Here is a 56,856-nt window from a genome sequence, read left to right on the forward strand (position 1 = left end):
GCATACCGGGTCACCATGGCTCCCCGCCCCTAGGTAGGCTGCATAGGCAGCAGTACCTGCCCCGCCCCGGACCAAGGAGCGCCCCCGTGACCGCCGAGTCGCCCCAGCCCGTAGACGCGCCCGACGACGACAAGTCGCACGTGCCTCCGCTGACGACCCGTGTCGTCATCGCCGAGGACGAGGCCCTGATCCGGCTCGACCTCAAAGAGATGCTCGAGGAGGAGGGGTACACCGTGGTCGGCGAGGCCGGGGACGGCGAGCAGGCCGTGGAGCTGGCCCGCGAGCACCGCCCCGACCTGGTGATCCTGGACGTGAAGATGCCCAAGCTGGACGGCATCTCCGCGGCCGAGAAGATTGCCGAGGAGTCCATCGCCCCCGTCCTGATGCTCACCGCCTTCTCGCAGCGCGACCTGGTGGAGCGGGCCCGCGACGCCGGCGCGATGGCGTATCTCGTGAAGCCGTTCAGCAAGAGCGACGTCGTCCCGGCGATCGAGATGGCCGTCTCCCGCTTCACGGAGCTGAAGCAGCTGGAGAAGGAGGTCGCCGACCTCACCCAGCGCCTGGAGACGCGCAAGCTGGTCGACCGCGCGAAGTCGGTCCTGCAGACGGAGTACGGGCTGACCGAGCCGGCGGCGTTCCGCTGGATCCAGAAGACGTCGATGGACCGGCGCATGTCGATGCAGCAGGTCGCGGAGGCGGTCATCGCGGACAGCGAGGAGAAGAAGTCCGCGAAGAAGGGCTGAGCCCGCCCGGACAGGACGAGGCCCGCGCCCCGGAGAAGAGGGCGCGGGCCTCGTCGTGTCGTTCGGCGTTCAGTCCTCGCCGAGGTACGCCTTGCGTACCGACTCGTCGTGCAGCAGGTCCTGTCCGGTGCCGGAGAGGACGATGCTGCCGACTTCCATGACGTGTCCCTGGTCGGCGAGCGAGAGGGCCGCCTGGGCGTTCTGCTCGACCAGGAGGATGGTCGTGCCCTCGGACTTCAGCTCGGCGATGGTGGCCATGATCTTCTGCATCATGATCGGGGACAGGCCCATGGAGGGCTCGTCGAGCATGAGCAGTTTGGGCTGGGACATCAGGGCCCTGCCCATGGCGAGCATCTGCTGCTCGCCGCCGGAGAGGGTGCCCGCGGCCTGCTTGCGCCGTTCGCCCAGGATGGGGAAGAGGTCGTAGGCCCGCTGGATGTCCTTCTCGATGCCTTCCTTGTCCTTGCGGAGGAAGGCGCCGAGCTGGAGGTTCTCGGCGATGGTGAGGCGCGGGAAGATGTGCCGGCCCTCGGGGGAGTGGGCGAGCCCGAGGGAGACGATCTTGTGCGCCGGGACGCCGGTGAGCGGCTTGCCGTCGAAGACGATCTTGCCGGACGTGGGCTTGAGCAGGCCGGAGAGCGTGCGCAGGGTGGTGGTCTTGCCGGCGCCGTTGGTGCCGATGAGGGTGACGACCTGGCCGGCCTCGACGCTGAACGAGATGCCCTTGACGGCTTCGATCTTGCCGTAGGCGACCCTGAGGTCCTCGACCTCCAGCAGTGCGGTCACTGGGTGTCTCCCTTGGTGGTGCTGGTGGTGCTGTCCGCGTCGGTGACCGCGGTCTCCTCGGCGTCGGCAGGCTCGGTCGCGGGCTCGGACCCGGTGTCGGAGTCGGCTGCCGCCTCCGCGGCCTCGACCTCGGCGGCCTCCGCCTCTCCCGGGTCGCCTTCGAAGGGCTCGCCGAGGTAGGCAGCGACGACCCGCTCGTCGGCCTGGACGACCTCGGAGGTGCCTTCGACGAGTTTCTCGCCCTGGACGAGGACGGCGACGCGGTCGCAGAGGTTGAAGATGAAGCGCATGTCGTGCTCGATGACGAGGACGGCGATGCCTCTGTCGCGGATGGCGAAGACGAGTTCCTCGGTGGTCCGGGTCTCCTGCGGGTTCATGCCGGCGGTCGGCTCGTCGAGGAGCAGGAGGCCGGGTTCGCTGGCCAGGGCCCGGGCGATCTCCAGCTTGCGCTGTTCGCCGTAGGGCAGGTTGCGGGCGAGGTGGTCGCGCTTGGCGGCCAGGCCGACGAACTCCAGGAGTTCCATCGCCTTGGCCTCGGACTCCTTCTCGGCCTTGCGGAAGCCGGGGCCGCGCAGCAGTGCGGACCACAGGCCTTCTTTGGTGCGGGTGTGGCGGCCGACGAGGACGTTCTCCAGAACGGTCATGTTGGCGAACAGCCGGATGTTCTGGAAGGTGCGGGCGATGCCGGCCTGGGTGACCAGGTGCGGTTTGGGCGGGAGCACCTTGCCCTGGTAGGCGACGGTGCCCTCGGTGGGGACGTACAGGCCGGTGAGGCAGTTGAAGAAGGTGGTCTTGCCGGCGCCGTTGGGGCCGATCAGGCCGACGATCTCGCCGCTGTTGACCGTGAAGTCGACGGATCGGACGGCGGTGAGGCCGCCGAAGCGCATGGTGACGTCACGGGCTTCGAGTACAGGTGTCGTCATGGTTCGTTACGCCCCTGCCTTGGTGACGGCCGGTTCGTCGGTCAGCGTTTTCTGTTCGGGTACGTCGAGCTGGTCGATCTCGTGGAACTCCAGCTGGCGGCGGCGGTTGGCGATGATGCCCTCGGGGCGGAAGCGCATGAGCAGGATCAGCGCGACACCGAAGGCGAGCAGCTCGTAGTTCTGCAGGAACTGGAGCTTTTCGGGGACCAGGTAGAGGACGCTGGCGCCGAGCAGGGGGCCGCTGACGGTGCCCATGCCGCCGAGGACGACGGCGGCGAGGAGGAAGGCCGAGTTGGGCGGAGCGGCGCCGGCGAACTGGTAGGGCTGGGGGTTGACGCTGTAGTTGACATGGGCCATCACGGTGCCGGCGAGGCCGGCGAGGGAGGCGCCGAGGGCGAAGGCGATGAGTTTGACGCGGAAGCCGTTGATGCCCATGGCGGTGGCGGCGGTCTCGTCCTCGCGGATGGCGATCCAGGAGCGGCCGATGCGGGAGTCGGCGGCGCGGGTGAAGACGAGGACGACGATGGCCGTGACGATGAGCATCAGGAAGAGGTAGTTGGCGAACCGGCCGAGGGTGAATCCGCCGATGTCGTGCGCCTCGCCCAGGTTGAAGCCGAAGATGTTGAGGTCCGGGATCTGGGTGATGCCGTTGGGACCGCGGGTGATGTTCGGTCCGGAGTCGCCGTCGAGGTTGTTGACGGTGATGCGGAAGATCTCTCCGAAGCCGAGGGTGACGATGGCGAGGTAGTCGCCGCGCAGCCGCAGGGTCGGGGCGCCGATGAGTACGCCGAAGACGAGGGAGGCGGCCATGCCGGTGAGGGCGGCGGCCCAGAAGGGGAAGTGGACGCCGGAGAACCGGGAGTACTCGGAGCCGGAGACGAGGGCGGCCGCGTAGGCGCCGACGCCGAGGAAGGCGACGTAGCCGAGGTCGAGGAGGCCGGTGAGGCCGACGACGATGTTCAGGCCGAGGGCGACGGTGGCGAAGATGAGGATGTTGACGCCGACGTTGGCGTTGTGGTCGTCGCTCTGGGTGAAGGGGAAGATCACGGCGGCGACGAACGCGAGGCCGGCGGCGAAGCCCTTGTGGTGGGCGGAGATGGTGGCGTACCGGTCGACGAGGCCGGTGTGCATCAGGCCCCAGGTGGCGAAGAGGACAAGGAGCAGGAAGCCGATGAACGTTTCGCTGGCGTCGTTGTCGATGCCGATGCCGTAGGTGAAGGTCACCAGGGCGAGGGCGGTGCCGGCGGTGATGAAGCCGCGTTCGGCGAGCGGGGAGAGCTTGCCGGGGCGGGGCTGGGCGGGCTTGGTGAGGTAGCCGCGCAGGCCGGTGCCGGGGTCGGGGTGGGGCAGGGCGAGGGCGCCGACGACGGGCAGCGCGGAGGCCGCCATGGCGACGTAGGCGCCGGGGTCGAGGTTGACCAGTCCGCCGAGGTCGACGGCGATGGCGATGCCGGTGAACCAGCAGACGCTGAAGGCGGACAGGGCCGTCAGGAAGACGGGGGAGGTGGCGCCTGCCGGGTTCAGCCAGCGCAGCCCGGGGACGTTCCACAGGCGGAGCGCGAACAGCAGGGTGAGTGCGCCGGCCACGAGGGCGAGGATCTGCAGGCCTGCGGGGTAGCCGTAGACGGTCAGGTCGCCGGGGAAGTCCGGGGTCCAGGTCCAGCTGAGGAAGGTGCTGGCGATGGTGCCGACGGCGCCGGCGGTGATGAGCAGGCGGGCCGCGGCGGCGGGCAGCGGGACGGGCCCGTGTCCGGCCGTGGGCTCTGTGGTGATCGTGTCGGTCATGCTGCTCACGCCCTGTCCGCGACGCGTTCGCCGAGCAGGCCTTGTGGCCTGAAGAGGAGTACGAGGATGAGGAGGACGAAGGCCCATACGGCGGCCCAGCCGCCTCCGCCGAGCTGCTGCATGCCGGGGATGTCGGAGATGTAGGCGGTGGCCATGGCTTCCGCGACGCCGAGGACGAGGCCGCCGAGCATGGCGCCGTAGATGTTGCCGATGCCGCCGAGGACGGCCGCGGTGAAGGCCTTGAGGCCGGCGATGAAGCCCATGTCGTAGGAGACGGAGCCGTACTTGAGGCCGTAGGAGACACCGGCGACGGCTGCGAAGAAGCCGCCGATGGCGAAGGCGATCACGATGATGCGGTTGGTGTCGATGCCCATGAGCTGGGCGGTGTCCGGGTCCTGGGCGGTGGCCTGCATGGCGCGGCCGGTGCGGGAGAGGCGGACGAAGAAGGCGAGGACGGCCATGCACAGGGGGGCGGCGATGATGAGGAAGACGTCACCGCTCTGTACGGTCACGGAGCCGATGTGCAGGGGGCCGAAGGGCAACTGGGGGAAGACGCGGGCGGATTTGGCGTCGCCGTCGACGTGGTACCAGTTGAAGACGGCCTGCTGGAGCGCGAGCGACAGGCCGATCGCGGTGATCAGCGGTGCCAGGCGTGGTGCGCCGCGCAGGGGCCGGTAGGCGAAGCGCTCGGCGCCGACGGCGATGAGGACGGCGACCAGGGCGCCGCCGATGAGCATCGCCGGCAGGGCTATCCACATGGATATGCCGTCCGGCAGGACGAGGTAGACCGTGAGGGCGCCGAAACCTCCGGTCATGAAGATCTCGCCGTGGGCGAAGTTGATGAGCTGGACGATGCCGTACACCATCGTGTAGCCGATGGCGATCAGCCCGTACATCGAGCCGAGGAACAGCCCGTTGGCCAGCTGCTGCGGCAGGGTGTTCACCGCATGGCCTCCATGTGGTGGGGAGAGTCAAGGGGGGCGTAGAAGGCGGGCCGCGCGGTGACGGTGGTCTGCGCCGCGCGGCCCTGGTGGTGCGGAGTGTTCGGCTGGGTTACTTCGGGTTGGCGACGCCGCTCTTGACGGACTTCCACTCGCCGTTGGTGACCTGGTAGACGGTCAGCTGCTTGTTGGTGGTGTCGCCGTACTGGTCGAAGGAGATCTTGCCGGAGATGCCGTCGAAGGAGGTCTTCTGGACGGCGTCGACGATCTGGGCGCGGGCGTCGGAGGGGATCTTGCCGTCCTTCACGACCTGGCCGACGGCCTTGATGATGGCGGTGGTGGCGTCGTAGGAGTACGAGCCGTAGGTGCCGTAGTCGCCGGGGTACTTCTTGGCCTTGTAGGTGTTCACGAAGTCCTTGGCGGCGGGCAGGGTGTCGACGGGGACGCCGATGGAGGTGACGAGGTCGCCCTCGGCGGCCTTGCCGGCGGTCTTGATGTAGGTCGGGGTGAACATGCCGTCGCCGCCGAAGAGCGGGATCTTGGCGCCGGCGTCCTTGAGCTGCTTGGTGAGCACCTGGGACTCGTCGTACTGGCCGCCGTAGTACAGGATGTCGGCGCCCGAGTTCTTGATCTTGGTGACGAGGGTGGAGAAGTCACGGTCGCCGGTGTTGACGTGGTCGGTGCCGATGACCTTGCCGCCCTGCTTGACGAACTGCGCCTTGAAGATCTTGGAGAGGCCGGCGCCGTAGGTCTGCTTGTCGTCGACGACGAAGGCCTTCTTCTTCTTCAGGCCGTTGTAGGCGTAGTCGGCGGCGAAGGCGCCCTGGAGGGCGTCGGTGGTGGCGGTGCGGAAGTAGGACTTGAACGGGCGGACCGGCTTGGTCTGCCAGTTCTTGCCCTGGGTCAGCTCGGGGGCGGTGTTGGAGGGGGAGATCTCCACCAGGTTCGCCGAGGCGAGGGTCTGCTGCATCTGGGTGGCCACACCGGAGTTGAGGGGGCCGACGACGCCGAGGACGTCCTTCTCCGCGACGAACTGGGAGGCGTTCTGCTGGCCGGTGGCCGGGATCGCCTTGTCGTCCAGCGCCTTGATCTTGAAGGTGACGCCCGGGACGGTTTTGTTCTTGTTGGCGTCGTCGACGGCGATCTGCGCGCCGTACTGGATGCCGAGGCCGGTGGCGGAGTTCTGGCCGGTCAGCGGCGCGTCGACGCCGATCGTGACCGTGACGTTGCCGCTGTCGCCGCTCTTGTTGTCCTTGTCGCGGGAGCCGCAGGCGGTGAGAGTCAGAGCTCCGGTGGTCAGCACGGAGGTAAGAATCACCAGAGAACGCTGTCGCACAATCGATCCTTTCCGCTGGCACGTCCGCCCCCCGTCGGGGGACGGCGGGTGCCGCGCCGGTACCGAACTCCCGATGGAGCGGTGACTGGCCGTGACTCTAAGCCCGGTATGGAGACCTGGGCATCGCCGTGCGCTGGCTTGTGACTTTCTTGTTATGACGACGTGGACGACTGACTTCCGGCCAGGAGGATCTTGGCTGTTTTGGCGGAATTTCCGCTCGGTCCACATTTTGAGAATGTGCACTTCCGGTTGGCCGTGGCCCGGAGCCGCGGCCCGGCGGCTGGTGGGGCCCTCAAGTGCCTCCCGAATGGCCCTGGAGGGGGGCTCGGACGGTGCCGGAGCGGGGCTCCCGCATTGCGGGCGCGTTACGCAGCGTTACGCCGGGGAAAGGGGGCCGTCCATATTCCGGAATTCCATGTAATGGGCATCGACATCGCGGCGGCGGGCGCGCACAGGTGGGCCGGAAGATCGAATTCCGCCGGCGCCGGGTGGTCCGGACGGGGCGGTGAATGGCGGAAAAGGCCTGTGCGGCAAGGGTGTTGAGGGCGTGAAGGACCCGTGTGCACTGTCGGACGGGGGTGTTGCTGACGGCGCGAGGCGCGTGCTGTCAGCGGCGTGACCTGCCAACTTCCGCCCGCAGTGGCCGAGTTGGGTCCGGTGCGGCTGCGCGGCCTCGGCCGGCCGCCGGGATCCGTGCGGTGGCCGAGGCGCGCGGGGCGCGGTGGGTGCCGGGTACTCAGTCGGTGCGCGGGGTGCCGGCCGAACCGGCCTGGGGGCCGTCCGCCGGTGTGACGTCCCGGAGCAGGCACGTCAGCCGGGCGCTGCACACGCGGCGGCCCTGCTCGTCACTGATCACGATCTCGTACGTCGCCGTCGAGCGGCCCCGGTGCACGGGCGTGGCCACGCCGGTGACCAGGCCCGAGCGGACCCCGCGGTGATGGGTGCAGTTCAGGTCCACGCCGACCGCGATCTTCGAGCTGCCGCCGTGCAGCATGGCGCCGACCGAGCCCAGGGTCTCCGCCAGCACCGCGGACGCGCCCCCGTGGAGCAGCCCGTAAGGCTGGGTGTTGCCCTCCACCGGCATCGTGCCGACGACGCGCTCCGCCGAGGCCTCGACGATCTGGACGCCCATCCGGGTCCCGAGGTGGCCCGCCGAGAACAGCGCGGGCAGGTCCACCCCGAGTGCGGCGTACTCGTCGATGACCTCCTGCGGGAATTTCACCTGCTGCTGCTCACCCATGGGCCCGGCTCCGTTCGTCATGCATGTGTCTGTCGCTGAGCAAACGCTCAGTCGGTCGCCGATTGTTCCAGACGGGCATCCGGCCGGGGCTGCGACCGGGCTCCGGGGGCCGGCGCCGGCGACTGCTCCAGCCGGACCACGACGGACTTGCTGGCCGGGGTGTTGCTGGTGTCGGCGGTGGCGTCCAGCGGCACGAGCACGTTGGTCTCCGGGTAGTACGCCGCCGCGCAGCCCCGGGCCGTCGGGTAGTGCACGACGCGGAAGCCGGGCGCCCGCCGCTCCACACCGTCCCGCCACTCGCTCACCAGGTCGACGTACGACCCGTCGGTCACCCCCAGGGCGCGCGCGTCCTCGGGGTGCACGAGGACCACCCGGCGGCCGTTCGTGATACCCCGGTAGCGGTCGTCCAGGCCGTAGATGGTGGTGTTGTACTGGTCGTGCGAGCGCAGGGTCTGCAGCAGCAGCCGGCCCTCGGGCAGCTCCGGGAACTCCACGGGCGCCGCCGTGAAGTTCGCCCTGCCGGTGGCCGTCGGGAAGCGGCGCTCGTCGCGCGGTGCGTGCGGCAGGGCGAAGCCGCCGGGGTGGGCCACGCGCGCGTTGAAGTCCTCGAAGCCGGGGACCACGCGCGCGATGCGGTCGCGGATCGTCGCGTAGTCCTTCTCGAACTCCTCCCAGGGAACGACGGAGTTCTCGCCGAGCACCTGACGGGCGAGGCCGCAGATGATGGCCGGTTCGGACTTCAGGTGCGCGCTCGCGGGCGCGAGCCGGCCGCGGGAGGCGTGCACCATGCCCATGGAGTCCTCGACGGTGACGAACTGCTCACCGCCCGCCTGCAGATCGCGCTCGGTCCGGCCGAGGGTGGGCAGGATCAGGGCACGCGCGCCCGTGACGACGTGCGAGCGGTTGAGCTTGGTCGACACGTGCACGGTCAGCCGCGCGCGCCGCATGGCCGCCTCGGTGACCTCCGTGTCGGGGGAGGCGGAGACGAAGTTGCCGCCCATGGCGAAGAACACCTTCGCCTCGCCGTCGCGCAGGGCGCGGATGGCCCGTACGACGTCGAGGCCGTGCTCGCGCGGGGGCGCGAAGCCGAACTCCTTCTCCAGGGCGTCCAGGAAGGCGGGAGCGGGCCGCTCGAAGATGCCCATCGTGCGGTCGCCCTGCACGTTGGAGTGGCCGCGCACCGGGCACACGCCCGCCCCGGGGCGGCCGATGTTGCCGCGCAGCAGCAGGAAGTTGACGACCTCCCGGATGGTGGGGACGGCGTGCTTGTGCTGGGTGAGGCCCATGGCCCAGCAGACGATGGTCCGCTGCGAGGCGAGGACCATGCCGAGGGCCTGCTCGATCTCCGCGCGCGACAGGCCGGTGGCGGCCAGTGTCTCGTCCCAGTCGGCGGCGCGGGCTGCCTCCACGAACTGCTCGTAGCCGTGGGTGTGGTCGCGGACGAAGGCCTCGTCGACCGCGCCCTCGGTGTCCAGGACGAGCTTGTTGAGGAGCCGGAACAGGGCCTGGTCGCCGCCGATGCGGATCTGCAGGAACAGGTCGGTGAGCGCGGCGCCGCGCAGCATGCCCTGCGGGGTCTGGGGGTTCTTGAAGCGCTCCAGGCCGGCCTCGGGCAGCGGGTTGACGCTGATGATCTTCGCGCCGTTCGCCTTGGCCTTCTCCAGGGCGGAGAGCATGCGCGGGTGGTTGGTGCCCGGGTTCTGCCCGGCCACGATGATCAGGTCCGCCTTGTGGAGGTCCTCCAGCAGCACGCTGCCCTTGCCGATGCCGATCGTCTCGGAGAGCGCCGAGCCGGACGACTCGTGGCACATGTTGGAGCAGTCGGGGAGGTTGTTGGTGCCGAGCTCGCGCGCGAAGAGCTGGTACAGGAACGCGGCCTCGTTGCTGGTGCGGCCCGAGGTGTAGAACACGGCCTCGTCGGGGGAGCCGAGGGCGGCGATCTCCTCGGCGATGACGGCGAAGGCCCGCTCCCAGCTGACCGGCTGGTAGTGATCCGCGCCCTCGGGGAGATACATGGGGTGCGTGAGCCGGCCCTGCTGGCCCAGCCAGTAGCCGCTGCGGCGGGAGAGGTCGGTGACCGAGTGCGCGGCGAAGAACTCCGGGGTCACCCGGCGCAGGGTGGCCTCCTCGGCGACCGCCTTGGCGCCGTTCTCGCAGAACTCGGCCTTGTGCCGGTGGTCCGGCTCCGGCCAGGCGCAGCCCGGGCAGTCGAAGCCGTCCTTCTGGTTCACGCGCAGCAGGGTCAGCGCGGTGCGCCTGACGCCCATCTGCTGCTGGGCGATGCGCAGCGTGTGCCCGATGGCGGGCAGCCCCGCCGCCGCGCGCTTCGGCTCCGCGACCTGCGGCGCGTCCTGCACCGGATCTCCCATGGGTGGCTTCGACGCCATCGCACGCTCCCCTTCGACACCTGCGAGAAATACGCCCACGATCCTCCCACGCGGGACCGACAAGAGGCCGGGGAGGGAGCGGACCCCGGCACCCCTGCTTCGCGGGAGAGCACGGGAAGCAGGTGCGGGCTGCCGGACAGGCTGCCCCTCGGGGTGGCCCGGGGAAGCCGCCGGGGCCGGGTGTCAGTGGGGCGTGGCAGGATCGGGGGCGTGGCAGAGACAGCATCGAAGAAGACCGACAAGACCCCCGGCGGCACCCGTCCCCGGCTGATGCTCATGGACGGGCACTCGCTGGCCTACCGCGCGTTCTTCGCGCTGCCCGCGGAGAACTTCACCACCGCGACGGGCCAGCCGACGAACGCGATCTACGGCTTCGCGTCGATGCTGGCCAACACCCTGCGTGACGAGGCGCCCACCCACTTCGCGGTGGCGTTCGACGTCTCCCGCAAGACCTGGCGCTCGGAGCGCTTCACCGAGTACAAGGCGAACCGCTCCAAGACCCCGGACGAGTTCAAGGGCCAGGTCGAGCTGATCGGCGAGCTGCTCGACGCGATGCAGGCGCCCCGCTTCGCCGTCGAGGGGTACGAGGCGGACGACGTCATCGCCACCCTCGCCACCCAGGCCGAGGCCGAGGGCTTCGAGGTGCTGATCGTCACCGGCGACCGCGACTCCTTCCAGCTGGTCAGCGAGCACACGACCGTGCTGTACCCGACGAAGGGCGTGTCGGAGCTGACCCGCTTCACCCCGGAGAAGGTTTTCGAGAAGTACGGGTTGACGCCCGCGCAGTACCCCGACTTCGCGGCGCTGCGCGGCGACCCCTCCGACAACCTCCCCGGCATCCCCGGCGTCGGCGAGAAGACCGCCGCGAAGTGGATCAACCAGTTCGGCTCCTTCGCGGAGCTGGTCGAGCGCGTCGAAGAGGTCAAGGGCAAGGCCGGGCAGAACCTCCGCGACCACCTGGAGTCGGTCAAGCTGAACCGCGTCCTCACCGAGCTGGAGCGCCAGGTCGAGCTGGACCGGGCGGTCGCCGACCTGCAGCGCGCCCCGTACGACCGCAAGGCCGTCGCGATGGTCCTGGACACCCTGGAGATCCGCAACCCCTCCCTGCGCGAGCGTCTCTTCGCCGTCGACCCCGGCGCCGAGGAGGCCGAGGTCACTCCGGTCGCCGCCGACGGCGTCGAGCTGGACGGCACCGTCCTGCGCACGGGCGAGCTGGCCCCCTGGCTCGCCGAGCACGGCACCGGCGCCCTGGGTGTCGCCACCGTCGACACCTGGGGCCTCGGCACCGGCTCGGTCGCCGAGGTCGCGCTCGCCGCGGCCGGGGGAGCGGCGGCCTGGTTCGACCCCGCCGAGCTGGACGAGTCCGACGAGAACGCGTTCGCGGCCTGGCTGGCCGACGCCGCCCGGCCCAAGGTGTTCCACAACGCCAAGGGCGCCATGCGCGTGTTCGCCGAGCACGGCTGGTCCGTCGAGGGCGTGCGCATGGACACCGCGCTCGCCGCCTACCTGGTCAAGCCGGGACGCCGCTCCTTCGACCTGGACGCGCTCTCCCTGGAGTACCTGCACCGCGAGCTGACCCCCGCCGCCGCGGCCGACGGTCAGCTCGCCTTCGGCGCGGACGAGGGCGCCGAGGCCGAGGCACTGATGATCCAGGCCCGCGCCGTCCTGGACCTGGGCGAGGCGTTCGAGGGCCGCCTGCAGGAGGTCGGCGCCGCCGATCTGCTGCGCGACATGGAGCTGCCCACCTCCGCGCTGCTCGCCCGCATGGAGCGCCACGGCATCGCGGCCGACCGCGCGCACCTCGAAGCGATGGAACAGATGTTTGCGGGCGCCGTCCAGCAGGCGGTGAAGGAGGCCCACGCGGCGGCCGGCCACGAGTTCAACCTGGGCTCGCCCAAGCAGCTCCAGGAAGTGCTCTTCGGCGAGCTGGCCCTGCCCAGGACGAAGAAGACGAAGACGGGGTACACCACCGACGCCGACGCCCTGGCCTGGCTCGCCACCCAGACCGACAACGAACTGCCGGTGATCATGCTCCGGCACCGGGAGCAGGCGAAGCTGCGCGTCACCGTCGAGGGCCTGATCAAGACCATCGCGGGCGACGGCCGTATCCACACCACCTTCAACCAGACGGTGGCCGCGACCGGCCGGCTGTCCTCCACGGACCCGAACCTGCAGAACATCCCGGTCCGCACCGACGAGGGCCGGGCCATCCGCCGCGGCTTCGTGGTCGGCGAGGGATTCGAGTCCCTGATGACCGCCGACTACAGCCAGATCGAACTGCGCGTGATGGCCCACCTCTCCGAGGACGCGGGCCTGATCGAGGCGTTCACCTCCGGGGAGGACCTGCACACCACGGTCGCCTCGCAGGTCTTCTCCGTCGAGCGGGACGCGGTGGACGCGGAGATGCGCCGCAAGATCAAGGCGATGTCCTACGGCCTCGCCTACGGCCTGTCCGCCTTCGGCCTCTCCCAGCAGCTGAACATCGAGGCGGCCGAGGCGCGCGCCCTGATGGACACCTACTTCGAGCGTTTCGGCGGCGTACGGGACTATCTGCGCCGGGCGGTCGACGAGGCCCGGGCGACGGGCTACACGGCGACCCTCTTCGGGCGCCGCCGCTACCTCCCCGACCTCAACAGCGACAACCGCCAGCGCCGGGAGGCGGCCGAGCGCATGGCGCTGAACGCGCCGATCCAGGGCACGGCGGCCGACATCGTCAAGATCGCCATGCTCAACGTCGACCGTGCCCTGCGCGCGGCGGACCTCAGGTCCCGCATGCTCCTGCAGGTCCACGACGAAATCGTCCTGGAGATCGCCCCCGGCGAACGCGCGGCCACGGAGGAGATCGTCCGCCGCGAGATGGCGAACGCGGTCCAGCTCCGGGCCCCGCTGGACGTATCCGTCGGCGTCGGCCCCGACTGGGAATCCGCGGCCCACTAGCCCGCGGCTGTCCTACCGCAGGGGGCGTTGCCGGCCCGGCCGGGACAACGCCCCCCTGCGCCGCCCCTCGAGGGCTCCTTGGCGGCGCCACGACTCATCGACGTCCAGCGCTCCTCCGCCGCCCCGGCGAGCAGCCCCCGCCGCGCCCGGGGCGGTGCCTGACCCACCGCACTCCTCACCGCAGCCCCGACAGCCGGACCCGGCCCGCAGCGACCACCCACCGCCCGGAGGGCCCCTTCACTCACGTGGCCCCCGCCAAAACGCCCCCCGCGCCCCCCACCCGCAACACTGCGGGCATGGGTATACGCATGCTCCACCGCCGGACACCCGAGGCACGCAACGGCACCCCGGCCCGGGCGGACGCCGCCTCGGCCCAGGTCACGCCCACCTCGCCGGTCCCGGCCCTCGCGGCCGACGCAAGCACCGCCCGCATCCCCGCCGACCTGGCGACGACCCTGGCCGGCGCCAGGACGGCCCTGCGCGGCACCGGCGCCGCCCTGCGGGCCAGAATCCGCACGGAGCCGGACGGTACCCCCGCCTGGCGCCTCGGCGCCGACCTCGCCCGCGGTTATCTGGACCTGCTCCTCACCCTGATCCCGCGGTCACGCCCCCGGCCCAGGCTGACCGTCTTCGTCGCGCCCCTCACCGGGCGACCGGCCGCCCCCGCCCGGAATCCACGGCTTCCCCAGGGTCCCGGGAGCCGTCCACAGCCGGGGCCGGACGCCACACCCTGACGCCGACGGCGTACAGCAGCAGGCCCAGGAGCAGTCCGGCGCCCGCCCCGAAGCACAGGGTGGGCACCAGGTCCCAGGGGCCGGCCGTGGCCCCCCAGTAGTCCCACCACCGGGTGGCCCGCTGCACCGCCCCCGCCCCGGCGCAGCCGCCGATCACCGCCCCGGCCCACCCCCGGTCCCGTACCGACAGCACGGGCACCCCCGCGGGCTCGCCGGCGGGCAGCCGCCGTAGCGCACGGGCCACGAACACCGCGATCACGACGGCGCCCGCCACCGAACTGCCGTACTGCAGCCACGAGTACAGCGGCATGCCCGCAAGCCCGTGCCCCAGTGCCGGAAACAGCCGCGACCCCCACCGGTCGTGATGCGTGAACGCGTCCCAGACGACGTGCGTCAGCGCCCCCAGCACGGCGGAGACGTACCACCGCAGCGCGGAAGCGCCCCGCACGCGCGCGCGTGGCGCACCGCAGCGCAGAAGGCCGGCCGGGCGGCCCTGCCGGGCCCGGGGGAGCAGCGCCACCAGAGGCTCCCGGACGAGCAGCCACGCTCCGGCCAGCGCCCAGGAGATGAGCACGTCCACGCCGGCCACACCGGCGAAGGAGTGCGTGACCCGGCCGAACTCCATCCCGCCGGGCAGGACACTGGCCGCGTAGTAGGGCATGTCGGGCGCGTAGGAGCCCATCACGAGCACCGAGGGCACCAGCGGGCCCCGGCCGCCGCCGTCCCGGCGCACGGCGGGCAGCACGGCCGCCGCATGGCTGAGCGTGAACGGCAACGAGGCCCCCTGGAACGGTCGTCGGCGGTGCGTCCTCGGCGGTGCGGCAAAGCCGCGATCATGCCCCTCCAGTATGCGCGAGCCCCGCCCGGGGCCATCCGTGGCAACAGAAGGTGGCCAACCGGTGAATTACGGGCACGAACGGGTGCCCCCGTCAGGCAAGTTGTCGTAGGGTCACCTGGGTTGCCCTGCCCGGCGCACGGCCGAACCCACACATCGCACCAAGGGAAAGGCGGAACAGGGGCAACCACAGCACCGGGTCAACCGTCACACCAGAGCGAGGCAGACAGACGGAGACGGACGCACACGCGTTCACGGGAGGGGTTCACTCTATGGCGGCGCATTTCGGCAGGCGGTTGCGCAAGGGAGCGGCGACCACCGCGGTGGCCGCGGCAGCGGTCGCGGCACTGTCCGCGTCCCAGGCTCCGGGAGCGACCGGCGACGACCACGGCAGACAGGCCGCGGCCGGCGCCGCCACGCCCGTACCGGACACGGCCGCCGACGGCAACGCCACCGCCAACTCTCCGTACTACACGGACCTGCCGCCGCTCCACAGCCCCAACCCGTCCCCGTCGGCCGGAACCCCCGCCTCCGGCGGACCGTCCGAGGCCGGCATCCCGGCGACCGTCCTCGACGCCTACAAGAAGGCCGAGGCCGAGCTGCGTTCCTCCAAGCCGGGCTGCAACCTGCCCTGGCAACTCCTCGCCGCCATCGGCAAGGTCGAGTCGGGCCAGGCCCGCGGCGGCCGGGTCGACGCGAACGGCACCACGCTGGGCCGCATCCTCGGCCCCCAGCTCGACGGCAACGGCTTCGCGCTCATCAAGGACACCGACCACGGTGCGTACGACGGCAACAGCTCCTACGACCAGGCCGTCGGACCGATGCAGTTCATCCCGTCCACCTGGGCCTGGGCCGGCCGCGACGGCAACGGCGACGGCAAGAAGGACCCCAACAACGTCTACGACGCCGCTCTCGCCGCCGGACACTACCTGTGCCGCAACGGCTGGGACCTCTCCGGCGAGGCCGATCTGCACCGGGCGATCCTCAGCTACAACAACTCGCAGGACTACCTGAACCTGGTCCTGAACTGGATGGAGTACTACAGCAAGGGCACCCACTCCATCCCGGACGGCACCGGCACGGTGCCCTCCCACCGCAGCGACGACACCACCGCGCACACCACCAGCCCGAAGCCGTCCGCCCCGCCGAGCAGGAAGCCGCATCACAAGCCGGACCCAAAGCCCCAGCAGCCAGGCGGCGGCCACGAGAGCCCCGACCCGAAGCCGCCGGCGCCGCCGGTCCCGCCGCAGCCGCCCACGCCGACCGAGACCGTGGACCACCTGGCGGACGCGGGCACCGGGAAGCTCACCGCGACGGCCGGCGACGCCTTCGCCCAGCGGATCAGCACCCGCGCCGAGACCAAGGCCGGGATGGCCGTCGGCAAGGTCAGGGTCCGGTTCGCCATCACCGGCGACACCGACGCCACCTTCGCCGGCGGCGAGACGGTCGCCACGATCGCCACCGACGCCAAGGGCGTGGCGGTCGCCCCGGCGCTCCAGGCAGGCGAGAAGACCGGCGACTTCAAGATCACCGCGGCGGTCGTCGGCCACCAGGTCAAGGGCGTCGACTACACGGCCACCGTCACCGCGCGCCCCGCCGACGCCCTCACCCGCACCAGCGACACCGCCCTGACCTGCACCCCGGGCGGCGAGTTCGCCGACCAGGTCCAGGTGAAGGCGACGTACAAGGGCGCGGTCGCCGAGAAGGTGGCGGCCACCGCCACCCTGATCAAGTCCGCCGACGACGCCACCGAGAACGACAAGGGCCCCTACTTCAAGGACGGCGACGGCAAGCCCGTGCGCACCCTGACCGGCCTCGTGACGGACGACAAGGGCCTGCTCACACTGCCGAAGCTCTACGCGGACGACACCACCGGTACGTTCCTGCTGCGCATCACCACGCCCGGCGGCGGAACCCTCACCGTCGAACTGAAGGTCGCCGCGGCCGACGCCTCGCCCGCTCCCTCGCCGAGCCCGTCCGCGACCTCCTGACGACACGGCCGCACAGGCCGGCAGGGCGCCCCTTCCGCTCCGGCGGAAGGGGCGCCCTCGTCTCCGCCCGCCCGCCCGCCCGCCTCGTCTCCGCCCGCCCGCCCCACGTCCCCGCGTGCGACGTGTTCTCATCTCGGCCGCCCGTTGCTACGGTGCCACCGCACCTGACGCACCATCAGGAACCGCTCCAGGACTGGACTGTCAGGAACCGACCCATCGGCAACCGCCCGCCGGGAGGCCCCGCATGCGCGCCCTGATCGCCGCCGCGACCGGTCTCGCCCTCGCGCTCGCCGTGGTCCTGGCGATGACCGCCCTGGGCACGCCGACGGGCAAGACGTCCCCCAAGCCGCTGCTGACGACGGTGCCCGCACACCCGTAGGCCGCATCCGTCCGGAAGGGAGGCCGAGTTGCGCCGCACGGCAAGCCTGGTCCTGCTCGCCTGCGCCGTGTTCTGCGCGGCGCTCTCCCCGCTGCTGCGCTGGTACGCCTTCCCGCGCCTGGCCCGGATCCCGGCGAACCAGTACCAGGACATGGTCCTGGAGGCCAGGGGAGCGACCCTCCTCGACTACGGCACCATGCGCGCGAAGAAGGTCTCCAAGGTGACCATCGTGCAGACCCTCAAGGGCGACGTGGAGGCGGCCGGCAGGATCGGACGGACGGCGGGGCGGCCGGTGGTCGTCTGGGACGGCCTGTCCTACGTCCAGGGCCCCGACGGCAGGATGGTCTCCAAGATCCCCGAGCGCTACATCTTCGACGCCCACAGCCAGGACCCCGTCCACGCCACCGGCGAGATGGTCGACGGCGACCCGGTCACCCGGAAGGGCATCGAGTTCAAGTGGCCCTTCCTCACCCGGAAACGGGACTACGAGTACTTCGACGCGCAGACCCGCACCACCAACCCCATCCACTACAAGGGCACCCGGACCTTCCGCGGCGTCGACGTCTACTACTTCGAGCAGACCGTCCCCTGGACCGAGGTGCCCTTCCCCAAGGCCATGCCGGTCAAGGGCATCACCCCCGCGTCGGTGGCGAAGACCGGCACCACCCGCTGGTACACCACCGTGCGCAAGTTCTGGGTGGAACCGGTCACCGGGGCACCCGTCTACGGCGAGGAGATCCACAAGGAGGAGCTGCGCGGCGGCACCCTGCTCGGCGGACGGGACCGGGTGACGGCGTTCGCCGGGCACGTGAAGATGCGCGAGGACTACATCGAACACACCGTGGCCCTGGTCAAGCACAACCGCACCCTCGTCCTGATGCTCACCTCGTACCTGCCCCGGGGCTCCCTGATCCTCGGCCTGCTGCTCCTCGGCCTCGCCCTCTGCCTGGAGGCACGCGGCCGCCGCCCGGACGACCCGGCACCCGCCCGGACGACGAGCCCCGAACCCGTCAGCGCCTGAGCCGCGCGTTGGTGTGCCGGGTCGGCTCCGCGGCCGCCGGGTCCTCGGGCCACGGATGCTTCGGATACCGGCCGCGCAGCTCGGCGCGCACGCCGCGGTAGCCGTCCCGCCAGAAGGAGGCGAGGTCCGCCGTGACCGCGGCGGGCCGCCCGGCGGGAGAGAGCAGATGAACGAGCAGCGGCACCCCCGCCACGGCCGGCGTCTCCCGCAGCCCGAACATCTCCTGCAGCTTCACCGCGAGCACCGGCCGCTCCGGGTCCGCGTAGTCGATCCGGATTCTGGACCCACTCGGTACGGTGATCCGCTCGGGCGCCAGCTCGTCCAGCCGGGCGGCCTCCCCGCTCGCCCAGGGCAGCAGCCGCGCGAGCGCCTGCCCCGCGTCGATCCGCCCCAGATCGGCCCGCCGCCGGGCCCGGCTCAGCTCGGGCTCCAGCCATTCGTCCACGCGCGCGTGCAGCGCCCGGCCCGACACGTCCGGCCACGGCTCCCCGAGACGCGCGTGCAGAAACGCCAGCCGCTGCCGCAGCACCTCCGCCTCCGGCGACCAGCGCAGCAGCCCGAGCCCCTCCTGCGCGAGCCCTTCGAGCAGCGCATCGCGCACCAGCCCGGGAGCGACGTCCCGCAGAGGCCGTACGGCCAGCTCGACGGCCCCCAGCCGCTCCACCCGCCGGGCCACGACGTCCCCGTCGGCCCAGTGCACCTCGTCCCGCTCCGTCAGCAGCGTCCCGGCGGCGGCCCGCGCCACGTCCTCCGGCACGGCAGCCCCGAGCCGCACGCGCGCGTGCGCCTTCCCGGCGCCCCGGTCGGCCACGGCGACCACGATCCAGGGCATCCCACGCAGCCCCGATCCGTCCCCCACCTCGGCCCGGGTCCCCGAGGCCATCAGATACGACCCGCCGTCCCACTTGGCCACCCGCTCGGGAAACGCCAGAGCGGCGACCACCCCGACCAGCCGCTCCTCGGCCGCGGCCCCGGCACCCGGCACGGCATCCCCACGTGGCGAAGCCCCCACGCCCCCGTCGCGCGCCGACCGGTGACCCGCGCCGGCCCGGGCGTTCACCGGGGCCCGGCCGTCATGAGCGGGCGAGCGCGCGTCCTCGGTGGAGACCGCCCGCAGCCGGCGTACCTCCGCAGCCCACCGCGTCGCATAGGCGTCACCCCCGCGCCGAGCCCGCCGCAGAGCCCCGGCAAGATCATCGCCGTACTCCCGGGGCACCTCCTCGGACAGCAGAGCGACCACCTCGGCACCGTCACCGGAGGTGTCCAGCAACGCCCGCCCGAGCCGCGGATGCATCCCCAGCCGGGCCAGCCGCACCCCCCGCTCGGTCGCCCGCCCGGCCGAGTCCACCGCCCCCACGGCCGCCAGCACCTCACGCGCCGCCGCCATCGCACCGGCCGGCGGAGCATCGAGCAGCGCCAGTCCCGAGGCGTCGGGATCACCCCAGCACGCTGTCTGCAGGGCGAACGCGGTCAGGTCGGCCACCTTGATCTCCGGCGCCGGGAAAGCCGTCAGACGGGCGTCCTCCGCCTCCGCCCAGCACCGGTACACCACCCCCGGCGCCTCGCGCCCGGCCCGCCCGGCGCGCTGCCGCCCGGCCGCCCGGGACGCCCGTACCGTCGTCAGCCCGCTCAACCCGCGCGCGTGGTCCACCCGCGGCTCCCGCGCCAGCCCCGAGTCCACGACCACCCGCACCCCTGGCACCGTCAGCGACGACTCCGCCACCGACGTCGCCAGCACCACCCGGCGCCGCTCGCCGGGCACCAGCACCGCGTCCTGCACGGCGGCCGGAGCCCGCCCGTGCACCTGGAGCACGTCCACATCGCCCGGATCCCCGAGCTGTCCCGCCACGCGTGCGATCTCCCCCACGCCGGGCAGGAAGCACAGGGCGTCGCCGTCCCGCTCGGCCAGGGCCCGCCGCACCACCGACGCCACGTGCCCGAGCAGCGCCGGATCCACGCGCATGCCGTGCGGCGGCCGTACCGGACGCGCCGGGGGCGCCCAGACCACCTCCACCGGATGCGCGACGCCCTCCGCCTCGACCACCGGCGCCCCGCCCAGCAGTTCGGCCCAGCCCTCCGCGTCCGTGGTCGCCGACGCGGCCACCAGCCGCAGCTCCGGCCGCAGCGTCTCGCGCACGTCCCACAGGAACGCGGCCACCGTGTCGGCGTCCAGATGCCGCTCGTGGCACTCGTCCAGCACCACCACGTCGACGCCCGCGAGCTCCTGGTCCCGCTGCAGCCGCTGCAGCAGCACACCGGTGGTCACGACCTCCACGCGCGTGTGCCGGCCCACCACCCGCTCACCGCGCACGGTGTGCCCGACGCTGTCTCCGGGCCTCTCCCCGAGCAGCCACGCCATCCGCCGGGCCGCCGCCCGGGCGGCGATGCGGCGCGGCTCGGCCACCACGACCCGCCGCGCGGGACCGCCGCCGACCAGCCCCGCCAGGACCAGCGGCACCAGCGTCGTCTTGCCCGTGCCGGGCGGCGCCACCAGGACGGCCGTGCCGTCCGCCTCCAGGGCGTCGGTCAGGGCGGGCAGGGCGGCCCGCACGGGCAGCGCGTCGAGGGCGTCGTAACGGATCACGCCCTAAGTGTCGTACGACGGAGAAACGCGCCCCCAGGGTCGTCCGGGGGAAGAAAGCGGCCCCCGCGCGCGTGGGCGCCGGCACAGACGCGCAGGGCGAAGTCGCGGCGGGGACGATCGGCCCGCGCGCGGGGGCGCCGCAGAACCGGCTTCAGTCGCGCTCGCACACGAAGATCGCCGTGCCCGGGATCAGGCTCCCGCGCAGCGGGGACCAGCCGCCCCACTCCGAGGTGTTCCAGGCCGGCCACTCCGGCTCCACCAGGTCGACCAGCCGGAACCCCGAGGCCACGATGTCGCGGACGCGGTCACCGAGCGTCCTGTGGTGCTCGACGTACACCGGGCGCCCGTCCTCGTCCTGCTCGACGTAGGGCGTGCGGTCGAAGTAGGACCCGGACACCGACAGGCCCTCGGGGCCGGGCTCGTCCGGGAACGCCCAGCGGACGGGGTGCGTCACCGAGAAGACGAACCGGCCGCCCGGCCGCAGCACCCGGCGCACCTCGCGCAGCACCAGCCGCGGGTCCGCGACGAACGGCAGCGCCCCGTACGCGGAGCACGCCAGGTCGAAGGAGCCGTCCGCGAAGGGCAGCGCGCCGGCGTCCGCACAGACGAGGGGAAACGATCCGCCGATGCGCAGCGCGTGCTGCAGCTGGCGGTGCGACAGGTCCAGGGCCACCGGACGGGCGCCCTGACCGGCCAGCCAGCGCGCGCACTGGGCCGCGCCGGCGCCGATCTCCAGGACGTCCTTCCCCTTCAGCTCCTCGAGCGGGCCGAGCAGCTCGGCCTCCACCTCGTCCAGGCCCTCCGGGCCCCACACGAAGCGATCGTCGCCGAGGAACGTTCCGTGCTCGACCTGGTACTCGTCGGCGTTGCGGTCCCACCAGCCCCGGTTGGCCCGGCTGCTCTCCGCGACACCCACGTCACGTCGGGTGGCTTCCGGCTCGAACCCCTCCGGGTCGAGCGGTTCCGGCTCTTGGATGATCGGCTCCCTCGTCGTACTCTTCCGTCCAACCCGCCGGGCGACGGTGTGTCACGGAAGGGTCCTGAAGGCCTGCGCGGCCTCGCAGGACGTTTTCCTGTGCCGGGTATGCGGCGATCCGCCCCGGGTGTGCGCCTTCGCGCATTGACCATGCCCGGCTGCCCCCGTATGCTACAAGTTGCGCTGCGGGCCTGCGCACCTCAGACGTAGCAGGCTGCGCTCGCATCTGTTGTATGTCCCCTCGGTTGTCGAGGCGCCATCACCAGTTCCTGGTGGGGCGCTTCCTTGGCTGTCCGGCTTCTGCAGAGCGAAACGGGCTCCCGGCGTAAGCAGTACCTACGACTTCAATGTCCGTACCGGAGCCCTTTCCCACATGACGAGCAGCACCGAGACCACCGCCACCACCCCGCAGGTAGCGGTCAACGACATCGGTAACGAGGAAGCCTTCCTCGCAGCGATCGACGAGACGATCAAGTACTTCAACGACGGCGACATCGTCGACGGCGTCATCGTGAAGGTCGACCGGGACGAGGTCCTGCTCGACATCGGTTACAAGACCGAAGGTGTCATCCCGAGCCGCGAGCTCTCGATCAAGCACGACGTCGACCCGAACGAGGTCGTGGCCGTCGGCGACGAGATCGAGGCCCTGGTCCTCCAGAAGGAGGACAAGGAAGGCCGCCTGATCCTCTCGAAGAAGCGCGCCCAGTACGAGCGTGCCTGGGGCACCATCGAGAAGATCAAGGAAGAGGACGGCATCGTCACCGGTACCGTCATCGAGGTCGTCAAGGGTGGTCTCATCCTCGACATCGGCCTCCGCGGCTTCCTCCCGGCCTCCCTGGTGGAGATGCGCCGTGTCCGCGACCTCCAGCCGTACGTCGGCAAGGAGCTCGAGGCGAAGATCATCGAGCTGGACAAGAACCGCAACAACGTGGTCCTGTCCCGCCGTGCCTGGCTGGAGCAGACCCAGTCCGAGGTCCGCCAGACGTTCCTCACGACCCTCCAGAAGGGTCAGGTCCGCTCCGGTGTGGTCTCCTCGATCGTCAACTTCGGTGCCTTCGTGGACCTGGGTGGCGTCGACGGTCTGGTCCACGTCTCCGAGCTGTCCTGGAAGCACATCGACCACCCGTCCGAGGTCGTCGAGGTGGGCCAGGAGGTCACCGTCGAGGTCCTCGACGTCGACATGGACCGCGAGCGCGTCTCCCTGTCGCTGAAGGCGACCCAGGAAGACCCGTGGCAGCAGTTCGCCCGCACCCACCAGATCGGCCAGGTCGTGCCCGGCAAGGTCACGAAGCTGGTTCCGTTCGGTGCGTTCGTCCGCGTGGACGAGGGCATCGAGGGTCTGGTCCACATCTCCGAGCTGGCCGAGCGCCACGTGGAGATCCCGGAGCAGGTCGTCCAGGTCAACGACGAGATCTTCGTCAAGGTCATCGACATCGACCTCGAGCGCCGTCGCATCAGCCTCTCGCTGAAGCAGGCCAACGAGTCCTTCGGTGCCGACCCGGCCTCGGTCGAGTTCGACCCGACCCTGTACGGCATGGCCGCGTCCTACGACGACCAGGGCAACTACATCTACCCCGAGGGCTTCGACCCCGAGACCAACGACTGGCTCGAGGGCTACGAGAAGCAGCGCGAGGAGTGGGAGCGCCAGTACGCCGAGGCGCAGAGCCGCTTCGAGCAGCACCAGCAGCAGGTCATCAAGTCCCGCGAGGCCGACGCCGCTGCCGCGGCGGAGGGCGGCGAGGCTGCGGCTCCGGCCGCGACCGGCGGTTCGTACTCCTCCGAGGGCGCCGACACCTCCGGCGCGCTGGCCTCGGACGAGGCGCTTGCCGCGCTGCGCGAGAAGCTGGCCGGCGGCCAGAGCTGAGCGCAGCCGCTGAGGCTTAGCCGATAGCAGGTTCTGAGGGGCCGTACCTTTCGGGGTACGGCCCCTCAGACATGTCCGGTGGCGGTCGTCGCGGCGGTCGTCCTTGCCGCTGAGAGGCCGTCGCGGCCGGTGGTGCGGCTCCTCGCGCCCCCTGGGAGCGTCATGCCCTGCCAAGAGATCGCTGATCAGCGGCGTGTCGCGGGAATGCCCTCGCTCCAGGGCGTGTTGACGATGAACGAACACGAGGAGGAGCGGTCACAGTGCTTGATCCGCAGGGTTTGTACGCATGGGAGCCGAAGGGCCTCGCCGTGGTCGACATGGCGCTCGCCCAGGAGTCGGCCGGCCTTGTCATGCTCTACCACTTCGACGGATACATCGACGCGGGTGAGACCGGCGACCAGATCGTCGACCGGCTCCTCAACTCGACTCCCCACCAGGTCGTCGCACGCTTCGACCACGACCGGCTGGTGGACTACCGCGCCCGCCGTCCGCTGCTGACCTTCAAGCGGGACAGCTGGACCGACTACGAGGTGCCCGCCATCGAGGTCCGCATCCTCCAGGACGCCACCGGCGCCCCCTTCCTGCTGCTGTCCGGGCCCGAGCCGGACGTGGAGTGGGAGCGGTTCGCGGCGGCCGTCCAGCAGATCGTGGAGCGGCTCGGTGTCCGTCTCGCGGTGAACTTCCACGGCATCCCCATGGGCGTCCCGCACACCCGCCCCGTGGGCCTCACCCCGCACGGCAACCGGACCGACCTGGTCCCGGGTCACCGCAGCCCCTTCGAGGAGGCCCAGGTGCCCGGCAGCGCCGAGGCGCTGGTGGAGTACCGCCTCATGCAGGCGGGGCACGACGTCCTGGGCGTCGCCGCGCACGTCCCGCACTACATCGCCCGCTCCCCGTACCCCGATGCGGCGCTGACCGTCCTCGAGGCGGTCACGGCCGCCACGGGCCTGGTACTGCCGGGGGTCGCGCACTCCCTGCGCACGGACGCGCACCGCACCCAGACCGAGATCGACCGGCAGATCCAGGAGGGCGACGAGGAACTGACCGCCCTCGTCCAGGGCCTCGAGCACCAGTACGACGCCGCGTCGGGTTCCGAGACCCGGGGCAACATGCTCGCCGAACCGGTCGACATCCCCTCCGCCGACGAGATCGGTCGCGAGTTCGAGCGCTTCCTGGCGGAGCGCGAGGGCGACAACTAGCGGCCGACGCGCGCTGGGGCCCTGTCAGTGGCAGGGCCTAAGCTTCCGCTCATGCTGAAAGTGGGGCTGACCGGCGGCATCGGCGCCGGCAAGAGCGAGGTGTCCCGGCTGCTCGTGGAGCGCGGGGCTGTGCTGATCGACGCCGACCGCATCGCCCGCGAGGTCGTGGCGCCGGGGACGCCCGGACTCGCGGCCGTGGTGGACGCCTTCGGCGAGGGCGTCCTGGCGGCCGACGGGAGCCTCGACCGGCCCGCACTCGGCTCCATCGTCTTCGCCGATCCCGAGAAGCTGGCCGTCCTCAACGCGATCGTCCATCCCCTGGTGGGCGCCCGCTCCCGCGAACTGGAGAGCAGGGCCGCCGAGGACGCCGTGGTGATCCACGACGTCCCGCTCCTCACCGAGAACGGCCTGGCGCCGCTGTACGACCTGGTGATCGTCGTCGACGCGGCCCCCGAGACCCAGCTCGACCGGCTCGTACGGCTGCGCGGCATGACCGAGCAGGACGCACGCGCGCGCATGGCCGCGCAGGCGACGCGCGAGCAGCGCCGGGAGATCGCCGACATCGTGATCGACAACGACGTGCCGCTGGACGCGCTGCGCAGGCGCGTGACGGAGGTCTGGGACGAGCTGGTGCGCCGGGCGAGGGAGTAGTCCCCGGGGTCCGGGCACGGCGGCCGGCCGGAGGGTGGCGCGGAACACCGGCCCGGGGCGGTGCGGACACCATGCCGGGGCGGCGCGAAAGACCAGCCGGAGGCGGAGGGGAACGCCAGTCCGAGGCGGCGCCGACACCAGCCCGGGGGCGGAGCGGACACCGGCCCGAGCCGGAGCGGAACGCCGGCCGGGCAGGGCGCGGAATAGCGGCCCGGGCCTGGGGCGTTGAACCGCTTCAGTGAGGGAAGGACTTTGCCGTGCCCGAGACCAGCGGTCCGACCGGACGAACCCCGGAGACGCATGTCATCGACTTCCGCGCGGCCGAGCAGCTGCTCAACGCGCGGGATCCGCGGGGCGCGGTGAAGCTGCTCGACGGTGTCATCGCCGCCCATCCGGAGAACACCGCGGCCCGGCTGCTGCGCGCGCGTGCCTTCTTCGCGGCGGCGCAACTGCGGCCGGCCGAACTGGAGTTCACCATCGTGCTGGAGCGGGAGCCGGACAACGCGTTCGCGCACTTCGCGCTCGCCCGCACCTATGAGCGCCAGGGCCGCCACGATCAGGCCAGACGCCACTTCCGGCTGGCCGCCGCGCTCGACCCCAACCCGGAGTACCTGAAGGCGGCCCGCTTCGACTCGTGACGACGCGGAGCCTCAGAGGGCGGTCCGTGCGCCCTCGGGCGACGGCCGGGGGCTGCCGAGGCGCCGCGGAACGGGGGTGCTGCCGTGGTGACAGGGGTGGCGCTGTGGCGGCCGCCGGATCAGGGGTGGTGCTGTGGCGGCCGCCGGATCAGGGGTGGCGGTGCCGGGGTGGCCGGGGATACGGCGGGCCGGCGTCCGGTGGCCGGTACGGGGGGATGTTACGGCCCGGCTGGTAGTGCGGTCCCTGCCGGATGTGTCTGACGATCATGATCATGTCGGCGGTGACCACCAGCCCCAGCACCCCGCAGGCGGCCGCCCAGCCGGGGCGTCCGACGAGCGCGAAGGCCGCTGTGCCGAAGACCGCCCAGACCAGCCCCCACATGCTCAGCCAGAACCGCGCCCGCAGCGGACTGCGCGCGGTGACCGGCTCATTGCCCGTACGCATCGGGATCACTGCTCCTCTTTGCAACGTACTCTTCGGAACACACGTTCACCAAGGGGATCACCCCGTGCTGCCCGATGCCGACGAACTGGCCGAGGAACTGCTCGACCTCGCGGTACCGCACGAGGACATCAACGAGCTCGTTCGCATGGGCCGGCACGTCGTCGACGACCCGGAACTGCGCGGGTTCCTCGAAGGAGCCGTCGCCGAGCCGTGCGCGGGCTGGGGGAGATCGCCGGCGGGGCCGACCTGCCCGAGCCCGACTGGCCGTCCGGCCCCCTGCAGCGCTGCTTCCCGGTGTACGGCCTCGTCGTGAACCAGGGCCGGGAGGGAACGGGTGTGCCGGGGCCGCCCGTTGTCCGGGCATGGGTGAGGGCGGTGTGTGCGGGAGAGCGGTAGGTGAGTGACAGCGGTACGTGGGTGCGAGCGGTAGTGGATGAGGACCGTCTCCCGGCGGCGATGACTTTTCGAGGCGGCGCGGGTCTATCCACCTGACAGCAACCGGGACCGCTTCACCCAGGAGACCTCATGTCCGACACCACCGCCCCCGTCGCCTCCGCCCGCCCCGCCTCCTCCGTCGCACCGGTGACCGGCCGCCGTCGCCTCGCCCGGGCGGCCCTGCGCACGGTGCAGGTGCTGCTCGCCCTCTTCTACGGGATCGCGAGCGCGCTGCCCAAGCTGATCGCGCACCCGTCGGCCGTCGAGTCGTTCGACAAGATCGGCTGGGGCAGCGTGGGCATGTACACCATCGGCGCGCTGGAACTGGCCGGGGGAATCGCACTGCTCGTGCCGGTCCTGCAGTCGGTGGCCGCGACCGCGCTCAGCGCGCTGATGGTCGGCGCCTTCATCGTCCAGCTCACCGTCTTCGACGGTCAGTACGCCGCGACCCCGCTGATCCTCATCGTGCCGCTCGCCCTGATCGCCTGGTCCCGCCGCGCTCACAACGCGGAGCTGCTGCGACTGCTCCAGCGGGCAGGCCGCCGGGCGTGACCGCCCAGGTCAGCACCGGTGACGCCGGCCGGGGCGCGCGGGCCTGGCCGGCGGTGGCCACCGATGTGCCCCTGCTGTCGCCGCCGAGGCTGTGGCAGCGCACCGGTGCGTTGCGGATCGGCTCACCGGCCGCGCGGCCGCTTGCCGGGTCCGCCCGGGCTGCCGGGTTTCGTGGGCTTCCCAGGCCCGCCAGGCCCGCCAGGCCCACCGGTTCCGCCGAACCCCGCTGGACCGGTCGGTCCGCCCAGCCCGGCCAAGCCGCCGAGGCCGCGAAGTCGTTCCATTTCGCGGCGGTCCCGCTTGGTGGGGCGGCCGGTTCCGCGGTCGCGGAGGCCGGCGGGGGCCACGGCCTCCCGGGGCGGGGGAGGAGGAGAGTTGTCGACGTAGCACTGCGCGGCCACCGGGGCGCCGACGCGCTTGCGGATCAGACGCTTGACGATCACGATCCGCTCCCGGCCTTCGTGCCGGAGGCGCACCTCGTCGCCGACGCGGACCGAGTAGGCGGGCTTCACGCGCTCACCGTTGACGTGGACGTGGCCGCCGCGGCAGGCGGCGGCGCCCAGGGAGCGGGTCTTGATCAGACGAACGGCCCAGACCCAGCTGTCGATCCGCACGGTCTCCCCGGGCCCCGGCCCAGCGGCCTCGGCGGCGGCCACCGCGGCGGCGATCCCGGGATCGACCGGCCGGGCGCCGGCGGAGGCTCCGGAACCCGCGGCCCCTTCGGCAGAGCCGTCACCCGCGGAGTCCCCGGCAACCCCGGGAGCCTCCGAGCCGCTGGCGACCCCGGCCCCCCGAGCAGCCTCCGAGCCCCGGGCAGCCTCCGAGCCCCGGGCAGCCTCCGAGCCCGGGGCAGCCTCCGGGTCTCGGGTGACCCCCGAGCCCGTGGGCCGGTCGGCACCTCCGGCCTTCCCGGCAACCCCGGCGTCCGTGCCACGCCCGGCATCCCCGGAGTTCCGGGCACCGTGGGCACGGTTCACTCCGCCCCGTCCGCCGGAGTCACGGTTCACCTTCTCGTCCGCATCCTCGGAAGCCATGCCCCGACCTTAACGCGCCGGGCCGGGTGAGCCGGACGCGTTTTCCGGGGCGGCAGGGGCGCCACCTGCGTCTCCTGCCGGAGCCCGTTGCGGGCAGGAAGGGCGGCGTTCGAGCGGCCCGGCCGGCCATGCCGTTTCCCACCGCTGCGGTCGGCAGGCCGTACGGTGACGCTCCGGCGGGGCATACGCTGCCCGTATGGACCACAGCAGCGCCCTCGCCCGGCTCGACCGGCGGGTCTCGGGGTGCCGGGCGTGTCCGCGGCTGGTCGAGTGGCGTGAGGAGGTGGCCCGGACCAAGCGGGCCGCGTTCGCCGACTGGACGTACTGGGGGCGCCCGGTGCCCGGCTTCGGGCCGGCCGACGCGCGGCTGGTGATCGTCGGGTTGGCCCCGGCGGCGCACGGAGGCAACCGCACCGGCCGCATGTTCACCGGCGACCGCTCCGGGGACGTGCTGTACCAGGCGCTGTACGACGTGGGGCTCGCCTCGCAGCCCACCTCGGTCCGGGCCGGCGACGGCCTGGAGCTGTATGGCGTCCGGGTCACCGCCCCCGTGCACTGCGCGCCGCCCGCCAACAAGCCCACCCCCGGCGAGCGGGACACCTGCCGCCCCTGGCTGACTCAGGAGCTGAAACTGCTGCGCCCGACGCTCAGGGCGGCCGTCGTGCTCGGTGCCTTCGGCTGGCAGGCCGCGCTGCCCGCGTTCGACGAGGCGGGCTGGCCGGTGCCCCGCCCGCGCCCCGCCTTCGCCCACGGCGCCCGGGTCGCCCTCGGCGGCCTGGACGTCTTCGGCTGCTTCCACGTCAGCCAGCGCAACACCTTCACCGGCCGCCTCACCCCCGAGATGCTCCGCGAGGTGCTCCGCACGGCGGCGGACACGGCCGGTCTGCCGTAGTGGCCCCGGAACGTGGGGCTTCGCCTTCGCCGCCGGTGAGGCGGCGTCCTCCCCGAGCGGATGCCGCACCACGGAGCGGTAGTCGGCGCGGACACGTGCGAGCGCGTGGGGGCGGCCGGAGGGGTGACGCCCGGCTCCCGCGTCAGGGGCGCCACTCGTACCGTACGTCCGGCTCCCGCTCCTCGTTGCCGCTGCCGTCCGTGCGGGCGACGGCGGCGAAGCCGTGGCGCTCGTAGAACCGGTGGGCGGGCCGGTTGACCTGGAAGGTCCACAGCGTGAGCCCGCCGGGACTGCGCTCCTTGGCCAGCGCGAGGAACCGGTCGCCCAGGCCCCGCCCCCGCCACCCGGGGTCGAGGTAGAGCTGGGAGAGCAGTTCGCGGTCGAGCACCATCACCCCGACGATGCCGGTACCGTCGGCCTCGGCCACCCAGGTGTCCCGCAGCGGCACCACGACGTCGCGGAAGTAGGCCCGCACCTCGTCGTCCGAGCGCGGCCGGACCACGGTCGGCAGCGCGGCGGCGAAGGACCGCAGCCAGACGTCGGCGGCGGCACGGGCGTCCGCGGCCGCCGCTCGCCGGATCACGACCCCGGCCGTCACCGGGCCCCCTCCTCCGGCCGCTCCGGCACCACGGCGGTCGCCGTGATCTCCACGAGTTGCCCCGTGTATCCGAGGCAGGCCACTCCGAGGAGGGTCGACGAGTGCGGTCCGGCGCTCAGCCCTGATGCCTCGACCACCTCCCACACCTGGGACAGCACCGACGGCTCAGCGCTCACGACGTACACGTCCGTCGCGACCACATGCTCCAGGTCACTGCCCACCACGCGCAGTTGCTCCCGCAGGTTGGCGACGACCTGCTCCGCCTGCCGCACCGGGTCGCCCTCGCCCACCACGTTCCCGTCGGCGTCGAGCGGTACGGCCCCGGCGAGGAACGCCAGCTTGGTGCCGGCTTCCACCACCGAGGCGTGGGAGTAGGTGGGCGGCGGAAAGAGCCGGGACGCTGTGACGCGCTGGATCACGAGGACTCCTGTGACGGCCGACGGGCAACCTCCCGATCATGCGAGCATCCGCCCCGTCGCCGCATCCCAATATCCGGCCGCCGGGCCCGGGCGCACCGGGTGAGCCTCCGCGTCAGTGCCGCGCGAACTGGACCGGCGTCCAGTGGTCACCGACGCCGGAAAGGTTGCCGCTGATTTCAGGAGCCCTGCGGCAGGCAGAACCCGGCCCATGGTGGTGTCCGAGGCAGCGGTGGTCCGACGGGGCGGTGATCGCGACGCCTGCGGACCGGACCTTCCTCGACTCCACCGCCGACCGCCTGGCCGCCCTCTCCACCGTCCGCCCCGTGGCCCTCGGCGGCCACCCACCGATCAGCGGCTGCTGGAGCGTGCCGGGATGCGGCGGACGGATCAGGTGGTGGTCCTGCGCTCGGAGCCGGAGGCGCTGGTGCGGGCCCTGGACGAGGCGGCGGAGCTGATCGATCGGCAGATGACCCGCTGAGCGGATAATCCGTGGGAAACGCCCCGTCGCCGCTGCTACGGTCCTCCGCGTGGCGAAACTCAATCAGATCATCGCGGTGGAGAAGGGCGTCAAGTCCAAGGCGCAGCAGGACCTGACGGCCGCTCACCAGGGCCTGCACAAGCCCGCGCTGCTGGCCGGCATCGCGCGGACGTACCAGCCGAAGGACGAGGAGGGCGAGCAGCTGCCGCCCGAGTCCACGCGGGTGCAGGTCCAGGCCGAGGACGTGCTGCGCGAGACCGCGCGCGTGCTGACCCGGCTGTTCGACGTGACCGCCACGAAGGACTGGGCCAACTGCACGGCCCGCGCCGATGTACGGGTCGAGGGGCGGGTGCTCGTCGCCGACGTGCCGGTGTCGTACCTGCTGTTCCTGGAGAAGCAGCTCGCCGAGCTGAACACCCTGGTCCGCCGGCTCCCGGTGCTCGACGCCTCCGAGTCGTGGGTGCAGGACCCCTCCACCGACGCGTGGAAGACCGAGCCGGTGCGGACGCTGCGTACCAAGAAGGTGCCGCGCAACCACGTCAAGGCCGAGGCCACGGACAAGCATCCGGCGCAGGTCGAGGTCTACTACGAGGACGTGCCGGTCGGTTACTGGACCACCGTGAAGTTCTCCGGCGCCCTGCCCGCCCGCCGCGTCAACGAGCTCCTCGACCGGGTCGAGAAGCTGCAGCAGGCCGTGAAGTTCGCCCGCGAGGAGGCCAACGGTGTGGAGGTCGTCGACCAGCGGGTCGGGGACGCCGTGTTCGGCTACCTGTTCGGCTGATGGCCGGAAGGGGATGACCTGAAGACTCCCCGGTCCCTCGTGACCGGGGTGCGCGAGGAGCGCAAGCTGAAGCTGAAGCTTGTCGTGATGAGCGGTGCCGCCGCCGAAGGCGGACCGTATTCAATCTCAGACTCTCGCTCCAGACTCAGCATTCGCCGCCGATCGCCGGAACGAACGGGCCCGGGCCCCGGTACGCCGAGATGCTGGTTCAAGTCCAGTCCGCGCAGCTCGATGCGTGGTGGTCCAAAGGCAGGACGCGGCGTCATGAATCTGACCCGGGCTCTCAAGCGGTCCGGCGTGCGCATCGGGGCGGCATCCCGGGGCCCGGGGGCAGGCTACGCCCTCGGGCCCACCTCGCTCGCACGCACTTGCGTTCATAAAGAAACCGCCCGCGCCGGCACCTTTCACCTGCCTGAAACGTGAGCGGTCCGTTCCCCGGGGGAACGCGCCCTACCGTGGGAAGCACATCCCGCAGCCCGGCCACCGTCGTCCGAAGGCCCACCCCGCCCTCGAATGAACAGGAGCCCCGTGTCGCGCCCCGCAGCCCGCGCCGGATCCGTCCGCCGGACCGCCACCGTCCCGCCTCCCTGGCTCGCCCACGCCTTCCGCACCCAGCGCGGGCCCGTCCCCTGGAGCGCGGTGATCCGGGGCGCGTTCGCCGCGGGCCCGCTGCTGCTGGCCGGCGTGCTCAGCGGCCTCCTCGTCCACGGCGTCCTCGCCGCCATCGCCGCGATGCTCGCCGGTATCAACGACCGTCCCGGCAGCCGGCGCGCCTCCGTCGAGCGGCTCGGCGTCCCGGCGCTCGCCGGAGCCCTCGGGCTGCTCGTGGGGTCGTTCGCCGGGCAGCTGCTGTCCGCCGTCCCCCTGACCCTGCTGCTCACCGTGCTCGGACTGGCCGCCGGATGCGTCAGCGCGATCGGGCCCGTCGCCTCCGCCGCCGGGACACAGCTGCTGGTCACCGCCGCCGTCGGCGCCGGCATGGCCCTCACCGGGAGCGGCTGGCAGGCCGCCCTCGCCTTCCTCGCCGGCGCCGCCTGGCTGCTCCTGCTGCGGCTGGCCCTGCCCACGCCCGGCTCGCTCACCGGTGACTTCCGGTTCGACGGCGAGCGGGAGGCGGTCGCCGACGTGTACGACGCCGTCGCCGCCCTCCTCGAGGCCGTGGGCGGCGACACCGCGACCGCCCGCCGGGCCGCGCTGACCGCCGCCCTCGACCACGCCCAGGACGCCCTCGCCGGACCCCGGCTGCGCCGGTACGCCAGTTCCGCCGCCGAGCGCCGGCTGCACGCCCGGTTCACCGCCGCGCTGCCCCTGGCCGAGGCCGCCACCGCCCTGTTCTGGGCCGGGGAGCCCGTCCCCGCGCGGGCGGCGGAAGGGCCCCGGCAGCTCGCCGCCGCCGTACGCGGCGACACCGGCACCGGCCCGCTGCCCGCGCCCAGCCGGTCCACACCCGCCCTGCGCGCCCTCGACGAGGCCCTGCTGCGCGCCGCCGACGCCTTCGACCGGGCCCGGGGCGGCGAGCGCCGGCTGCTGACCCGGCGGCGCGACGCCCGGAACGCCCTGCGGGCCGCGCTCGGCGCCGGCGGCCGGGAGTACGGACTGCGCGTCGCCCTCTGCTTCGGGGCCAGTGCCGCCGTCGCCCAGGCCCTGCACCACACCCGCTGGTACGGACACCACCAGCACTGGTACTGGCTGCCCGCCACAGCCGTCTTCCTCGTCAAGCCCGACCTCGGGCCCCTGGCCTCCCGGGTGCTGAGCCGGGCCGCCGGGACCGTGCTCGGCGCACTGGTGTTCGCCGGGTTCGCCGCGCTGCTGCCGCGGCCCGAGGGGCTGATCGCGCTGGTGGCGGTGTGCGGGGCGCTCGTTCCCGTCGCCACCCGGAACTTCGCCGCCCTGACCGCCGACGTCACCGTCCTCGTCCTGGCCCTGATCATGGTCGGCGGAGAGCCGCAGGCCTCCGTCAGCCGGATCGGCGAGACCCTGCTGGCCTGCGCGATCGTGCTGATCGTCGGGCATCTGCCGATGCCGGGGGAGCGGGGCGGCACGGTGCGCGCCCAGCTCGCCGCCGCCGGCAGGGCCGCGCACGCCTATCTCGTGCACGTCCTGAGCGAGTCCGACGACCGCGCCGAACGGTGGGCGCTGCGCCGCGAGGCCTACCGCACCCTCGCCGAGGCCCGTACCGCCATCGCCCTCGCCGCCGCCGAGCTGCCCGCCCTCGCCCGGCACACCGAGGGCACGGACGCCGTCGCCGCCGTACTGGAACGCCTCGTCGACACCACCACCGCCTGCGCCGTCCACCTCGACGACGCCGGCCGCCTCACCCCGCAGCACACCCGTCAACTGCGCGAGCTGCTCGGTGAACTGGAGCGGTACCGGGAACGGGCGGGGATGCCGGCCGCCGCCTGACCACACGTCAGCGGGCCCGGCGGACAACCGGACCCGGTCCGGACGGCGCCCGCTCAGGCTGCCTGTCATGGATCCCGCGGACGGCCTCCTCGACCAGCCCCACGACGATTTCTTGCCCGGTGATCGGAGTGATCACAGAAGGTGACAGGATTGTCGCCGGATGTACCGTTCGTGTCGCAAGGTGAACGGACTCTCACCGTCCGCGCTGAACGGGTGTCAACAAGGTCTCAGTCGGGTCACTGAGCGAGGCGCTTGCCCTCTCCAGGGCGTTAACTCCTACAGGTACGACGCTTCCTGGAGGTGCGAGATGGTGAACGGGCGAACCGTGCTCGAGCGCTTTCCCGCAGGTGGCCCGCGCGGCTCATGGCCCGCGGAGGAGTTCGCGCACGCCCGACGTCTCGAAGGCCTGGCCGCCGAGGTCGTCATGGACCTCGCGACGGACACGTTCCTGGTGATCGTGCGGGGCGGCGACGGCGGCGAGTGAGGCGGCCGGAGCGGCTGTGAGGGCTGCGCGGCCCGACGGCCGCGACGGCCGACGCGCGGTCGAGTGACCCGCCTCCAGCCCTACGCCGAGACGGCCCGGGACCAGTCCGGTGTCGTGCCCGTCACCCGGCAGAGGGCCAGGTAGAGCGGTATCGGCGGGGTGTAGGGGACCGTGCCCGCGGGGCGGTGGATCAGGCGGGCGGTGGCGGGCACCGGGGCGCCGAGGGCGTAGTGGGCCGGGGCCGGCCAGGGCAGGGCGTAGTCGGAGTCCGAGGGGACCACCCACCACCAGCGCGTCCCGTCGGCGTACACGCATCCCACCCGCGGCAGCCGCGGCAGGATCAGCGGCCCGAGGTGGTCCGGTACGGCCACGGCGTCGCAGCCGAGCGGCGCCGTCATGCCCTCGGGGACCGGCAGACCGCGCCCCGGGACCGGGACGGGAAGGGCCTGGCGGCGGCGTCCGAGGTGGACCAGGGTGTCCAGGCCGAGCGGCCGGCCGGAGTCGTCGGCGCCGCTCACGGCTGCCCCGAGGTGCGGGGCGGCGCCGGGGCCACACCGTGCAGCTGCGCCGGCACCTGCCCGGGCCGCCGCACCGGGGCCAGCCCGTGCCGCGCCTGCGCTTCCTCCTCCTCGCCGGGGCCGGGCGGCGGGCCGCCCGGCTTGGGGCGGGCACCCCAGCCCAGGTCGTTGCACGGCTCGACCGTGTCGCGGGCCGCGTCGGTCTGCCGGGCCAGCTCGGCCCAGACCAGCAGCCCCGGCCCGTGCTCCTGGGCCCCCCAGGCCCGGCACAGCGCGTCGACGAGGAGCAACCCCCTCCCGTGCTCCTCATCGGGGCGCTGCGCGGAGGGGTGGGGCTCGCCGGGTGCGCAGCCCTCGTCATGCACGGCTATGCGCACCGTGTCGTCGTGGTCGTGCAGCTCGCACACCACGCGACTGCTCGCGGTGTGCACGATCGCGTTCGTGACCAGCTCGGATATGACCAGGGCCGCGGTGTCACAGGTGTCCGCGCAGACCGACCAGCCGGTCAGCCGGGCGCGCGCCAGGCGTCTCGCCTGTGCGGGGGAACCCGGATGTGCGGCCAGCTCGAAGCGGAACCGGCGCTCGGCAGCGCTCCCACCGGGAGCTGCGACCGTTGCGGCACCGAGACCGACACGGTCTGCGGCGGCGTCTGTTCCTAAGGGCGCGGACGGAATCACGCTTGCCACTATCTCCCCGGCGTGAACACTTGGCAAGTGTCACTCTGAAAAATGCAGAGTGCGGTGTGACTCGGTCGGGTGCCGTGGCACACTGCTCGCAACAACACCTCGGGCGGCGCCAATTGGGACCGTCGACGATCCGGCCGGACCGTCGAATGTGTCTTCGAACGGCGCCGCAGGGCTGTCGGAGGTACGGCGCCGGGGCTGTCGCGATTCTTTTGTCCGGAGCGGACGTTGTGTCGGAGGTGGGAGCGTGAGCGAACCGCGGTCCGCGCCGACCGTGGGCCAGGTGGTCCTCGGCCGGCGCCTGCTGGACCTGCGGGAACGCGCCGGCCTCAAGCGTGAGGAGGCCGCCCGGGTGCTCCGGGTCGCCCCCGCCACCATCCGCCGCATGGAGACGGCCGAGGTCGCCCTCAAGATCCCGTATCTGCAACTGCTGCTGAAGGCCTACGGCGTTCCCGACGACGAGGCCGAACTCTTCGTCCAACTGGCCGAGGAGGCCAACCGGCCCGGTTGGTGGCAGCGGTTCCACGACATCCTGCCCGGCTGGTTCTCGATGTACGTCAGCCTGGAGGGCGCGGCGAGCCTCATCCGCTCCTACGAGCCGCACTTCGTCCCGGGACTGCTGCAGACCGAGGACTACGCCCGGGGCGTGCTGAAGTCGGGCGCCGTCGGCCAGACCAGCCCCGACGAGATGGAGCGTCATGTCGCGCTGCGCATGCAGCGCCAGAACCTGCTCACCCGTTCGGACGCACCCCGTTTCTGGGCGGTGATGGACGAGACCGTCCTGCGCCGTCCGGTCGGCGGCCCGGAGGTGATGCGCGCGCAGGTCGACGCGCTGCTCGAGGCCATGGAGCTGCCGAACGTGACGCTCCAGGTGGCCCCGTTCGCCAACGGCCCGCACCCCGGGACGTACGGGCCCTTCGTACTGTTCCGCTTCGCCGTGTCCGAACTGCCGGACATGGTCTACAGCGAGTACCTGACCGGCGCCGTCTATCTGGACGCGCGCACCGAGGTGGCGACCCACCTGGAGGTCATGGACCGCATGGCGGCCCAGGCCGCCACGGCACACCGCACGAAGGAGATCCTCCGGGATCTCCGCAAGGAGCTGTGAATGGATCGCATCACACCGCGCAGTCGCGTCTACAACGGCATGCCTGCGCGGGAGTTGGGCAGCGAGGGCTGGCACAAGCCCTGGAGCGGCGGCAACGGAGGGAACTGCCTGGAGGCGATGAAGCTCGCCGACGGCCGGATCGCGCTGCGCCAGTCGACCGACCCGGACGGGCCGGCGCTGATCTACACCGCTGACGAGATGACGGCCTTCATCGAGGGCGCCAAGGCGGGGGAGGCCGACTTCCTCCTCTCCTGAACCACCGTTGATTACCGTGACTCATTCCTCGACCTCGACCGCCCGGTCGCGCTGTCCCTCGTCGCCCTGCTGCACTTCATCTCCGACGAGGACGGCGCCCACGAACTGGTGGACCGTCTGCTCGCCGAACTGCCCTCCGGCAGCCACCCGATGATGAGCCACGCCACGGCCGACTTCACCCCCGAGGAGTCGGCGGCCGCCACCGAGATGCTCAAGGCGGCCGGCGTGACCCTCGCGCTGCGCTCCCGCGAGGAGTTCACCCGCTTCTTCGACGGCCTGGAACTGGTGGACCCGGGTGTCGAGATCGTGCACAGGTGGCACCCCGAACTCGGCGAGCCGGTCCCCGGCCAGGACGACGGGGTGATCCCCGGCTACGGGGCGGTCGCCCGCAAGCGACAGCCCTCCGGCGGTCGACGCACACCCGGCACCCGGACGGTGGCCGGCTCCGTGTTCCTGACGCTGCTCCTCACCCGGGCGGCAGCACCCCGCACAGTGCCTCCAGTGCCGCGGCGTAGGCGTGCTCCGGGGGTGTGGCGTAGCCGACCACGAGGCCGTCCTCCGCGGGCATGTCCGTCTCCGGGTGGCGGAAGGCGGCCAGCCCGTCCAGCGCCACACCCTGCCACGCCGCCGCCTTCACCGTGGAACGCTCCGTGCCCGGCGGCAGTCGCAGCACCGCGTGCAGTCCGGCCGCGATGCCGGTCACCTCGATGTGCGGGGCGTGCGCCGCGAGCGCCGCGACCAGCCGGTCACGGCGGCGCCGGTAGGACTGCCGCATGCGCCGCACATGCCGGTCGTAGGCCCCGGAGACCACGAAGTCCGCGAGGGCCAGCTGATCCGGCACGCTCGCCCAGGCCTCCCGCTCGCCCTTCGCCGCCAGGACGGGCCCGACGTACCGCTCGGGCAGCACCATCCACCCCAGCCGCAGCGCCGGCGAGAGGCTCTTGCTGACCGAGCCGACGTGGATCACCCGCTCGGGGTCGAGGCCCTGCAGTGCACCGACGGGCCTGCGGTCGTAGCGGAACTCGCCGTCGTAGTCGTCCTCCAGCACCACCGCCCCCCGTGCGCGCGCCCAGTCGATCACCGCCGCCCGGCGCTCCGGATGCAGCGGACCCCCGGTCGGGAACTGGTGCGCGGGCGTGAGCAGGACGGCCCTCTCCCGCCCCAGCCCGGCCACCCGAGCCCCGGCCGCGTCCAGCGGAAGCGGTACGGTCCGCACGCCCGCCCCGGCGAGCAGACCCCGGTGGAAGTCCAGACCGTACGCCTCCACGGCCAGCGGACCGCGCAGCACGCCCCCTCCGTTCCCTCCGCCCGCGCCGAACAGCAGCCGCAGCGCATGTGCGAAGCCGGAGCAGATCACGATCCGGTCCGGCGAGGCGCGCACACCACGCGCGCGTGCCAGGTACTCCGTCAGCGCCTCCCGCAGCTCCCGGCGCCCGGCGGGATCCCCCGGGCCGAACGCCTCGCTGGGCGCCGCCAGCAGCGCCCTGCGGTAGGCGGCCGCCCAGGCCGCCCGCGGGAACGCCGACGCGTCCGGCGTGCCCTGCCGCAGGTCGTGGCGCGGCCCACGCGCGCGCAAAGGCGCCTTCTTGGGTACGCGCTCGGCGCGCCGCAGGGGTTCCGCGCGCTCCGCCACCCGGGTGCCCGAGCCCTGGCGTGCGGTCAGCCAGCCCTCGGCGACCAGCTCGGCGTACGCGTCGGCGACGGTGTTGCGGGCCACGCCCAGGTCGGCGGCGAGCGAGCGGTACGGCGGCAGCCGGGTCCCGGGTGCCAGCCGCCCGCCGCGCACCGCCTCGCGCAGCGCCCGGATCAACGCCGCCCGCCGCCCGCCCGGGCCCGACAGCTCCAGATGCAGATCGGCACCGATCCGCTCCGCCGAATTGACCCACGTTTCCGCCATGAAAGTGAACCCTACAGCCGGTCTTTCGGCCCCCTAGGTTGGAGCACATGACGAGGACGAACACCGTGAACACGACCACCACCAGCACCCGCGCCGACACCAGCGCCGACACCGGCACCGCCGCCGCGATCGCCGCGGCCGGGACGGCCCGCACCCGCCTCGACTTCGCCAAGGCGGCCCCGAAGGCCTTCCGCGCGCTCATCGGCTTCGACGCCGCCGCACGCGAGGGCCTCGACCCGGCCCTGGTCGAACTGATCCAGATCCGCGCCTCGCACCTGAACCACTGCGCCTACTGCCTGCACATGCACACGAACGACGCCCGCAAGGCCGGCGAGAGCGAGGACCGGCTGCACATGGTCGCCGTCTGGCGGGAGGCCCGTCACTTCTTCACCCCGAGGGAGCAGGCGGCGCTCGCCCTGACCGAGGCGATCACCCGGGTCGGCGACGCGGGCGTCCCGGACGCCGTCTACGCGGAGGCGGCCGAGCAGTTCGGGGAGGCGGAACTGGGCCACGTCCTGGCCCTGATTCTCGCCATCAACACCTGGAACCGCGTGGCCCTGGCCACGGGGAAGGTGGCGGGCACGGACGAACGCCGCCGCTGAGCGCCGCACCGCCCGCAGGTGCGGCCCCCCACCGCCCGCACCTGCGCCCGCCACCCGGACGCCGGCTACACGGCCATCGGGCGGTCGTACGGCGATATCGGTGCCGGCAGCCGGGAACTCCCCGTGAGACAGCGGTCGACGGCTGCCGCCACGGCGCGCCCCTCGGCGATCGCCCATACGATGAGCGACTGCCCGCGGGCCGCGTCCCCGGCGGCGAACACGCCGGGTACGTTGGTCGCGAAATCGGCGTCCCGCGCGATCGTGCCGCGGGGCTCCAGCTCCAGCCCGAGCTGCTCGATGATCCCGTCCTCCTGGTCCGGCCCGGAGAAGCCGAGGGCGAGCAGGACGAGGTCGGCCGGCAGCGTCCGCCCCGTGCCCGGCAGCGGCCGGCGCCGCGCGTCGACCTCGACCAGGTGCAGCGACCGCACATGCCCCTCGGCGTCCCCCTCGAAGCGGAGCGTGGACGCCGCGAACAGCCGTGCGTCCGCGTCCGCCGCCGGAGCCGTCCGCAGATCCCGCGCCTCCTCGTGCGCGGCGGACAGCCGGTAGATCTTCGGGTACGTCGGCCACGGCTCGGTGTCGTCGTCGCGCTCGGTGTCCGGCTGTGCGTAGATGTCCAGCTGGGACACCGACGCGGCGCCCTGGCGCACCGCCGTGCCCAGACAGTCGGCCCCGGTGTCCCCGCCGCCCACGATCACCACGTGCTTGCCGGCCGCCGACAGCGGCGAGACCTCCAGATCCCCCTCGCACACCCGGTTGGACAGCGGCAGATACTCCATCGCCTGGTGTATCCCCTTCAACTCCCGGCCCGGCACCGGAAGCTCCCGCCACGCCGTCGCACCCGTGGCGATCACCACCGCGTCGTAGCGCGTGCGCAGATCGGCCGCCGGCACATCGCGCCCGACCACCGTCGACGTGCGGAACTTCGTCCCCTCGGCCCGCATCTGCTCGATCCGCCGCTCCAGATGGCGCTTCTCCATCTTGAACTCGGGGATGCCGTACCGCATCAGCCCGCCGATCCGGTCGTCCCGCTCGTACACGGCGACCGTGTGCCCGGCCCGGGTGAGCTGCTGCGCCGCGGCCAGCCCGGTCGGTCCCGAACCGATCACGGCGACGGTCCTGCCCGACAGCCGATCCGGAGGCCGCGGCGGGGTGAAGCCCTCCTCCCAGGCCCGGTCGGCGATCGCGCACTCGACGTTCTTGATGGTGACGGCCGGCTGGTTGATCGCCAGGACGCAGCCCGCCTCACAGGGCGCGGGGCACAGCCTCCCGGTGAACTCCGGGAAGTTGTTCGTCGCGTGCAGCCGGTCGCTCGCCGTCCGCCAGTCCTCACGGGAGACCAGGTCGTTCCACTCGGGGATCAGGTTCCCCAGCGGGCAGGCCTGGTGGCAGAACGGGACACCGCAGTCCATGCAGCGGTCCGCCTGCTTGCTGATGATGGGCAGCAGCGCCCCGGGGACGTACACCTCGTCCCAGTCCCGGACCCGTTCCTCGACGGGCCGCCGCGGCCACTCCTGGCGTGGCGTGGTCATGAACCCCTTGGGATCGGCCATGGTCGTCTTCCTCGCGTACGCGTACCGGGAGTACTGGGTCTACGACGGCCGTGCGTCATCGGGCGGCACTCTTTCGGCCACGATACGTCGCCCCCCGCACCGGCGCAGAGTGGCCGACAGCGCTTTCCGGCCCGGGGCCCGGGCGTCCGCACCCGGGTCAGCCGACCTCGGTCATCTCCTCCCACTCCCGCAGGACACCCGCCACGGCCGCCGCGATCCGCCGCCGCGCCTCGTACCTCGCCACCCCGCTCATCAGCAGCTGGTCGTACGGCGTGTCCACGTGCCGTACGGCGGCCACGACCGCCGAGACCACGGCTCCCTCCGTCAGCGCCCGCCCGGCCAGACTGCGCCCGACCCGACCGCTGCCCCGCACCGACGCATGCGCCGCGATCGCCCGGGCCCGCTCGGCCGGGCACCCGGGATACAGCCGAAGGATCTCCGCCGCGAACGCCGCCACGAACCGCTCGTCCTCCGCCGCCCTGCGCCGCGCGTCCCGGGCCCGCCGCCGACGCCGTGCCTCCGCGTCCGCCAGGCAGCGTGCCTCGGCCCGGGCCAGCGCCGCCTCCTCCACCAGCAGGCCCTGCCGTTCGTACCGGCTCCTGCGCCGGTTGAACCGCACCACCACCGCCGACAGCGCGCTCTCCTCGCGCGCCCTGCGGGTCAGTGCCGTGTCGCCGCGCGGCAGGAACACCAGATGCCCGAGGTCGGCGCAGTCCAGACAGCGCGGCACCCCGTCCTCCAGCATCAGCAGCGACAGCGGGCCGCGCCGGCACCCGGCACAGCGCTTGCGCCGCAGCGGCTGGACGACGACAAGTCCACCGGGGACCACGGGAGTTGCAGAACCGGCCATACCCGGTTCTTTCCCCGCCACCGGCGTCCCCTCCCGCACCGGCCTGCCTCACTCCCTCCTCTCACCGGAACACCCCACCGGCCCGCACCTCGGCCTCACACCACCGGCACCGGGGCCACGCGGACCGCCCTTCGCCTCGCACCGCTGACCCCGGGCCGCGCGGACCGCATCTCCGCCCCGTGCCGCCGGTCTGCGCACCACCCGGCATCATGGGCCTGTGCGACTCGAAGCGATCACCTGGGACCGGCTCGCCGAGCTGATCGCCGACCGGCTGCTCGGGCTGGAGCCGGCCGACGGCGGTGCCTGGCCGCGGGTGGGCTTCGACGGGGCGCCGGCCGCCCGCCCCGGCGACCTCGCCGACCGTGTCGCCCAGGCGCTGCGCGTGCGCGGCCGGGCCTCACTCGTCGTCGGCGCCGAGGGCTTCCTGCGGCCCGCCTCCCTCCGCCTGGAGCACGGACACCGGGACGTGGAGTCGTACTACAGCGGCTGGTTCGACACGAGCGCCCTGTGGCGCGAGGTCTTCGGTCCGCTGGAGCCGGGCGGAAGCGGCCGCATCCTGCCCGACCTGTGGGACCCGGCCAGCGACCGGGCCACCCGCAGTCCGTACGTCCAACTCCCGCCCGGTGGGATCCTGTTGCTGCACGGCCCCCTGCTGCTGCGGCACTGGTTCCCCTTCGACCTGACCGTCCACGTCCTCCTCTCCCCGGGCGCCCTGCGCCGCCGTACCCCGGAGGCCGACCACTGGACGCTCCCCGCCTTCGAGCGCTACGGGGCCGAGACCGACCCCGCCGGCACGGCCGACGTCCTCGTGCGCGCCGACGACCCGCGGCACCCCGCCTGGAGCGGCTGGTCCGGTCCCTCCGCGTGAGCGGTCAGAGCCAGCCGTTGCGCCGGAAGCCCCGGTACAGCGCGAGGCAGGCCACCCCCATCACCCCCATGACGAGCGGATACCCGAACCGCCAGTGCAGCTCCGGCATGTGGTCGAAGTTCATGCCGTAGACCCCGCACACCATCGTCGGCACGGCGATCACCGCGGCCCACGCCGTGATCTTCCGCATGTCCTCGTTCTGCGCGACCGTCACCTGCGCAAGGTGGGCCTGCAGAATGGAGTTGAGCAGTTCGTCGAACGCGGCTATCTGCTCCTTGGCCCGCAGCAGGTGGTCCAGGACGTCCCGGAAGTAGGCCTGGATCTCCGGGTCGACCACCCGTATCGGCCGGGTGGCCAGATCCTCGACGGGGCGGCTGAGCGGCACCACCGCCCGCTTCAGCTCCAGCAGTTCGCGCTTGAGCTGGTAGATGCGCCCCGGATCCACCCGTGCGCCGTTCTCCGAGAAGACGTCCGTCTCGACCTGGTCGATGTCGGCCTGCACCGCGTCCGTGACGCTCAGATAGTCGTCCACGACATGGTCGGCGATCGCGTGCAGCACGGCCGCCGGCCCCTTGGCGAGCTGGCGCGGATCCGCCTCCAGCTCCTCGCGCAGCGGGCCCAGTGAGCCATGGCGCCCGTGCCGTACCGTGACGACGAAGTCCTCGCCGACGAACACCATGATCTCGCCGGTGTCGACCACCTCGCTGGTCGCCGTCAGCTGCTCGTGCTCCACGTAGCACACGGTCTTGAACACGGCGAAGAGCGTCTCTCCGTAGCGCTCCAGCTTCGGGCGCTGATGCGCCTCCACCGCGTCCTCCACGGCGAGCGGGTGCAGGTCGAACAGCTCGGCGATGCCCGCGAACTCACTGTCCGTCGGCTCGTGCAGCCCCAGCCAGACGAAGCCCTCGCCGCTCTTGCGCACCATCCTCACGGCGTCCACCAGATCGGTGCACCCCGGCACCCGGAGGCCGTCCTGGTACGTCACGCAGTTGACCACCGAGGACCCCAGCGGTGACCGGGCGGGATGGTTCAGGTCCACGCGCGGCCGGCGCCGGGCCAGCCGCGCCACCTTGCGCAGGCCGCCGACCCTGCCCAGCCCCGTGACCTTCCGCAGATTCCCTGCCATGGACATCTGGATCTCCTCGCGTGGATCTCCTCGCACCGCGACTTCGCGCCCTGCCCGGCAAGTGTGCCAGGCCGGTGCGTGATGCGTGCGAGCGTGTGGGAACAGCTCGTTCCGCTTGGTTCCCGCCTGTGGACGACCACCGTGGACGGCCGCGGAGGACAACCATGGAGGACACCACGGAGGACGGCCGCTGTGGCCGTCTCGGTCCGCCCCGGGCAAGCCGACGACTGGGATGATCGGTGCATGACCTCATCCGACGGATACCTCCTGGACAACCGGCAGAGCGAGGCCGGACAGCGCTTCGACGCCTTCGCCTCGCTCTTCGACCCCACGACGTTCCGGCATCTAGAGGGACTCGGGATCGGGCCCGGCGGACGGTGCTGGGAGGTCGGGGCCGGCGGCACCTCGGTGGTCTCTTGGCTGGCCGACCGGGTCGGTCCCACGGGCCGGGTGGTGGCGACCGACATCGACACGTCCCTGCTCACCGCGGCGGCCCGGCCGCCGGTCGAGGTCCGCGTCCACGACGTCGGTGCCGAGGAACCGCCGGGGGAGGACTTCGACCTGGTGCACGCCCGGCTGGTCCTCGTCCATGTCCCGGACCGGGAACGGGCGTTGCACTCCATGATCAAGGCTCTGCGACCCGGTGGCCGGCTGCTGATCGAGGACGCCGACCCGGCGCTGCAACCCCTGCCCTGCCCCGACGAGTCCGGCCCCGAGCAGCGGCTCGCCAACCGCCTGCGGCAGGGCTTCCGCAGGCTCCTCGCCGAGCGCGGCGCCGACCTGGCGTACGGCCGCACGCTTCCGCGCCTGCTGCGCGAGGCCGGACTGCGCGAGGTGGAGGCCGACGCCTACTTCCCGCTGACCTCGCCCGCCTGCGCCGACCTGGAGTCCGCCACGGTCCGCCAGATCCGCGGCCGGCTGGTCGCGGCGGGCCTCGCCACCGACGAGGACATCGACCGCCACCTGGCCAATGTGGAGGCGGGCGGCATGGACCTGGCGACGGCACCGATGATCTCGGCGTGGGGCCGCAAGGCCGGTCACTGACGCCCCGAACAGCCCCTGACGCCCCGCTCCGGCGGCCTCCCGCCCACCTGCTCCACCGCCCGCGCCCCCGCCTCGCACCCCCGGGCAGCCGCCTCCGCCGGGTCCGCGCCCGCGAGCAGCGCGGCGAGGAAGGCGCCGGTGAAGGCGTCGCCGGCGCCCGTGGTGTCCCGCGGGGCCGCCGGCACGGCCGGAACCCGGGCGACCACGGTCCCGGAACGGGCCACCAGCGCCCCGTCCACGCCCGACTTGGCCACCACCACCGGGACCAGCCTGCTCAGCTTGGCCGCCGCGTCCGCGGCCTCCGGCAGCCCCGTCAGCAGGCACGCCTCGTCCCGGCTCGGCAGCAGCATGTCCAGCCCCTGTGCGAACGCCAGGAAGCGGTCCACGCCCAGCTCGCCGAGAAAGCCCGCCGACGCCGGATCCAGACTGACCGGCACGCCACGCGCGCGTGCCGCCGCCAGAGCCGTCTCGGCGAGCGCCCGGCTCGGCTCCGAGAACAGCAGATAGCCGGACAGATGCAACCGGGCCACCCCGTCGAGCAACGCGTCCGACCAGTCGGCGGGCTCCAGCCGCAGCGATGCGCCGCTGTCCGTGAGAAAGGTCCGCTCGGCCGACGCACCCGTGTCGACCAGGCAGATCACCGTCCCCGTCGCCGCCTCCCGGTCGATCACCAGCCGGGGCCGCACCCCGGCCGCCACCAGTGCCCGTTCGTGCCACCCCGCCGCGTCGGCGCCCACCCGCCCCAGCAGCCGTACGTCCGCACAGCCCGCGTGGGCCGCCCAGCAGGCCACATTGGCGCCCGCGCCACCCGGCAGGGTCCGGACCACGGCGGCCGTGTCGGTGCCGGACGCCAGCGGCCCCCGGTGCCGGGCCACGACATCGGTGACGACGTCCCCGACGACCAGCAGCGCCCCGCCCCGCTCCCCGGTCATCCCCGGGACCACGCCGCGGCGATGCGCGCGGCCAGCCGCACGTTGCCGCGCACCGCGGCCAGGTTGGCGCGCAGTGAGGCCCCGTCGGTGTGCCGGACCAGGTAGTCCAGCAGGAACGGCGTGACCGCCTGGCCGGTGATCCCGTCCTCCTCGCAGGCCCGCAGCGCGTCGGCGAGCACGCGCGCGTGCAGCGCGGGATCGAGCTGCTGCTCCCGCGGTACGGGATGGGCGACGATCAGCGCCGACTCCGGCGCGTCCAGCGCGTCCTGCGCCCGCATGACGTCCGCGACCTGCTCCGGACTCTGCAGCGTCCAGTCGACCGGGTGTCCGGAGTCGGACAGATAGAAGCCGGGGAACCGGTCGGTGCGGTATCCGGCGACGGTCACGCCCAGCGTCTCCAGCCGCTGCAGGGTCGCCGGCACGTCCAGGATCGACTTCACGCCCGCGCACACCACCGTGATCCGGGTCCGCGCCAGCAGGCCCAGGTCGGCCGACTCGTCCTGGGTCACCGTCCACTCCCGGTGCACCCCGCCCAGCCCGCCCGTGGCGAACACCCGTACGCCGGCCAGCGCCGCGAGCTGCGCCGTCGCCGACACCGTCGTCGCCCCGCTCGCCCCCGCCGCCACGGCCGGCGGCAGGTCACGGTGGCCCAGCTTGCGTATGCCGTCCTCGTTCGCGACCCGCTCCAGCTGCTCCTTGTCCAGGCCGACGTGCGGGCGCCCGTCCAGCACGGCGATGGTCGCGGGGACGGCACCCTCCTCGCGCACCGCGTCCTCCAGCTCCAGCGCCACCTGCAGGTTGCGCGGACGCGGCAGCCCGTGCGCGATGATCGTGGACTCCAGGGCCACCACCGGTCGCCCCGCGTCCAGCGCTTCCCGGACTTCTTCCGACACCATCAGCACCACGTGCCCGCCTCCTGTCCGTCGGTCCTTCCTCATCTCTGGCGGGCGGCGCACCCGCCTAAACGCTTGCGGTCCGTGGGGGACGCCACCAGCCTGGACCGCATGACCGACCCCACCATGCGCCTCGACCACGTCGTCCTGTGGGTGGCCGACCCGGTCGCGGCGGCCTGCTTCTACGAAGACGCCGTCGGCCTGGAGCCCCTCCGGGTCGACGACTACACCGAGGGAAAGGTGTCGTTCCCCTCCGTCCGCGTCAACGACGAGACGATTCTCGACCTCGCCCCGCACAGCCTCGCCGCGCGCATGGACATGCTGCCCGGCTCCGCCGCCGTCGCGGGCCATCCCGTCAACCACGTCTGCCTCGCGCTGCCGTCCGCCGGCTTCGACGCCCTGCGCACCCGCCTGGACGAGCACGGTGTCCCGATGAGCGACATCGGGCACGCCTCCTTCGGAGCCCGCGGGACGGCCACACGCAACTTCTACTTCCAGGATCCCGACGGCAACGTCATCGAGGTCCGGCACTACGCATAGTCGCGCGCGGGGCCGGTCAGAACAGCGGCTCGGGCAGCACACCCTCCAGGGCGAGCAGCCTGCGCTTGGTCTCCAGCCCGCCGCCGAAGCCGCCGATGCCGCCGTCGCTCTCCACCACCCGGTGGCACGGCACTACGACCGGCAGCGGGTTGGCACCCATGGCCGCGCCCACCGCCTGCGCCCCGCCCGGCTGCCCGACCCGTCCGGCCAGATCGCCGTAGCCCACCACCGTCCCGTACGGCACGCCGGAGGCCAGCTCACGCAGCACCTGCCGGTTGAAGCCGGAGATCAGGGACCAGTCCAGGGGCAGGTCGAAGCTGTGGCGCCGGCCCGCGAGATAGGCCTCGACCTGGCGTATCGCCTCGGCCAGCAGGGGGGAGGCCGGGTCCTCGACGGGCTCGGTGCCCAGCCGGGCCGCCAGCCGCTCCAGAGCCCGGTCGCGCACCGCGTCCGTGGCGTGGAAGACGACGTTGACCAGTCCTTCGCGGGTCGCCGCCAGCATCAGCGGGCCGATGCCGGTGCCCACGACGGCCCACACGACCCGCTGCTCGTCCTGCCCATGGCTGTCCATGCGCCCACCGTACGACCCGCCACTGACAACGCCCGCCCGCGCCGACTTCCCGGCTCACTCCGCGCGGAGCGCGGCCCGCACCACGTCCGGCTTGTTGGTGATCAGCCCGTCGACGCCGTAGCCCGCGACCTTGCGGGCGGTGGCCGCGTCGTTCACCGTCCAGGCGAACACCCCGAGGGGCCTTCCGTGCGGCCCGTCGAGGGAGTGCACGGTGGCGACGTACCCGGTGGAGACCGAGCCGTACGAGGGATTGATCAGATCGGCGAAGCCCGCATACCGGTGCAGCTGCGTCACGGCCGGCTTGCCGAGGAAGGCGGTGGTCAGGGCCGGCTTCAGCTCGTGCACGGTGCGCACGCTGTCCGCGCTGAAGCTCTGCACGATCAGGCGCCCGAGGTGGCTCCGGTCCAGCCAGCCCTCGTTGCCGAGGAGCTTCAGGGTCTGCTGTTCGATGCCGGGGTACAGCTCCGGGTTCTTGATCTCCAGGAGCAGCTTCTCGTGGTTGTGCTCCACCCGGCGCATGTACTGCTGCAGCGTCGGCACGCGCGTGCCCGCGTACGCGGGGGAGAACCAGCTGCCCGCGTCCAGCCGTGCGATCTCGGCGGCGGTGAAGTCCTTCACCTTCCAGGGCGCCCGGTCCGGGAAGAGCTTCTCGACGTTCGTGGTGCGCCGCAGAGTGTCGTCGTGGATGACGACCAGCCGGCCGTCCCTGGTGCGCTGGACGTCGTTCTCGACCCAGGAGAAGCCGAGCTTCGCCGCCTTGTCGATCGAGGCCAGGGTGTTCTCGGGCGCGTAGGCCGAGGCGCCGCGGTGGGCCACCACCACGGGTTCCCCGGCCTCGCCCGCCCGGGCGTCGGAGGTGGGGCTGAACAGGGTGACTGCCCCCAGTACGGCGGAGGCCATCGTGGCACCTGCGCGCGCGTGCATGCGTACTCCCTCGCGTCGAGCGAACACCGACAGCAACAGCTTGACAGCAGAGGGTCAACGGCACGCGGGTGCAAGACGGCCACACGATGAACGGAGTGGACCAACTCCGCTCACCGCAACCGCACAACTGGGGCAGGGCCGTGTTTCTTTGCCGGAAAATCGTTCGACCATTCCGGTGGGGGTCATACTCTCTTGCGTCAACCCTGACCGCCGCCGCGGTCCTGGGACGGGGGAACATTGCAGGTATTCCGGGACGCAACAGGGCGGAAGGGCAGCCGTACATGCAGGGCACGGTCGATGGATTCAGCTACGGGGCCGTCACCCCGCTGGTGGCCTATCTGATGGCCTGCCTCGGCGGTGCCCTCGGCCTGCGCTGCACCACCCGGTCGCTGCTGGTCACCCACGCCCGGCGCCCCGCCTGGCTGGCACTCGGATCGGCCGCGATCGGTTCCGGCATCTGGACCATGCACTTCGTCGCCATGATGGGCTTCACCATCGAGGGGGCGCCGATCCACTACGACAAGCCGATCACCTACGCGAGCCTCGGCCTCGCCATCGTCATGGTGGGGGTCGGGATCTTCATCGTCGGCTACCGGGGGGCCACCGGCACGGCCCTGTTCACCGGCGGCACGATCACCGGTCTGGGTATCGCCTCGATGCACTACCTGGGCATGGCCGGCATGCACTTCGAGGGGCGGTTCACGTACAACACGCTCACCGTCGCCGCCTCCGTCGTCATAGCCGTCGTGGCCGCCACGACGGCCCTGTGGGCGGCCGGCCGGGTCCGCGGCTTCCTGTGGAGCATCGGGGCCAGCCTGGTGATGGGCCTCGCCGTCAGCGGCATGCACTACACCGGGATGGCCGCCCTCGACGTCCACGTCCACGGCGTCACCGACCCCGCCGCGAGCGGCTCACCGGCCACGGTGCTCGCGCCCATGCTCATCGGGCCGCTCGCCTTCCTGCTCCTCGCCGGCGTCGTCGTGATGCTCGACCCGCTGATGGTCATGGGCCGGCCCGCCGGAGCCGTCGTCGAGGACAAGCCGGGCGTCCCGGCCGCCGCCGTCGCCTCCCACCAGGACCGCCACCCCTCGCACCACCCCGCCCGCCGGCCGGACCGCCGGCCCGGGCACCCCCGGCCCCGGACCCCGCAGAACCGCTGACCGGGACCCGTTGTCAGTGGGGGGTCGTACGGTGGATGGCATGCGGCCCGTTTCCCACATCGAACGCACGGTGGCGCCCTTCGAGGTCGTCAGCCCCTACCAGCCCAGCGGCGACCAGCCGACGGCCATCGCCGACCTGGCCAGGCGCATCGAGGCCGGTGAGAAGGACGTCGTCCTGCTCGGCGCGACCGGCACCGGCAAGTCCGCCACCACGGCGTGGATGATCGAGAAGCTCCAGCGCCCCACGCTCGTGATGGCGCCGAACAAGACACTGGCCGCCCAGCTGGCCAACGAGTTCCGAGAGCTCCTGCCCAACAACGCGGTCGAGTACTTCGTCTCGTACTACGACTACTACCAGCCCGAGGCCTACGTCCCGCAGTCGGACACCTACATCGAGAAGGACTCCTCGATCAACGAGGAGGTCGAGCGCCTGCGCCACTCGGCGACGAACTCCCTGCTCACCCGCCGCGACGTGATCGTGGTCGCCTCCGTCTCCTGCATCTACGGCCTGGGCACCCCGCAGGAGTACGTGGACCGCATGGTCCCCCTCCGGGTCGGCGACGAGATCGACCGCGACGACCTGCTGCGCCGCTTCGTCGAGATCCAGTACACGCGCAACGACCTGGCCTTCACCCGGGGCACCTTCCGGGTCCGCGGCGACACCATCGAGATCTTCCCGGTCTACGAGGAGCTGGCCGTCCGCATCGAGATGTTCGGCGACGAGATCGAGGCGCTGTCCACGCTGCACCCGATCACCGGCGAGATCATCAGTGACGACCAGCAGCTGTACGTCTTCCCCGCCTCCCACTACGTCGCCGGCCCCGAACGGATGGAGCGGGCCGTCAACGACATCGAGAAGGAGCTGGGGGAGCGCCTGGCCGAGCTCGAGAAGCAGGGCAAGCTCCTGGAGGCCCAGCGCCTGCGCATGCGCACCACCTACGACATCGAGATGCTCCGCCAGATCGGCACCTGCTCGGGCGTGGAGAACTACTCGATGCACTTCGACGGCCGCTCGCCCGGCTCCCCGCCCAACACGCTGCTGGACTACTTCCCGGACGACTTCCTGCTCGTCATCGACGAGTCGCACGTCACGGTCCCGCAGATCGGCGCCATGTACGAGGGCGACGCTTCCCGCAAGCGCACCCTGGTCGAGCACGGCTTCCGGCTGCCCTCCGCGCTGGACAACCGCCCCCTGAAGTGGGAGGAGTTCCAGGAGCGCATCGGGCAGACCGTCTATCTGTCGGCGACCCCCGGCACCTACGAGCTCTCCCGCGGGGACGGCGTCGTCGAGCAGATCATCCGCCCCACCGGCCTGGTCGACCCGGAGGTCGTGGTCAAGCCGACCGAGGGCCAGATCGACGACCTGGTGCACGAGATCCGCAAGCGCACCGACAAGGACGAGCGCGTCCTCGTCACCACGCTCACCAAGAAGATGGCCGAGGACCTGACCGACTACTTCCTCGAACTCGGCATCCAGGTGCGCTATCTGCACAGCGACGTCGACACCCTGCGCCGCGTCGAGCTGCTGCGCGAGCTGCGCTCCGGCGAGTTCGACGTGCTGGTCGGCATCAACCTGCTGCGCGAGGGCCTCGACCTGCCCGAGGTGTCCCTGGTCGCCATCCTCGACGCCGACAAGGAGGGCTTCCTGCGCTCCGGGACGTCGCTGATCCAGACCATCGGCCGCGCGGCGCGCAACGTCTCCGGCCAGGTCCACATGTACGCCGACAAGATCACCCCGGCGATGGAGAAGGCCATCGAGGAGACCAACCGCCGCCGGGAGAAGCAGATCGCCTACAACAAGGCCAACGGCATCGACCCGCAGCCGCTGCGCAAGAAGATCAACGACATCGTCGCGCAGATCGCCCGCGAGCAGGTCGACACCGAACAGCTGCTCGGCTCCGGCTACCGCAATCTGAAGGACGGCAAGGGCGCCAAGGCCCCCGTTCCCTCGCTCGGCGACAAGGCGGCCAAGGGCGTGAAGGCGGGCAAGGCCGCCAAGTCCGCCAAGGGCAAGGCGGTGGCCACGGTGCCGACGGACCGTCCGGCGGCCGAACTCGCCGAGCAGATCGAGGAGATGACCGAGCGGATGCGGGCCGCTGCCGCCGAGCTCCAGTTCGAGATCGCCGCCCGGCTGCGCGACGAGGTCTCCGAGATGAAGAAGGAGCTGCGCCAGATGCGGGAGGCGGGCCTCGCCTGACCCTCGCACCCCGCCGGACCCCGGCACTCGCGGCCCTGTGTCTCAACACCGCCACAAAGCCCGGGTCGGGGTTCGGCACCGTCGGTGCCCCTGCGTAGGGTTCTGGACAACCGCGCAGTGCGCGGCAACAGGGGAACACCGAGAGGGGAAGCCGTGACCGTCAACTTGTCCAAGGGGCAGGCCATCAGCCTGGAGAAGAAGGACGGGGGCGGCCTGAGCGCGGTCCGCATGGGTCTCGGCTGGCAGGCGGCGAAGCGGCGTGGCCTGTTCGGCTCGCGCACCAAGGAGATCGACCTGGACGCCTCGGCGGTGCTGTTCGCCGACAAGGAGCCGATCGACGTCGTCTTCTTCCGCCACCTGGTGAGCAACGACGGCTCCGTGCGCCACACCGGTGACAACCTCGTCGGCGGTGCCGGCCAGGGCGGCGACGACGAGGCCATCCTCGTCGACCTGCAGCGCGTCCCGGTCCACATCGACCAGATCGTCTTCACCGTGAACTCCTTCACGGGCCAGACCTTCCAGGAGGTGCAGAACGCCTTCTGCCGCCTCGTCGACGAGACCAACGGCCAGGAACTCGCCCGCTACACGCTGGCGGGCGGCGGCGACTACACCGCCCAGGTCATGGCGAAGGTGCACCGCGTGGGCCCGGGCTGGACGATGACCGCTCTGGGCGAGCCCGCCCGGGGCCGTACCTTCCAGGACCTGATGCCGGAAATCGCGCGGTACCTGTAGGACCGCCGCCCCACGCCGGCGCGGCGCGCACGACATCACGACACAGGGGGCGACGGCGATGACGGCCGAGCTGGTGCGGGGACAGAACCACCCGCTGTCCCGGGGCCGGCTGGAGATCCGCGTCTCGGCCGGAGTGCCGGTCCTGGCGGCGGCCACGCTCGGCGACGAGCACGGCGCCGTGCACGGAGCCCCGTGGGTCGCCCACCCCGGCGCCCCCGCCCTGCCGGGCGTCGAGGTCTCCCGGCAGGCCGCCGCCGACCACCGGCTGGCCGTCGACCTGGCCGCCCTGCCCGAGGCGGTGCACCGCCTCAGCGTGCTGCTCGCCCTGCCCGCGCAGCCGGGCGGCGTGCTCCGGTTCGGCGCGGTCGCCGCTCCGCGGACGGTGGTCACCGGGCCCGACGGCGCCGAGATCGCCCGCTTCACCCTCACCGGCCTCGACGCCGAATCGGCCGTCGTCGCCCTGGAGCTGTACCGCCGGCAGGACGCCTGGAAGGTGCGCGCGGTGGGGCAGGGCTATGCCGGCGGCCTCGCCGCACTCCTCGCCGACCAGGGCGTGCCCGAGGCCCGCGAGTTGGCGGCGGGCATCGCGGAGGCGGTGAGCCGCAGCGTCGCCCACGCGATACCGCCGCCGCGCTCCCAGGACGCCTCCGTCTCCGCGGCACCGCCGCCGTCCCCGTCGTACGGCAACGAGGACCGCGGCGAGCGGAGCGCGGGTGGCCCGATCGACTACACGCACCCGGGCCGCCGGGCCCGCGGCGGCACACCCGCGGCGTCCCCGGCTACCGAGGAGCAGCCCGCCCGGCCCGTCGCGGGTGACGCGGTGGGCTGGTCGATGGAGGAGCGGCTGTACAACCAGGTCTGGGGCATGTTCGAGGACCTGGCCCGCAGCACGGCCGCGTACCGCAGCGCCGTGGACTTCGCCGACTCCCGGCTGGAGAAGGAGCTCGACCAGGTCCTCGCCGACCCGCGCACCCGGCTCGGCACGGCCGGTGACACGGCCCGTGCGGCGGCCCGGGAGCGGCACGCCCACCTGGTCGACCAGGCACGGGCCGTCCTGGACCGCGACGTCGCCCAGCTCATCGCCGAGTCCGAGGTCGTCGAGCCGGCGCTCCCGCCGGCCTGTGCCGGCTGGGACAATCCCGTCTGGCACGGCTACCGCGTCCCGGACCGGCCGCCGATGGCGCTGCGGCTCGGTGATCTGCACCTACCCGAAAGTGCCCCGCTGCGCATTCCGCTGCTCGTCAGTCTGCCGCTGGAGCGGGCGCTGTGGATCGACAGCGGACCGGTGGCGGCAGCCGACGGCACGTTCCTGGACTCCGCCGCGACGCGCCGGCTCGCCCTGGAGACCGCGGTGTCGCTCGCGGTGCGGCTGCTCGCGGTCCACCCGGCGGGGGAGTTCGCCGTGCAGGTGGTCGATCCGGCCGGTGCCGGCGCCGAGGCGCTGGGACCGCTGACGCGGGCCGGGGCCCTGGAGGGGCAGCCGGCGGCCGGCGCGGCGGGCGTGGCGGAAACCCTCGGACGGCTCACCCGCCATGTCGACCTGACGCAGATGGCGGCCCACGGGGGCGCGGCCGACGCGCTGCCGCCCGGGGTCGGCGGCACCCGGCAGTTGCTGATCGTCAACGACTTCCCGCACGGCTTCGACGACCGGGCCGTGACCCAGCTGCGTTATCTCGCCGACGAGGGACCGGCCGCGGGCGTCCATCTGCTGATGGTCGCCGACCGAGCGGACGCCGAGGCCTACGGCCCGTTGCTCGACCCGCTGTGGCGTTCGCTCATGCGACTGACCCCCGTACCCGACGACCACCTGGCCGACCCCTGGGTCGGCCACGCCTGGACGTACGAGCCCTCGCTCGTGCCGCCCGGCAGCGGGATACTCCAGCAGGTGCTCACTGAGGTGACAGCAGCCCGCACCAAGCGTGAGTAAAGTGCCTCCTACCTGCACAGTTGGTATCTCCTTTACCAATCTCTTTACCTTTCCTTGGTGATTGGTGTACTGTTTTCCGCACGGAGGGGAGTACTCCCTGACTGCGGCGCACCCGTCAGTACGGATCGATGGGGATCCCGGGGCGTCGGCCCGGACCGGGTGGAAGAGACCTCCGGCAGCGACAACGCTGATGTGTTTGCCGTGACGTAATGCCGGAGGTGCAGTGGAAGTCACCATGACCCTGTGGGTCCTGACCGTCGTGGGCCTTGCCGCCCTGATCGCGGTCGATTTCCTCATCGGGCGCAAGCCCCATGACGTGTCGATCAAAGAAGCCGGTGTCTGGACGCTCGTCTGGATCGCCCTGGCCGGGCTCTTCGGACTGGGACTGCTCTTCTTCGGCGGCGGTGAGCCGGCCGGCGAGTTCTTCGCGGGCTTCATCACCGAGAAGTCGCTGAGCGTCGACAATCTCTTCGTCTTCGTCCTGATCATGGCGAAGTTCGCCGTGCCCACTCAGTACCAGCAGCGCGTCCTGCTCGTCGGCGTCCTCATAGCCCTGGTCCTGCGGGCCGTCTTCATCGCGGCCGGAGCCGCGATCCTCGCCAGCTTCTCCTGGGTGTTCTACCTCTTCGGCGCCTTCCTGATCTGGACCGCCTGGAAGCTGATCCAGGAGGCCCGCGGCGGTGACGAGGAAGAGGAGTGGGAGGAGAACAAGCTGCTGAAGGCCGCGGAGCGCAGGTTCGGCGTGGCCGACCGGTACCACGGCACCAAGCTCTGGATCCAGCAGAACGGCAAGCGGGTCATGACCCCGATGCTGGTCGTAATGCTCGCCATCGGTACCACCGACGTGCTGTTCGCGCTGGACTCCATACCCGCGATCTTCGGCCTGACCCAGGACCCGTACATCGTGTTCACCGCCAACGCCTTCGCCCTGATGGGGCTGCGTCAGCTGTACTTCCTCATCGGCGGCCTGCTGAAGAAGCTGGTCCACCTGTCGTACGGCCTGTCGGTCATCCTCGGCTTCATCGGCGTCAAGCTGGTGCTGCACGCGCTCCACGAGTCCGGGGTCCACGTCCCCGAGATCAGCATCCCGGTCTCGCTCGGCGTGATCTGCGCGGTCCTGGTCGTCACCACGGTCACCAGCCTGATGGCCTCCCGGAAGCAGGCGGCCCCCCGGGCGGCGCGCGACGGGAGCGAGGGCGCGGCGAAGGACAGCGTCGACGTCTGACCGCACGGGATGCGAGAACCCGTACCCGATTCTGCGGGGCGCCGGACGCACGCGGCCGGTGCCCCGCCCGGAAAGGATGAGAAAGGATCCGAGCAGAGCGGAATGCGAACCTCCTGAACCTTTGTCACCATCGCAGCATGATCCGGCTCAGGTCGCTCACCACCCAGTGGACCTTCCTCGTGCCGGTGCTCGCGGTCGTCCTGCTGGTCTTCACCTGGGGCCGCAACCTGCCCGGTGCGGTCGTGGGAGTGGTGATCCTGGTCCTCGCGGGATCCGTCCTGGCGGCCGTGCACCATGCCGAGGTGGTCGCCCACCGCGTGGGTGAGCCCTTCGGCTCCCTGGTGCTGGCCATCGCCGTCACGGTCATCGAGGTGGCCCTGATCGTCACCCTCATGATCGACGGCGGCGACAAGACCGCCACCCTGGCCCGGGACACCGTCTTCGCCGCGGTGATGATCACCTGCAACGGCATCGTCGGGCTCTGCCTCATGGTCGCCTCGCTGCGGCACGGCACCGCCGTGTTCAATCCCGAGGGCACCGGTGCCGCCCTGGCGACCGTGGCGACCCTGGCCACGCTCAGCCTGGTGCTGCCGACCTTCACCACCAGCAAGCCCGGCCCCCAGTTCTCCACGGTGCAGCTGACGTTCGCCGCGCTGTCCTCACTGATTCTCTACGGCCTGTTCGTGGCCACCCAGACCGTGCGGCACCGCGACTACTTCCTGCCGATCACCCGGCAGGGCGATGTCATCGCCGGCAACGAGCACGCGGTACCCCCCTCCG

51 protein-coding genes and 2 pseudogenes (1 of these 53 cut by a window edge) are annotated in these 56,856 nt (G+C 72.3%); 29 read left to right on the top strand and 24 right to left on the bottom strand.

The annotated features are described in order from the left end of the window. The first annotated feature begins 86 nt into the window (after positions 1–86). Entirely contained in the window at positions 87–743 is a 657-nt protein-coding gene (locus ACZ404_RS18080) for an ANTAR domain-containing response regulator (protein ID WP_468440922.1), read from the top strand. Between the two features lie 69 nt (positions 744–812). On the opposite strand, the gene ACZ404_RS18085 is transcribed toward ACZ404_RS18080, so the two are convergent. From ACZ404_RS18085 to ACZ404_RS18115, 7 genes are all read right to left on the bottom strand, one after another. Beyond that, on the bottom strand, positions 813–1,529 hold the full coding sequence (locus tag ACZ404_RS18085; protein WP_468440924.1) for an ABC transporter ATP-binding protein: 717 nt from the start codon (positions 1,527–1,529) through the stop codon (positions 813–815). Then, on the bottom strand, positions 1,526–2,452 hold the full coding sequence (locus tag ACZ404_RS18090; RefSeq protein ID WP_468440926.1) for an ABC transporter ATP-binding protein: 927 nt from the start codon (positions 2,450–2,452) through the stop codon (positions 1,526–1,528). Before ACZ404_RS18090 ends, ACZ404_RS18085 begins: the two co-directional genes overlap by 4 nt. Positions 2,453–2,458: 6 nt before the next feature. Next, complete coding sequence (locus ACZ404_RS18095) at positions 2,459–4,237, bottom strand: branched-chain amino acid ABC transporter permease (protein WP_468440928.1); 1,779 nt, start codon at positions 4,235–4,237, stop codon at positions 2,459–2,461. A gap of 5 nt (positions 4,238–4,242) precedes the next feature. Beyond that, the gene (locus tag ACZ404_RS18100; protein WP_362680158.1) at positions 4,243–5,181 is read right to left on the bottom strand and encodes a branched-chain amino acid ABC transporter permease; all 939 of its coding nucleotides are present in this window, start codon (positions 5,179–5,181) and stop codon (positions 4,243–4,245) included. A gap of 109 nt (positions 5,182–5,290) precedes the next feature. Continuing rightward, a complete protein-coding gene (locus ACZ404_RS18105; protein WP_468441373.1) occupies positions 5,291–6,499 on the bottom strand; it encodes a branched-chain amino acid ABC transporter substrate-binding protein in 1,209 nt (402 codons plus the stop codon). Between the two features lie 751 nt (positions 6,500–7,250). Further along, positions 7,251–7,754, bottom strand: a complete 504-nt coding sequence (locus tag ACZ404_RS18110) for a hotdog fold thioesterase (protein ID WP_468440931.1) — start codon at positions 7,752–7,754, stop codon at positions 7,251–7,253. 47 nt (positions 7,755–7,801) lie between these two features. Further along, positions 7,802–10,141 carry an FdhF/YdeP family oxidoreductase gene (locus tag ACZ404_RS18115; protein WP_468440933.1) on the bottom strand — a complete coding sequence of 780 codons (2,340 nt, stop codon included), beginning with the start codon at positions 10,139–10,141 and terminating at the stop codon, positions 7,802–7,804. 210 nt (positions 10,142–10,351) lie between these two features. On the opposite strand from ACZ404_RS18115, the gene polA reads away from it, so the two are divergent. Both polA and ACZ404_RS18125 read left to right on the top strand, forming a co-directional pair. Then, the gene (gene polA, locus ACZ404_RS18120; RefSeq protein WP_468440935.1) at positions 10,352–13,078 is read left to right on the top strand and encodes a DNA polymerase I; all 2,727 of its coding nucleotides are present in this window, start codon (positions 10,352–10,354) and stop codon (positions 13,076–13,078) included. Between the two features lie 296 nt (positions 13,079–13,374). Next, entirely contained in the window at positions 13,375–13,812 is a 438-nt protein-coding gene (locus ACZ404_RS18125; RefSeq protein ID WP_468440937.1) for a hypothetical protein, read from the top strand. Here the strand turns inward: ACZ404_RS18125 and ACZ404_RS18130 are convergent. Next, entirely contained in the window at positions 13,721–14,587 is an 867-nt protein-coding gene (locus ACZ404_RS18130) for a DUF4184 family protein (protein ID WP_468440939.1), read from the bottom strand. The genes ACZ404_RS18125 and ACZ404_RS18130 overlap by 92 nt on opposite strands. A gap of 332 nt (positions 14,588–14,919) precedes the next feature. Between ACZ404_RS18130 and ACZ404_RS18135 the strand changes: the two genes are divergently transcribed. From ACZ404_RS18135 to pgfA, 3 genes are all read left to right on the top strand, one after another. After that, a complete protein-coding gene (locus ACZ404_RS18135; RefSeq protein ID WP_468440941.1) occupies positions 14,920–16,638 on the top strand; it encodes a lytic transglycosylase domain-containing protein in 1,719 nt (572 codons plus the stop codon). Positions 16,639–16,882: 244 nt separating this feature from the next. Further along, positions 16,883–17,017: an SPW_0924 family protein gene (locus tag ACZ404_RS18140; RefSeq protein ID WP_468440943.1), complete on the top strand. Its 135-nt coding sequence runs from the start codon at positions 16,883–16,885 to the stop codon at positions 17,015–17,017. 28 nt (positions 17,018–17,045) lie between these two features. Beyond that, positions 17,046–18,038: a cell envelope lipid trafficking protein PgfA gene (gene pgfA, locus ACZ404_RS18145; protein WP_468440945.1), complete on the top strand. Its 993-nt coding sequence runs from the start codon at positions 17,046–17,048 to the stop codon at positions 18,036–18,038. Here pgfA and hrpB read toward each other — a convergent pair. Both hrpB and ACZ404_RS18155 read right to left on the bottom strand, forming a co-directional pair. After that, positions 18,028–20,622: an ATP-dependent helicase HrpB gene (hrpB, locus tag ACZ404_RS18150; RefSeq protein WP_468440947.1), complete on the bottom strand. Its 2,595-nt coding sequence runs from the start codon at positions 20,620–20,622 to the stop codon at positions 18,028–18,030. The two genes, pgfA and hrpB, sit on opposite strands and share 11 nt — an antisense overlap. 151 nt (positions 20,623–20,773) lie before the next feature. Further along, on the bottom strand, positions 20,774–21,598 hold the full coding sequence (locus tag ACZ404_RS18155; RefSeq protein ID WP_468441375.1) for a class I SAM-dependent methyltransferase: 825 nt from the start codon (positions 21,596–21,598) through the stop codon (positions 20,774–20,776). A gap of 373 nt (positions 21,599–21,971) precedes the next feature. On the opposite strand from ACZ404_RS18155, the gene rpsA reads away from it, so the two are divergent. From rpsA to ACZ404_RS18175, 4 genes are all read left to right on the top strand, one after another. Further along, a complete protein-coding gene (gene rpsA / locus ACZ404_RS18160) occupies positions 21,972–23,462 on the top strand; it encodes a 30S ribosomal protein S1 (protein WP_097255253.1) in 1,491 nt (496 codons plus the stop codon). A gap of 260 nt (positions 23,463–23,722) precedes the next feature. After that, the gene (locus ACZ404_RS18165; protein ID WP_468440949.1) at positions 23,723–24,661 is read left to right on the top strand and encodes a PAC2 family protein; all 939 of its coding nucleotides are present in this window, start codon (positions 23,723–23,725) and stop codon (positions 24,659–24,661) included. Between the two features lie 51 nt (positions 24,662–24,712). After that, positions 24,713–25,312, top strand: coding sequence for a dephospho-CoA kinase (coaE, locus tag ACZ404_RS18170; protein WP_468440951.1), 600 nt, complete (start codon positions 24,713–24,715; stop codon positions 25,310–25,312). 257 nt (positions 25,313–25,569) lie between these two features. Further along, a complete protein-coding gene (locus ACZ404_RS18175; protein ID WP_468440953.1) occupies positions 25,570–25,950 on the top strand; it encodes a tetratricopeptide repeat protein in 381 nt (126 codons plus the stop codon). A gap of 148 nt (positions 25,951–26,098) precedes the next feature. Here ACZ404_RS18175 and ACZ404_RS18180 read toward each other — a convergent pair whose 3' ends face one another. Continuing rightward, positions 26,099–26,395, bottom strand: a complete 297-nt coding sequence (locus ACZ404_RS18180) for a DUF6343 family protein (RefSeq protein WP_468440955.1) — start codon at positions 26,393–26,395, stop codon at positions 26,099–26,101. 64 nt (positions 26,396–26,459) lie between these two features. Here ACZ404_RS18180 and ACZ404_RS18185 point away from each other — a divergent pair. Both ACZ404_RS18185 and ACZ404_RS18190 read left to right on the top strand, forming a co-directional pair. Then, a pseudogene (locus ACZ404_RS18185) lies at positions 26,460–26,704 on the top strand (acyltransferase domain-containing protein); the annotation flags it as partial. A 216-nt stretch (positions 26,705–26,920) separates the two neighbouring features. After that, entirely contained in the window at positions 26,921–27,382 is a 462-nt protein-coding gene (locus ACZ404_RS18190; RefSeq protein WP_468440957.1) for a DoxX family protein, read from the top strand. A gap of 122 nt (positions 27,383–27,504) precedes the next feature. Here ACZ404_RS18190 and ACZ404_RS18195 read toward each other — a convergent pair whose 3' ends face one another. Next, entirely contained in the window at positions 27,505–28,050 is a 546-nt protein-coding gene (locus ACZ404_RS18195; protein ID WP_468441377.1) for an RNA-binding S4 domain-containing protein, read from the bottom strand. Positions 28,051–28,612: 562 nt separating this feature from the next. Between ACZ404_RS18195 and ACZ404_RS18200 the strand changes: the two genes are divergently transcribed. After that, positions 28,613–29,308 (top strand): uracil-DNA glycosylase, encoded by a 696-nt coding sequence (locus ACZ404_RS18200; protein ID WP_468440959.1) that lies wholly within the window; start codon positions 28,613–28,615, stop codon positions 29,306–29,308. A 142-nt stretch (positions 29,309–29,450) separates the two neighbouring features. Here the strand turns inward: ACZ404_RS18200 and ACZ404_RS18205 are convergent, their stop codons facing one another. After that, positions 29,451–29,906, bottom strand: a complete 456-nt coding sequence (locus tag ACZ404_RS18205; RefSeq protein ID WP_468440961.1) for a GNAT family N-acetyltransferase — start codon at positions 29,904–29,906, stop codon at positions 29,451–29,453. Continuing rightward, on the bottom strand, positions 29,903–30,325 hold the full coding sequence (locus tag ACZ404_RS18210) for a RidA family protein (protein ID WP_468440963.1): 423 nt from the start codon (positions 30,323–30,325) through the stop codon (positions 29,903–29,905). The genes ACZ404_RS18205 and ACZ404_RS18210 overlap by 4 nt, the downstream gene beginning before the upstream one ends. Positions 30,326–30,852: 527 nt before the next feature. Between ACZ404_RS18210 and ACZ404_RS18215 the strand changes: the two genes are divergently transcribed. The 3 genes from ACZ404_RS18215 (at position 30,853) to ACZ404_RS18225 (ending at position 34,471) form a co-directional block, all read left to right on the top strand. Next, positions 30,853–31,584: a DUF7873 family protein gene (locus ACZ404_RS18215; RefSeq protein ID WP_468440965.1), complete on the top strand. Its 732-nt coding sequence runs from the start codon at positions 30,853–30,855 to the stop codon at positions 31,582–31,584. A gap of 528 nt (positions 31,585–32,112) precedes the next feature. Beyond that, positions 32,113–33,987, top strand: a complete 1,875-nt coding sequence (locus ACZ404_RS18220; RefSeq protein WP_468440967.1) for an FUSC family protein — start codon at positions 32,113–32,115, stop codon at positions 33,985–33,987. 307 nt (positions 33,988–34,294) lie between these two features. After that, on the top strand, positions 34,295–34,471 hold the full coding sequence (locus ACZ404_RS18225; protein ID WP_468440969.1) for a hypothetical protein: 177 nt from the start codon (positions 34,295–34,297) through the stop codon (positions 34,469–34,471). Positions 34,472–34,551: 80 nt separating this feature from the next. Here the strand turns inward: ACZ404_RS18225 and ACZ404_RS18230 are convergent, their stop codons facing one another. Both ACZ404_RS18230 and ACZ404_RS18235 read right to left on the bottom strand, forming a co-directional pair. Further along, a complete protein-coding gene (locus tag ACZ404_RS18230; RefSeq protein ID WP_468440971.1) occupies positions 34,552–34,989 on the bottom strand; it encodes a hypothetical protein in 438 nt (145 codons plus the stop codon). Then, complete coding sequence (locus ACZ404_RS18235) at positions 34,986–35,675, bottom strand: ATP-binding protein (protein WP_468440973.1); 690 nt, start codon at positions 35,673–35,675, stop codon at positions 34,986–34,988. The genes ACZ404_RS18230 and ACZ404_RS18235 overlap by 4 nt, the downstream gene beginning before the upstream one ends. A gap of 244 nt (positions 35,676–35,919) precedes the next feature. Between ACZ404_RS18235 and ACZ404_RS18240 the strand changes: the two genes are divergently transcribed. From ACZ404_RS18240 to ACZ404_RS18250, 3 genes and pseudogenes are all read left to right on the top strand, one after another. Continuing rightward, positions 35,920–36,780 (top strand): helix-turn-helix domain-containing protein, encoded by an 861-nt coding sequence (locus tag ACZ404_RS18240; protein WP_468440975.1) that lies wholly within the window; start codon positions 35,920–35,922, stop codon positions 36,778–36,780. Beyond that, positions 36,781–37,035, top strand: a complete 255-nt coding sequence (locus ACZ404_RS18245; RefSeq protein ID WP_468440977.1) for a DUF397 domain-containing protein — start codon at positions 36,781–36,783, stop codon at positions 37,033–37,035. Positions 37,036–37,062: 27 nt separating this feature from the next. Next, positions 37,063–37,428 (top strand): annotated as a pseudogene (locus tag ACZ404_RS18250) (SAM-dependent methyltransferase); the annotation flags it as partial. A gap of 73 nt (positions 37,429–37,501) precedes the next feature. Here ACZ404_RS18250 and pdxR read toward each other — a convergent pair. Then, positions 37,502–38,932, bottom strand: a complete 1,431-nt coding sequence (gene pdxR / locus ACZ404_RS18255) for a MocR-like pyridoxine biosynthesis transcription factor PdxR (RefSeq protein WP_468440979.1) — start codon at positions 38,930–38,932, stop codon at positions 37,502–37,504. Positions 38,933–38,979: 47 nt separating this feature from the next. Here pdxR and ACZ404_RS18260 point away from each other — a divergent pair, with 47 nt between their 5' ends. Beyond that, positions 38,980–39,534 carry a carboxymuconolactone decarboxylase family protein gene (locus ACZ404_RS18260; protein ID WP_468440981.1) on the top strand — a complete coding sequence of 185 codons (555 nt, stop codon included), beginning with the start codon at positions 38,980–38,982 and terminating at the stop codon, positions 39,532–39,534. A 65-nt stretch (positions 39,535–39,599) separates the two neighbouring features. Here the strand turns inward: ACZ404_RS18260 and ACZ404_RS18265 are convergent, their stop codons facing one another. Together ACZ404_RS18265 and ACZ404_RS18270 are read right to left on the bottom strand one after the other, a co-directional pair. Then, complete coding sequence (locus tag ACZ404_RS18265) at positions 39,600–41,087, bottom strand: glutamate synthase subunit beta (RefSeq protein ID WP_468440983.1); 1,488 nt, start codon at positions 41,085–41,087, stop codon at positions 39,600–39,602. Between the two features lie 157 nt (positions 41,088–41,244). Further along, positions 41,245–41,937, bottom strand: coding sequence for a DUF2293 domain-containing protein (locus tag ACZ404_RS18270; RefSeq protein WP_468440985.1), 693 nt, complete (start codon positions 41,935–41,937; stop codon positions 41,245–41,247). A 217-nt stretch (positions 41,938–42,154) separates the two neighbouring features. Here ACZ404_RS18270 and ACZ404_RS18275 point away from each other — a divergent pair, with 217 nt between their 5' ends. Continuing rightward, a complete protein-coding gene (locus ACZ404_RS18275) occupies positions 42,155–42,805 on the top strand; it encodes a nucleoside/nucleotide kinase family protein (protein ID WP_468440987.1) in 651 nt (216 codons plus the stop codon). Between the two features lie 4 nt (positions 42,806–42,809). Here the strand turns inward: ACZ404_RS18275 and corA are convergent, their stop codons facing one another. Further along, the gene (gene corA / locus ACZ404_RS18280) at positions 42,810–43,937 is read right to left on the bottom strand and encodes a magnesium/cobalt transporter CorA (protein ID WP_468440989.1); all 1,128 of its coding nucleotides are present in this window, start codon (positions 43,935–43,937) and stop codon (positions 42,810–42,812) included. 237 nt (positions 43,938–44,174) lie between these two features. On the opposite strand from corA, the gene ACZ404_RS18285 reads away from it, so the two are divergent. After that, on the top strand, positions 44,175–44,975 hold the full coding sequence (locus ACZ404_RS18285) for a methyltransferase domain-containing protein (RefSeq protein WP_468440991.1): 801 nt from the start codon (positions 44,175–44,177) through the stop codon (positions 44,973–44,975). Here ACZ404_RS18285 and ACZ404_RS18290 read toward each other — a convergent pair. Then, positions 44,969–45,907, bottom strand: coding sequence for a carbohydrate kinase family protein (locus ACZ404_RS18290; RefSeq protein ID WP_468440993.1), 939 nt, complete (start codon positions 45,905–45,907; stop codon positions 44,969–44,971). The genes ACZ404_RS18285 and ACZ404_RS18290 overlap by 7 nt on opposite strands. Beyond that, positions 45,904–46,809 carry a pseudouridine-5'-phosphate glycosidase gene (locus ACZ404_RS18295; RefSeq protein ID WP_468441379.1) on the bottom strand — a complete coding sequence of 302 codons (906 nt, stop codon included), beginning with the start codon at positions 46,807–46,809 and terminating at the stop codon, positions 45,904–45,906. The genes ACZ404_RS18290 and ACZ404_RS18295 overlap by 4 nt, the downstream gene beginning before the upstream one ends. A gap of 102 nt (positions 46,810–46,911) precedes the next feature. Here ACZ404_RS18295 and ACZ404_RS18300 point away from each other — a divergent pair, with 102 nt between their 5' ends. Then, complete coding sequence (locus ACZ404_RS18300; protein ID WP_468440995.1) at positions 46,912–47,340, top strand: VOC family protein; 429 nt, start codon at positions 46,912–46,914, stop codon at positions 47,338–47,340. 16 nt (positions 47,341–47,356) lie between these two features. On the opposite strand, the gene ACZ404_RS18305 is transcribed toward ACZ404_RS18300, so the two are convergent. Beyond that, the gene (locus ACZ404_RS18305) at positions 47,357–47,911 is read right to left on the bottom strand and encodes a methylated-DNA--[protein]-cysteine S-methyltransferase (RefSeq protein WP_468440997.1); all 555 of its coding nucleotides are present in this window, start codon (positions 47,909–47,911) and stop codon (positions 47,357–47,359) included. Between the two features lie 54 nt (positions 47,912–47,965). Further along, positions 47,966–48,835: a glycerophosphodiester phosphodiesterase gene (locus ACZ404_RS18310; protein WP_468440999.1), complete on the bottom strand. Its 870-nt coding sequence runs from the start codon at positions 48,833–48,835 to the stop codon at positions 47,966–47,968. A 281-nt stretch (positions 48,836–49,116) separates the two neighbouring features. On the opposite strand from ACZ404_RS18310, the gene ACZ404_RS18315 reads away from it, so the two are divergent. The 6 genes from ACZ404_RS18315 to ACZ404_RS18340 all read left to right on the top strand — a co-directional run. After that, a complete protein-coding gene (locus tag ACZ404_RS18315; RefSeq protein ID WP_468441001.1) occupies positions 49,117–49,995 on the top strand; it encodes an MHYT domain-containing protein in 879 nt (292 codons plus the stop codon). 40 nt (positions 49,996–50,035) lie between these two features. Further along, positions 50,036–52,192, top strand: a complete 2,157-nt coding sequence (gene uvrB / locus ACZ404_RS18320) for an excinuclease ABC subunit UvrB (RefSeq protein ID WP_468441004.1) — start codon at positions 50,036–50,038, stop codon at positions 52,190–52,192. A 153-nt stretch (positions 52,193–52,345) separates the two neighbouring features. Continuing rightward, on the top strand, positions 52,346–52,924 hold the full coding sequence (locus tag ACZ404_RS18325) for a TerD family protein (RefSeq protein WP_468441006.1): 579 nt from the start codon (positions 52,346–52,348) through the stop codon (positions 52,922–52,924). Between the two features lie 58 nt (positions 52,925–52,982). Further along, entirely contained in the window at positions 52,983–54,851 is a 1,869-nt protein-coding gene (locus tag ACZ404_RS18330; protein WP_468441008.1) for a TerD family protein, read from the top strand. Between the two features lie 223 nt (positions 54,852–55,074). Then, on the top strand, positions 55,075–56,076 hold the full coding sequence (locus ACZ404_RS18335; protein ID WP_468441010.1) for a TerC family protein: 1,002 nt from the start codon (positions 55,075–55,077) through the stop codon (positions 56,074–56,076). Positions 56,077–56,213: 137 nt separating this feature from the next. Beyond that, positions 56,214–56,856, top strand: partial view of a calcium:cation antiporter gene (locus ACZ404_RS18340; protein ID WP_468441012.1) — the 5' portion only. It continues 455 nt past the right edge of the window; only the first 643 of its 1,098 coding nucleotides appear in the window; it begins with the start codon at positions 56,214–56,216; its stop codon lies beyond the right edge, outside the window.

This window comes from Streptomyces sp. NPDC030798, assembly GCF_055572275.1.

Coding starts and splice junctions, on each gene's coding strand:
- ACZ404_RS18090 (WP_468440926.1), bottom strand. CDS start 2,452: ATGACGACACCTGTACTCGAAGCCCGTGACGTCACCATGCGCTTCGGC.
- ACZ404_RS18095 (WP_468440928.1), bottom strand. CDS start 4,237: ATGACCGACACGATCACCACAGAGCCCACGGCCGGACACGGGCCCGTC.
- ACZ404_RS18110 (WP_468440931.1), bottom strand. CDS start 7,754: ATGGGTGAGCAGCAGCAGGTGAAATTCCCGCAGGAGGTCATCGACGAG.
- ACZ404_RS18115 (WP_468440933.1), bottom strand. CDS start 10,141: ATGGCGTCGAAGCCACCCATGGGAGATCCGGTGCAGGACGCGCCGCAG.
- ACZ404_RS18125 (WP_468440937.1), top strand. CDS start 13,375: ATGGGTATACGCATGCTCCACCGCCGGACACCCGAGGCACGCAACGGC.
- ACZ404_RS18135 (WP_468440941.1), top strand. CDS start 14,920: ATGGCGGCGCATTTCGGCAGGCGGTTGCGCAAGGGAGCGGCGACCACC.
- ACZ404_RS18140 (WP_468440943.1), top strand. CDS start 16,883: ATGCGCGCCCTGATCGCCGCCGCGACCGGTCTCGCCCTCGCGCTCGCC.
- rpsA (WP_097255253.1), top strand. CDS start 21,972: ATGACGAGCAGCACCGAGACCACCGCCACCACCCCGCAGGTAGCGGTC.
- coaE (WP_468440951.1), top strand. CDS start 24,713: ATGCTGAAAGTGGGGCTGACCGGCGGCATCGGCGCCGGCAAGAGCGAG.
- ACZ404_RS18180 (WP_468440955.1), bottom strand. CDS start 26,395: ATGCGTACGGGCAATGAGCCGGTCACCGCGCGCAGTCCGCTGCGGGCG.
- ACZ404_RS18190 (WP_468440957.1), top strand. CDS start 26,921: ATGTCCGACACCACCGCCCCCGTCGCCTCCGCCCGCCCCGCCTCCTCC.
- ACZ404_RS18200 (WP_468440959.1), top strand. CDS start 28,613: ATGGACCACAGCAGCGCCCTCGCCCGGCTCGACCGGCGGGTCTCGGGG.
- ACZ404_RS18225 (WP_468440969.1), top strand. CDS start 34,295: ATGGTGAACGGGCGAACCGTGCTCGAGCGCTTTCCCGCAGGTGGCCCG.
- ACZ404_RS18245 (WP_468440977.1), top strand. CDS start 36,781: ATGGATCGCATCACACCGCGCAGTCGCGTCTACAACGGCATGCCTGCG.
- pdxR (WP_468440979.1), bottom strand. CDS start 38,932: ATGGCGGAAACGTGGGTCAATTCGGCGGAGCGGATCGGTGCCGATCTG.
- ACZ404_RS18260 (WP_468440981.1), top strand. CDS start 38,980: ATGACGAGGACGAACACCGTGAACACGACCACCACCAGCACCCGCGCC.
- ACZ404_RS18265 (WP_468440983.1), bottom strand. CDS start 41,087: ATGGCCGATCCCAAGGGGTTCATGACCACGCCACGCCAGGAGTGGCCG.
- ACZ404_RS18270 (WP_468440985.1), bottom strand. CDS start 41,937: ATGGCCGGTTCTGCAACTCCCGTGGTCCCCGGTGGACTTGTCGTCGTC.
- corA (WP_468440989.1), bottom strand. CDS start 43,937: ATGTCCATGGCAGGGAATCTGCGGAAGGTCACGGGGCTGGGCAGGGTC.
- ACZ404_RS18285 (WP_468440991.1), top strand. CDS start 44,175: ATGACCTCATCCGACGGATACCTCCTGGACAACCGGCAGAGCGAGGCC.
- ACZ404_RS18290 (WP_468440993.1), bottom strand. CDS start 45,907: ATGACCGGGGAGCGGGGCGGGGCGCTGCTGGTCGTCGGGGACGTCGTC.
- ACZ404_RS18300 (WP_468440995.1), top strand. CDS start 46,912: ATGACCGACCCCACCATGCGCCTCGACCACGTCGTCCTGTGGGTGGCC.
- ACZ404_RS18305 (WP_468440997.1), bottom strand. CDS start 47,911: ATGGACAGCCATGGGCAGGACGAGCAGCGGGTCGTGTGGGCCGTCGTG.
- ACZ404_RS18310 (WP_468440999.1), bottom strand. CDS start 48,835: ATGCACGCGCGCGCAGGTGCCACGATGGCCTCCGCCGTACTGGGGGCA.
- ACZ404_RS18315 (WP_468441001.1), top strand. CDS start 49,117: ATGCAGGGCACGGTCGATGGATTCAGCTACGGGGCCGTCACCCCGCTG.
- uvrB (WP_468441004.1), top strand. CDS start 50,036: ATGCGGCCCGTTTCCCACATCGAACGCACGGTGGCGCCCTTCGAGGTC.
- ACZ404_RS18330 (WP_468441008.1), top strand. CDS start 52,983: ATGACGGCCGAGCTGGTGCGGGGACAGAACCACCCGCTGTCCCGGGGC.